This window comes from Pseudomonas sp. Yb2C2, assembly GCF_052112325.1.
Taxonomy (GTDB): Bacteria; Pseudomonadota; Gammaproteobacteria; order Pseudomonadales; family Pseudomonadaceae; genus Aquipseudomonas; species Aquipseudomonas marginalis.
In genome coordinates this window covers 1-56528 of record NZ_JAVAJK010000014.1, presented here as the reverse complement: position 1 = coordinate 56528, position 56528 = coordinate 1, and the positions used below count along the sequence as shown (strand labels likewise).

Annotated in this window: 54 protein-coding genes (1 of these 54 running past the window's edge); 20 read left to right on the top strand and 34 right to left on the bottom strand. The window is 60.3% G+C overall.

The genetic code is table 11. The features are described from left to right. A protein-coding gene (locus Q8X51_RS19785; protein ID WP_330215221.1) for an MFS transporter crosses the window boundary here: on the bottom strand, positions 1–333 show its beginning. Its footprint begins 909 nt before the window's first position; the window shows 333 of its 1242 coding nt (coding positions 1–333); the start codon lies at positions 331–333; the stop codon falls past the left edge of the window. Between the two features lie 23 nt (positions 334–356). Beyond that, positions 357–890 carry a 2,4'-dihydroxyacetophenone dioxygenase family protein gene (locus Q8X51_RS19780; RefSeq protein ID WP_108538433.1) on the bottom strand — a complete coding sequence of 178 codons (534 nt, stop codon included), beginning with the start codon at positions 888–890 and terminating at the stop codon, positions 357–359. A 238-nt stretch (positions 891–1128) separates the two neighbouring features. Here Q8X51_RS19780 and Q8X51_RS19775 point away from each other — a divergent pair, with 238 nt between their 5' ends. Next, positions 1129–2103: a helix-turn-helix domain-containing protein gene (locus Q8X51_RS19775; RefSeq protein WP_407694613.1), complete on the top strand. Its 975-nt coding sequence runs from the start codon at positions 1129–1131 to the stop codon at positions 2101–2103. A 106-nt stretch (positions 2104–2209) separates the two neighbouring features. On the opposite strand, the gene acuI is transcribed toward Q8X51_RS19775, so the two are convergent. Then, a complete protein-coding gene (acuI, locus tag Q8X51_RS19770) occupies positions 2210–3196 on the bottom strand; it encodes an acrylyl-CoA reductase (NADPH) (protein ID WP_065926088.1) in 987 nt (328 codons plus the stop codon). Between the two features lie 444 nt (positions 3197–3640). Between acuI and Q8X51_RS19765 the strand changes: the two genes are divergently transcribed. Further along, a complete protein-coding gene (locus tag Q8X51_RS19765; protein WP_407694612.1) occupies positions 3641–4648 on the top strand; it encodes an aldo/keto reductase in 1008 nt (335 codons plus the stop codon). Positions 4649–4791: 143 nt separating this feature from the next. Here Q8X51_RS19765 and Q8X51_RS19760 read toward each other — a convergent pair whose 3' ends face one another. From Q8X51_RS19760 to Q8X51_RS19705, 12 genes are all read right to left on the bottom strand, one after another. Continuing rightward, positions 4792–5547, bottom strand: a complete 756-nt coding sequence (locus Q8X51_RS19760; RefSeq protein ID WP_065926091.1) for an ABC transporter ATP-binding protein — start codon at positions 5545–5547, stop codon at positions 4792–4794. Continuing rightward, the gene (locus tag Q8X51_RS19755) at positions 5541–6587 is read right to left on the bottom strand and encodes a FecCD family ABC transporter permease (RefSeq protein WP_137212773.1); all 1047 of its coding nucleotides are present in this window, start codon (positions 6585–6587) and stop codon (positions 5541–5543) included. The genes Q8X51_RS19760 and Q8X51_RS19755 overlap by 7 nt, the downstream gene beginning before the upstream one ends. Beyond that, positions 6584–7738, bottom strand: a complete 1155-nt coding sequence (locus Q8X51_RS19750; RefSeq protein WP_065926093.1) for an ABC transporter substrate-binding protein — start codon at positions 7736–7738, stop codon at positions 6584–6586. Before Q8X51_RS19750 ends, Q8X51_RS19755 begins: the two co-directional genes overlap by 4 nt. A gap of 64 nt (positions 7739–7802) precedes the next feature. After that, the gene (locus Q8X51_RS19745) at positions 7803–10217 is read right to left on the bottom strand and encodes a TonB-dependent siderophore receptor (protein WP_407694611.1); all 2415 of its coding nucleotides are present in this window, start codon (positions 10215–10217) and stop codon (positions 7803–7805) included. Positions 10218–10318: 101 nt separating this feature from the next. Then, complete coding sequence (locus Q8X51_RS19740; protein WP_407694610.1) at positions 10319–11296, bottom strand: FecR domain-containing protein; 978 nt, start codon at positions 11294–11296, stop codon at positions 10319–10321. Next, a complete protein-coding gene (locus tag Q8X51_RS19735) occupies positions 11297–11812 on the bottom strand; it encodes a sigma-70 family RNA polymerase sigma factor (protein ID WP_065926096.1) in 516 nt (171 codons plus the stop codon). Between the two features lie 85 nt (positions 11813–11897). Then, entirely contained in the window at positions 11898–13082 is a 1185-nt protein-coding gene (locus Q8X51_RS19730; protein ID WP_065926097.1) for an aminotransferase class V-fold PLP-dependent enzyme, read from the bottom strand. A 15-nt stretch (positions 13083–13097) separates the two neighbouring features. Next, a complete protein-coding gene (locus tag Q8X51_RS19725; RefSeq protein ID WP_407694609.1) occupies positions 13098–14342 on the bottom strand; it encodes an MFS transporter in 1245 nt (414 codons plus the stop codon). 16 nt (positions 14343–14358) lie between these two features. Then, positions 14359–16209: an IucA/IucC family protein gene (locus tag Q8X51_RS19720; RefSeq protein WP_065926099.1), complete on the bottom strand. Its 1851-nt coding sequence runs from the start codon at positions 16207–16209 to the stop codon at positions 14359–14361. A 37-nt stretch (positions 16210–16246) separates the two neighbouring features. Further along, complete coding sequence (locus Q8X51_RS19715; RefSeq protein ID WP_407694608.1) at positions 16247–17395, bottom strand: NAD/NADP-dependent octopine/nopaline dehydrogenase family protein; 1149 nt, start codon at positions 17393–17395, stop codon at positions 16247–16249. Between the two features lie 28 nt (positions 17396–17423). After that, on the bottom strand, positions 17424–18467 hold the full coding sequence (locus Q8X51_RS19710) for a PLP-dependent cysteine synthase family protein (RefSeq protein ID WP_065939576.1): 1044 nt from the start codon (positions 18465–18467) through the stop codon (positions 17424–17426). 14 nt (positions 18468–18481) lie between these two features. Further along, complete coding sequence (locus Q8X51_RS19705; RefSeq protein WP_065947796.1) at positions 18482–19876, bottom strand: Y4yA family PLP-dependent enzyme; 1395 nt, start codon at positions 19874–19876, stop codon at positions 18482–18484. Between the two features lie 611 nt (positions 19877–20487). On the opposite strand from Q8X51_RS19705, the gene Q8X51_RS19700 reads away from it, so the two are divergent. The 3 genes from Q8X51_RS19700 (at position 20488) to Q8X51_RS19690 (ending at position 24104) form a co-directional block, all read left to right on the top strand. Beyond that, complete coding sequence (locus tag Q8X51_RS19700) at positions 20488–21378, top strand: HpcH/HpaI aldolase/citrate lyase family protein (protein ID WP_065926103.1); 891 nt, start codon at positions 20488–20490, stop codon at positions 21376–21378. A gap of 2 nt (positions 21379–21380) precedes the next feature. After that, positions 21381–21806, top strand: coding sequence for a ParB N-terminal domain-containing protein (locus tag Q8X51_RS19695; RefSeq protein ID WP_065926104.1), 426 nt, complete (start codon positions 21381–21383; stop codon positions 21804–21806). A 99-nt stretch (positions 21807–21905) separates the two neighbouring features. Next, the gene (locus Q8X51_RS19690) at positions 21906–24104 is read left to right on the top strand and encodes a TonB-dependent receptor (protein WP_407694607.1); all 2199 of its coding nucleotides are present in this window, start codon (positions 21906–21908) and stop codon (positions 24102–24104) included. Positions 24105–24269: 165 nt separating this feature from the next. Here Q8X51_RS19690 and Q8X51_RS19685 read toward each other — a convergent pair whose 3' ends face one another. Continuing rightward, positions 24270–25118: an SDR family oxidoreductase gene (locus tag Q8X51_RS19685; RefSeq protein WP_065947793.1), complete on the bottom strand. Its 849-nt coding sequence runs from the start codon at positions 25116–25118 to the stop codon at positions 24270–24272. A gap of 88 nt (positions 25119–25206) precedes the next feature. On the opposite strand from Q8X51_RS19685, the gene Q8X51_RS19680 reads away from it, so the two are divergent. Then, positions 25207–25617, top strand: coding sequence for a winged helix-turn-helix transcriptional regulator (locus Q8X51_RS19680; protein WP_407694606.1), 411 nt, complete (start codon positions 25207–25209; stop codon positions 25615–25617). Between the two features lie 63 nt (positions 25618–25680). Here Q8X51_RS19680 and Q8X51_RS19675 read toward each other — a convergent pair whose 3' ends face one another. Then, positions 25681–26415: an NADPH-dependent F420 reductase gene (locus Q8X51_RS19675; protein WP_065926108.1), complete on the bottom strand. Its 735-nt coding sequence runs from the start codon at positions 26413–26415 to the stop codon at positions 25681–25683. A 122-nt stretch (positions 26416–26537) separates the two neighbouring features. Next, the gene (locus Q8X51_RS19670; protein WP_407694605.1) at positions 26538–27296 is read right to left on the bottom strand and encodes an SDR family oxidoreductase; all 759 of its coding nucleotides are present in this window, start codon (positions 27294–27296) and stop codon (positions 26538–26540) included. Between the two features lie 100 nt (positions 27297–27396). Between Q8X51_RS19670 and Q8X51_RS19665 the strand changes: the two genes are divergently transcribed. Then, positions 27397–27984 (top strand): TetR/AcrR family transcriptional regulator, encoded by a 588-nt coding sequence (locus tag Q8X51_RS19665; protein WP_065926110.1) that lies wholly within the window; start codon positions 27397–27399, stop codon positions 27982–27984. Positions 27985–28037: 53 nt separating this feature from the next. Here Q8X51_RS19665 and Q8X51_RS19660 read toward each other — a convergent pair whose 3' ends face one another. From Q8X51_RS19660 to Q8X51_RS19650, 3 genes are all read right to left on the bottom strand, one after another. Next, positions 28038–28916, bottom strand: coding sequence for an isocitrate lyase/PEP mutase family protein (locus tag Q8X51_RS19660; protein WP_407694651.1), 879 nt, complete (start codon positions 28914–28916; stop codon positions 28038–28040). Between the two features lie 123 nt (positions 28917–29039). Then, on the bottom strand, positions 29040–30347 hold the full coding sequence (gene dctA / locus Q8X51_RS19655; protein WP_027603415.1) for a C4-dicarboxylate transporter DctA: 1308 nt from the start codon (positions 30345–30347) through the stop codon (positions 29040–29042). 102 nt (positions 30348–30449) lie between these two features. Further along, positions 30450–31619 carry a mandelate racemase/muconate lactonizing enzyme family protein gene (locus Q8X51_RS19650; protein ID WP_065939592.1) on the bottom strand — a complete coding sequence of 390 codons (1170 nt, stop codon included), beginning with the start codon at positions 31617–31619 and terminating at the stop codon, positions 30450–30452. Between the two features lie 100 nt (positions 31620–31719). On the opposite strand from Q8X51_RS19650, the gene Q8X51_RS19645 reads away from it, so the two are divergent. After that, on the top strand, positions 31720–32613 hold the full coding sequence (locus Q8X51_RS19645) for a LysR family transcriptional regulator (protein ID WP_027603417.1): 894 nt from the start codon (positions 31720–31722) through the stop codon (positions 32611–32613). A gap of 42 nt (positions 32614–32655) precedes the next feature. On the opposite strand, the gene Q8X51_RS19640 is transcribed toward Q8X51_RS19645, so the two are convergent. Next, entirely contained in the window at positions 32656–33366 is a 711-nt protein-coding gene (locus Q8X51_RS19640) for a hypothetical protein (RefSeq protein WP_407694604.1), read from the bottom strand. A gap of 178 nt (positions 33367–33544) precedes the next feature. Beyond that, positions 33545–34723, bottom strand: coding sequence for an aldo/keto reductase (locus Q8X51_RS19635; protein ID WP_065926114.1), 1179 nt, complete (start codon positions 34721–34723; stop codon positions 33545–33547). A gap of 188 nt (positions 34724–34911) precedes the next feature. On the opposite strand from Q8X51_RS19635, the gene Q8X51_RS19630 reads away from it, so the two are divergent. After that, positions 34912–35892, top strand: a complete 981-nt coding sequence (locus Q8X51_RS19630; protein WP_315871843.1) for an AraC family transcriptional regulator — start codon at positions 34912–34914, stop codon at positions 35890–35892. A 7-nt stretch (positions 35893–35899) separates the two neighbouring features. Here Q8X51_RS19630 and Q8X51_RS19625 read toward each other — a convergent pair whose 3' ends face one another. Further along, a complete protein-coding gene (locus Q8X51_RS19625; protein WP_065926116.1) occupies positions 35900–36409 on the bottom strand; it encodes an Lrp/AsnC family transcriptional regulator in 510 nt (169 codons plus the stop codon). A gap of 198 nt (positions 36410–36607) precedes the next feature. On the opposite strand from Q8X51_RS19625, the gene Q8X51_RS19620 reads away from it, so the two are divergent. The 3 genes from Q8X51_RS19620 to Q8X51_RS19610 all read left to right on the top strand — a co-directional run bounded on the left by Q8X51_RS19620 (position 36608) and on the right by Q8X51_RS19610 (position 38687). Beyond that, the gene (locus tag Q8X51_RS19620; RefSeq protein ID WP_065926117.1) at positions 36608–37624 is read left to right on the top strand and encodes a 1-aminocyclopropane-1-carboxylate deaminase; all 1017 of its coding nucleotides are present in this window, start codon (positions 36608–36610) and stop codon (positions 37622–37624) included. 128 nt (positions 37625–37752) lie between these two features. Beyond that, entirely contained in the window at positions 37753–38217 is a 465-nt protein-coding gene (locus Q8X51_RS19615; protein WP_065947787.1) for a transketolase, read from the top strand. 47 nt (positions 38218–38264) lie between these two features. Beyond that, complete coding sequence (locus Q8X51_RS19610) at positions 38265–38687, top strand: hypothetical protein (protein WP_137212770.1); 423 nt, start codon at positions 38265–38267, stop codon at positions 38685–38687. Positions 38688–38721: 34 nt separating this feature from the next. Here Q8X51_RS19610 and Q8X51_RS19605 read toward each other — a convergent pair whose 3' ends face one another. From Q8X51_RS19605 to Q8X51_RS19575, 7 genes are all read right to left on the bottom strand, one after another. After that, entirely contained in the window at positions 38722–39876 is a 1155-nt protein-coding gene (locus Q8X51_RS19605) for a M20 family metallopeptidase (RefSeq protein WP_065947786.1), read from the bottom strand. Next, positions 39873–41297 carry a M20 family metallopeptidase gene (locus Q8X51_RS19600; RefSeq protein ID WP_065939601.1) on the bottom strand — a complete coding sequence of 475 codons (1425 nt, stop codon included), beginning with the start codon at positions 41295–41297 and terminating at the stop codon, positions 39873–39875. Before Q8X51_RS19600 ends, Q8X51_RS19605 begins: the two co-directional genes overlap by 4 nt. Next, on the bottom strand, positions 41294–42283 hold the full coding sequence (locus tag Q8X51_RS19595) for an ABC transporter ATP-binding protein (RefSeq protein WP_065926122.1): 990 nt from the start codon (positions 42281–42283) through the stop codon (positions 41294–41296). The genes Q8X51_RS19600 and Q8X51_RS19595 overlap by 4 nt, the downstream gene beginning before the upstream one ends. After that, a complete protein-coding gene (locus Q8X51_RS19590) occupies positions 42280–43296 on the bottom strand; it encodes an ABC transporter ATP-binding protein (RefSeq protein WP_407694603.1) in 1017 nt (338 codons plus the stop codon). The genes Q8X51_RS19595 and Q8X51_RS19590 overlap by 4 nt, the downstream gene beginning before the upstream one ends. Before the next feature lie 32 nt (positions 43297–43328). Continuing rightward, entirely contained in the window at positions 43329–44231 is a 903-nt protein-coding gene (locus Q8X51_RS19585; protein WP_065926124.1) for an ABC transporter permease, read from the bottom strand. Between the two features lie 9 nt (positions 44232–44240). Beyond that, the gene (locus Q8X51_RS19580; RefSeq protein WP_027603429.1) at positions 44241–45158 is read right to left on the bottom strand and encodes an ABC transporter permease; all 918 of its coding nucleotides are present in this window, start codon (positions 45156–45158) and stop codon (positions 44241–44243) included. An 81-nt stretch (positions 45159–45239) separates the two neighbouring features. Further along, positions 45240–46760, bottom strand: a complete 1521-nt coding sequence (locus Q8X51_RS19575) for an ABC transporter substrate-binding protein (RefSeq protein ID WP_407694602.1) — start codon at positions 46758–46760, stop codon at positions 45240–45242. A gap of 187 nt (positions 46761–46947) precedes the next feature. Here Q8X51_RS19575 and Q8X51_RS19570 point away from each other — a divergent pair, with 187 nt between their 5' ends. Continuing rightward, entirely contained in the window at positions 46948–47865 is a 918-nt protein-coding gene (locus tag Q8X51_RS19570; RefSeq protein ID WP_027603431.1) for a LysR substrate-binding domain-containing protein, read from the top strand. Positions 47866–47875: 10 nt separating this feature from the next. Here the strand turns inward: Q8X51_RS19570 and gspJ are convergent, their stop codons facing one another. After that, complete coding sequence (gspJ, locus tag Q8X51_RS19565) at positions 47876–48481, bottom strand: type II secretion system minor pseudopilin GspJ (protein WP_065926126.1); 606 nt, start codon at positions 48479–48481, stop codon at positions 47876–47878. Further along, positions 48478–48939: a type II secretion system minor pseudopilin GspH gene (gene gspH, locus Q8X51_RS19560; protein WP_065926127.1), complete on the bottom strand. Its 462-nt coding sequence runs from the start codon at positions 48937–48939 to the stop codon at positions 48478–48480. Before gspH ends, gspJ begins: the two co-directional genes overlap by 4 nt. 68 nt (positions 48940–49007) lie before the next feature. Here gspH and Q8X51_RS19555 point away from each other — a divergent pair, with 68 nt between their 5' ends. After that, the gene (locus Q8X51_RS19555; protein ID WP_407694601.1) at positions 49008–49439 is read left to right on the top strand and encodes a type II secretion system protein N; all 432 of its coding nucleotides are present in this window, start codon (positions 49008–49010) and stop codon (positions 49437–49439) included. A gap of 4 nt (positions 49440–49443) precedes the next feature. On the opposite strand, the gene gspI is transcribed toward Q8X51_RS19555, so the two are convergent. Further along, positions 49444–49830, bottom strand: a complete 387-nt coding sequence (gene gspI, locus Q8X51_RS19550; protein WP_065926129.1) for a type II secretion system minor pseudopilin GspI — start codon at positions 49828–49830, stop codon at positions 49444–49446. Between the two features lie 137 nt (positions 49831–49967). On the opposite strand from gspI, the gene gspG reads away from it, so the two are divergent. The 6 genes from gspG to Q8X51_RS19520 all read left to right on the top strand — a co-directional run. Then, positions 49968–50417 carry a type II secretion system major pseudopilin GspG gene (gene gspG / locus Q8X51_RS19545; protein WP_065926130.1) on the top strand — a complete coding sequence of 150 codons (450 nt, stop codon included), beginning with the start codon at positions 49968–49970 and terminating at the stop codon, positions 50415–50417. Positions 50418–50425: 8 nt separating this feature from the next. Then, entirely contained in the window at positions 50426–51349 is a 924-nt protein-coding gene (gene gspK / locus Q8X51_RS19540) for a type II secretion system minor pseudopilin GspK (protein WP_315871850.1), read from the top strand. After that, positions 51346–52485 carry a type II secretion system protein GspL gene (gene gspL / locus Q8X51_RS19535; RefSeq protein WP_407694600.1) on the top strand — a complete coding sequence of 380 codons (1140 nt, stop codon included), beginning with the start codon at positions 51346–51348 and terminating at the stop codon, positions 52483–52485. The genes gspK and gspL overlap by 4 nt, the downstream gene beginning before the upstream one ends. Then, positions 52478–52987, top strand: coding sequence for a type II secretion system protein GspM (gspM, locus tag Q8X51_RS19530; RefSeq protein ID WP_065926133.1), 510 nt, complete (start codon positions 52478–52480; stop codon positions 52985–52987). The genes gspL and gspM overlap by 8 nt, the downstream gene beginning before the upstream one ends. Then, positions 52984–55317, top strand: a complete 2334-nt coding sequence (gene gspD, locus Q8X51_RS19525) for a type II secretion system secretin GspD (protein WP_407694599.1) — start codon at positions 52984–52986, stop codon at positions 55315–55317. Before gspM ends, gspD begins: the two co-directional genes overlap by 4 nt. 367 nt (positions 55318–55684) lie before the next feature. After that, on the top strand, positions 55685–56528 hold an 844-nt coding region (locus Q8X51_RS19520; protein WP_407694598.1), incomplete at its 3' end, for a GspE/PulE family protein.

The window sequence follows — 56528 nt, the reverse complement described above, 5'->3', positions numbered from 1 at the left end:
GATGGCGCGAAACAGCAACAGGCTAAGGAATCCCGCGACCAGCCCGGAGAGGGCCGAGCACAGCGAGAAGAGGATGACCGCCGCAATCAGCAGCGGCTTGCGCACCCCCCGACGATCTGACCACGCGCCGACCAGCGTGCCGGAAATCGCCCAGGCCAAGGCCAGCACCGAGGACAACATGCCGAGATGGCTGTTGCTCAGATTCAGCTCTTGCGCCATGAACGGAAACAGGAACGACAGCGCTAGACGATCGAAAAACACAAAACCAAACGTCAGGAACAACACGCAGAGCAGGACATTTTCATAACTGGCTTTATTATTTTTGTGAGCCATGACGGTTCTCCGCAGCAAGGGGTTTAACGGAATAGACGGTCCACTGCATCAGCGCCCAGTCCGACCTTTTCGTAATGTTCACGGCACAGGGCGATGTAGGAGTGCACGTCGAAGTAGCCGGTGGATTCGCCGTGCTCGTCGAGCCAGATCAGCGGCCCCTTGACGATGAAGAACACGCGCATGGGTTCCTCGTGTTCATAGGCCACCAAGGTGTGACCCTCGCCGGGCGTCTCATAAACGAAATCACCGGCGGTGGCGGTCCAGTCGTGCTCCAGGTAGCCCCACTTGCCCGACAGGGTGTAGGCGAACACTTCGTGCGGGTGGTAGTGGCGATTGACCAGGCCGGCATGGCTGGACATCAAGATGTCGCACCAGCGGTTTTCGCTGGGGGAGATCCACAGCGGGCGCGAAGAAACCGTCTCGGTGAAGGGCACGTAGAGCCGCAAATCATCACTGGCGGCATTCGGCAGGTAAACCTCAGGCTTGGCGTCGGGCTTGAAGCAGTTCGCGATGGGCTGCAGGTCTTTCCAAAATTCGTTGCGGGCTAATTCGGGCATGTTGGGCCTCTGATTGTTGGAATACAGGGGCCACTCTAGGTCGAACGGGGCACTGCGGTTTGATCGAAACTGACGTCATTGTTGTCTGAATCGGACGGATATTTTCAGTTCATCGGTTGCCGTGGTTTTGTATCGGCCACCGATTGACAGCGTGCCTGGGTCGGCGGTTAATGGGGCGCTGCAGGCCCCGAAATCCGCCTTGTGTAGCGCCGAGCAGTCAATAAGAACGAGAAAAAAAATGACCCGAACCGCCGCCTTGCTTGATACCCAGCGTGCCAGTACCGATGACCTTCCACTGGATCAGCGCGTGGCATTCTGGGAGCAGTACAACGCATCGACGCTGGTCGGCCTGAAGTGCTCTTCCTTCAGTGAAACCGGGTTCAGCGCGCGGGAGGACAATCTGAGTCTGGACCGGCTGCGGGTTGCCCATATTGCCGGTACCCAACACGTCATCGAGCGTGATGGTTCAATGATTCGCACCGTGCCCAAAGAGCCGGTGTTCGTATCGCTGGTCATGGGCAGTGCGTCGTTTTTCTTTCAGAACGGCAACTGCCATCTGCTGGAACCGGGCGAGATGATGGTGTATCGCACCGACAAGCCCTACCTGTTCGGCTTCTCCGCTTCGATGCACAAGTTTATCTTCGATATCCCCCAGGACGTGTTTGCCTCCCGCTGTCTGCGCCGCTTTGATCACGCCGTGAAGATCAGCGCACACACCGGCACACAGCGTTTACTGCTAAGGACATTGAGTGAGCGCACCGGCGGTTTTTTCGAGCGGCTGCTCAGCCAAGGGGCGGACAATTATCAAGAGGATGCCCTTGAGCTGCTCGGCACGATCATCGCCGGCCAGATGGGCAATCGCCGGATCAACGCACTCAGTGCGTCTTACCTGTTGGTCGCCAAGCAATGCATCCTCGAGCAGTTGGCTGACCCGGCATTGAGCTGTGAGCGGGTGGCGCTGCAAACCGGCGTTTCCACGCGGCACCTGGCCCGGCTATTTGCCTTGGAAGACACACAACCCCATCGTTTTATTCTGGAAAAGCGCTTGCAAGGAGCGTTCCGTCTGCTGAGCCAGGCGGACAGGCGCGGGCTGGACATTGCCGAGGTCGCCTATCGGCATGGGTTCACCAGCCAGGCGCATTTCGCCAGGGCCTTCAAGGCTCACTATGGGCGCACGCCCAGCGACGTGCGCGCATCGTCGGTCGGCGTATAGCATCTGCGCTCCAGGGCGCGCCTCCTCATTGGATTGTTTCATTCATTGAGCAAGGCACCGCTTCGGGCAAGAACTCGTGGTGGCACTGGAAAACCCCGCCGCCCCGTCACGCGTTCACGTCAACGATGGTGCGCCCCTGAATTTTCCCTGCGAGCACGCGGCTGGCGATGTCAGGAACATCGCCGAGGCCAACCACCTTTGAGGTTCGGGCAAGCTTGTCCAGATCCAAGTCACTGGCAAGGCGCGACCAAGCCTGCAGCCGTATCTGCTGAGGCGCATTGACCGAATCAATGCCAGCAAGGGTGATGTTGCGCAGGATGAAGGGGAGCACAGAGGCGGGCAGATCCGCGCCTTGTGCAAGTCCGAAGGCCGCGACCACGCCACGATACCGGGTATGCGCCAGCACGTTAGCCAACGTATGGCTGCCGACCGAGTCAATGGCGCCCGCCCAGCGCTCTTCGGAAATCGGTGCGCCCGGTGCGGACAGGGTGTGGCGGTCGATGATTTCGTTCGCGCCGAGCGCGCGCAGGTAATCGGCTTCTTCAAGCCGCCCGGTCGACGCGATCACGCGATAGCCCAGTTTGGACAGCAGGGCAATCGCCACCGATCCAGAGCCGCCATTGGCGCCGGTCACCAGGATGTCGCCGCGCGCAGGCGTCAGACCGCCATGTTCCAGTGCCAGCACGGACAGCATTGCGGTGTACCCCGCTGTGCCGATGGCCATGGCATCCCGGGCCGAAAACGCTGCGGGAACCTTGACCAGCCAATCACCGCTCACCCGTGCCCTTTGGGCGAAGCCGCCGTGGTGAGTCTGGCTGAGTCCCCAGCCGTTGGCCAGCACACGGTCGCCGGCCACAATGCCGGGATAGGTCGACGACTCTACGACCCCGGCAAAGTCGATCCCCGGAATCAGCGGAAACTTGCGGATGATCGGTGACCGGCCACTGAGCGCCATCGCGTCCTTGTAGTTCACCGTTGAGTATTCGACCGCGACGGTGACGTCGCCCGGCATCAAATCCTCGTCCTCAAAGTCAACCAAGCGGGTTGAAAGGGTGTCACCGGTCTTGCTGGCGAGCAGTGCCTTGAATGTCATCGTCTTCTCCTGGTCAGGTGACCACGTGCGTTGTGCTAAATCAGTTGACCCAGCTGGAAAACCTTGGGTTCGCCTGCGACCCACCTGAGGGTAGTTGAAGGTGACGATGCCCTTGTCCTTGCGCGTCCCAGCGAGGTTTTCCTGGACCATGGCGGCAAACTCGAAGGCCAAGCCCGCCTCGACGAAAGCAGGTGGGCGCGGTCAGATGGGCGCGCAAATTTCCAGCACCCTTGTGAGGCAAGCACCTCAATGATGTCGATCATAATCTTCGTCGTCAAGATCTTTGATTGCGATTGACATCAATGAAGGCTATAGGCTTCACTGCTGGCCTATCTACACAGATCTTGAAGATGAAAGTCACTAAAGCGCAGGGGAACGCTATCGAGGCGGTCATGCGCCCAGTCGATCCCGACAACAGGGCCGATTCAATTGACGGAGCACAGCATGAAGTACACATCATTTGGAAAGACCGGTTTGCAGGTTTCACAGGTGGCGCTCGGCACGGGCAACTTCGGCACAGGCTGGGGTTATGGCGCCGATCCCGACGCCAGCAAAGCTGTGTTCAACGCTTATGCCGAAGCTGGCGGCAACTTCATCGATTCGGCTGACGTCTACCAATTCGGGCAATCCGAAGAACTGCTCGGTACATTGCTGGAAGGGCGGCGTGAGGATTTTGTGCTCGCCACCAAGTTCAGCAGTGGCGCAGTGCAGAATGCGAACCGACTGGTCACCGGCAACAGCCGTAAGGCCATGGTGGCTTCCGTGGAGGCAAGCCTGAAACGGCTCAAAACCGATCGGATTGATATTTACTGGGCGCATCACCCGGATGGCACCACGCCCCTTGAGGAAATCGTCCGAGGCTTCGAGGACCTGGCGCGTGCCGGCAAGATCCTGTACGCGGGCCTGTCGAACTTCCCCGCCTGGCGCCTCGCCCGTGCGGTCACGTTGGCCGAACTGTCCCATGCCGTTCCGATTGCGGCTGCACAATTCGAACATAGCTTGGTGCATCGCGAGCCTGAGGCCGATTTGTTCAAGGCATCGCATGCGCTCGGTCTCGGCATCGTGACGTGGTCGCCCCTGGGGGGCGGTATGTTGACCGGAAAGTACCGGCAAGGTGAAAAGGGGCGTGCTGAAGGGTTCGCAGGGCGTGTGTTCCAGCCGGAGAACTCGGCACAGCGCACGCAGACGCTGGACGCGGTAGTCGCTATAGCGGGTGAACACGGCGTCAGCCCGGGCCAGGTTGCCATTGCTTGGGCAGGCACGCATGGTGCGGTTCCCATTATCGGCCCGCGCTCACTTGGCCAACTTACCGATAACCTTGGAGCGCTGACACTGCAGCTCTCTGCGGAGCAAATTGGTCGACTTGATAGCGTGAGTGACCTGGCGCCGTCGGCAGTAGCCAGGGTACCTGTTGCTTGGGCTGACGGCGCTTCAGAGCGTGTCGTTGCCTGACCTGTGAAGGTGCAATGCGAACGCGCGGTCAATGAGGGTTAAGCCTGGAGTCACTGCGAGGACGAAACAAGCCAAGCTGACGACGCGGGTTTCGGCTATCGGCATGTTCTCGCATCAATCTATGGCTCGTGCTGGGTACGCGGTCAAGTTATGCCGTCGATCAAAATATGCCGTTGTCCCCGACTGCACTGCTCGATCCGCGCCTCAACCTGGTACACCTCGCGCAGCATGCGTTCGGTGATCACCTCATGACTCGCGCCGCTGCCTTGGGCGGTGCCGTCGGCAATCACCAATACCTGGTCGGCAAAGCGCAACGCCTGGTTCAGGTCATGCAGGGCAATAAACACGATGACCTGCTGTTGGCGGGCCAGTGCGCCCATGAAGTTCAACACTTGCACCTGGCGATGCATGTCGAGGGCGCTGGTGGGTTCGTCCATCAGCAGGACTTCCGGTTCGCGCACCAAGGTCTGGGCGATGGACACCAGTTGCTGCTGGCCGCCGCTGAGTTCGCCGAGGTTGCGAAAGGACAAGTCGCTGATGCCAAGGGCCTCGAGCATTTCGTCGACCAGGTTCAACTCGTCATCGTGGACGGTCCATTGCGGCGACAGTTGCTTGCGGGCCAGGAGTACCGATTCGTAGACCGTCAACCGCGCACTGGCATTCAAGCCCTGGGGCATGTAGCAGATGCCCTGCCGGCCCTTTTTCGAGTCCTGCAGGATCACCTGTCCAGGCCCGTCGATCAGCCCGGCCATGCGTTTGAACAAGGTGGACTTGCCCGCCGCATTGGGCCCCACCACCGCGACCACCTGGCCGCCGGTGAACGCGGCGGTGGTAACGCCACGGATGATCGTGCGCTGGCCATAGCGGGCACCCAGGTCTTGCAGCTGAATCTTCACCATGTGTTTTTCTTCCCGCTGAGGATCAGTGATATGAAGAACGGCACGCCGATCAGTGAAGTGACCACCCCGATCGGGAAGATGGCGCCGGGGATCAGGGTTTTGCTCACCACTGAACTGGCGGACAGAATCAGTGCGCCGGTCAGCAGCGAGGCCGGAAGGAAGAAGCGTTGGTCCTCGCCGATCAACATCCGCGCAATATGCGGGCCGACCAGCCCGATAAAGCCGATGGTGCCCACAAAGGCCACGGGGAACGAGGCGAGCAGGCTGACCATGATCAGCGTCTGAAAGCGCAGGCTGCGTACGTTGATCCCGAAGCTGGCGGCCTTGTCGTCCCCCAGTCGCAGTGCGGTCAGGGCCCAGGCGCGCTTGGCAAAGATCGGCAGGGTGATCACGATCACCAGGCAGATCACCCCGAGTTTGGGCCAGGTGGCTTTGGTCAGGCTGCCCATGGTCCAGAACACCACGGCCGCCACGGCTTGCTCGGTGGCGAAAAACTGCACCAGGGCCAATAACGCGTTAAACGTGAAGACCAGGGCAATACCCAATAGCACGATGGTTTCCGCGGTGACCCCGCGACGCATGCTCAGGAAGTGAATCAGCAACGCCGACAGCATGGCCATGATGAACGCGTTGACCGGCACCATGTACTGCGCCGCCAACGGAAACAGCGCCACACCAAACGCCAGCCCCATGGCTGCACCAAAACTGGCGGCGGCGGAAATGCCCAAGGTGAAGGGGCTGGCCAGCGGGTTATTGAGGATGGTCTGCATCTGCGCGCCGGCCAGTGACAACGCTGCACCCACGGCAACGGCCATCAGGGCGATCGGCAGGCGGATGTCCCACATCACCACGCGAACCTGTGCCGGCGCACTGTCCGGCGCAAACAGTGCACCGAGTACTTCATTGAAGCTGTAGCGCGCCGGCCCGAGGGCCAGGTCAAGCAGCACACTGCACAACAGCAGCAAGAGCAGGCCACTGAGGATCAGGCGTTTGCGCAGCACCAGGGCCCGGTAGGTGTCGCGTTGGATCACGGCACTCATGGCTTGAGGCTTACGAAGTAACCCGGCTCATAGGGCACCGGCAGGAATCGCTCGTGCAATTCGCGAAACGAGGCTTCAGGGTCCAGGTCGGTAAACAATGTCGGATGAAACCACTTGGCCAACTGCTGGATGGCCACGAACTGATAAGGGCTGTTGTAGAACTGGTGCCAGATGGCATGGAACGCCTGGTCATCCTGCGCCTTGATCCCGGCATAGGCCGGGCGTTGGGTATACCAGGCCAGTTTGCGCCGGGCTTGGGCCATGTCGGCACCGGGCCCCACCCCGACCCAGTGGCCACCGGGGGCAAAGGCTTCCCAGTTGGCACTGGTGACCACCACCTGTTCCGGGTTGGCGACGATCACTTGCTCGGGATTCAGCTGGCCAAAGGTGGTGGGAATAACGCCTCTGGCGATGTTATTGCCCCCCGCCATATCGACGAACAGACCGAAGTTTTCATTGCCGAAACTCAGGCAGCAATCGTCGGTGTAGCCACCGATACGCTCGATGAACACGCTGGGGCGCGAAGGGTGTTGCGCGTTGATCACGTCGGTGACGCGGCGGATCTGCTGGTTGCGAAAGTCGATAAACGCTTCGGCACGCGCCTCTTTGCCGAACAACTGGCCGAACAGGCGCATGGTCGGTTCGGTGTTCTGCATCGGGTGGTTGCGAAAGTCGACGTACACCACTGGAATCCCCAGGGCATCGAGCTTTTCGATATAGCGGGCGTCCTCGGTCGCGTGCTGGGCCTCGATATTGAGGATGATCACGTCCGGGCGCTGGGAGATGGCCTGCTCGATATCGAAGGTGCCGTCTTCAAAGCCGCCAAAGGTGGGGATTTTGGCGATGGCGGGAAATTTACGCAGGTAAGCGCCATAGGTGTCCGGGTCGGACTGGATCAGGTCCTTGCGCCAGCCGACGATTCGCTCGATGGGGTTTTGCGTATCCAGCGCGGCAACCAGGTACAACTGACGGCCTTCCCCGAGAATCACCCGCCGGACCGGCAGGTGCACCTTGACCTGGCGCCCGAGCAAATCGGTGACGGTGCTGCGTGGTGCCTGCGGCTCGGCGGCCGTCGACGGCAGAGCCCATCCCAACAAACCCGCAAGCAGCAGCCCGGCGAAGGCGTGGCTGCGTCGAACAATGGTAACCATGGTTAAAGCCTTTGCAGTGGTCGGGCCGGGTGGCGGTGCAGCTTGCCGTGCCGGGCCGAAGGTTTCAGAAATCGACCGTGGTCGACAGTAGAAGGGTGCGTGGCGAGCCTTGAGAGAACGCACCATAGGAAGCGACCCCCGACCAATACTCACGGTCGAACACGTTCTGCACCGTGGCGCGAAAGGTCGTCGGCCGCTGGGCGATGCGCGTGCTGTAGCGCACGCCCATGTCGAAGCGGGTCCAGGGGTCCAACTGCTGGGTGTTGGCCTGGTTCACATATTGGCTGCCGGTGTACAACGCCCCGCTGGTTAGCGTCAGCCCCTCGACCCAGGGCACGTCCCACTCGGCCCAGAGGTTGGCTTGCACCTTCGGCACCCCCACTGGGGTGTTGCCCCGGTTGGCCGCAACCGCGCTTTTGGTCAGTTGCGCATCCAGCAGCGTCACCCCGCCCAGCAGGCGTGTGCCTTGGCCGGCCTCACCGGATACGTTCAGCTCCAGGCCGCGGTTGCGCTGTTCGCCTTGTACCGCAAAGGTGGTACCTGACAGCTCGCCACTGGGTTTGGTGATCTGGAACAGCGCGAGTGTGGACATGACCGTGCCGTAGTCGAGCTTGACCCCCACCTCATGCTGGCGTGAGACGTAGGGGGCAAAGATCTGGCCCGCGTTCGAGGCCGTGGCGGGGGCGATATCGCCTTTGCTCAAGCCTTCCAGGTAGTTGTAGTAGAACGACACATGCTCCCAGGGCCGGACAACTGCGCCGAACAGCGGCGTGGTCCTGCCGTCGTCGTAAGCCGTGGTCACCGTACCCGCCGCGTCGTAGTTGTTGGAGCGGATGGTCTGTTTGCGCAGGCCGGCCGTCACCTGCAGGCGCTGATCGAGGATCGACAAGGTGTCGGCAACGGCGACGCCGGACAATTCGGTCGCCGAGACTTTCGGCGTGGCAGGCGTAGCAATGTCGGCCTCGGGTCGTGAGACAGGGTGGTAAATGTTCGACAGGATCGGCGGGCCGGAAATAATGCCGCGCGACAACTCATCGCGATAGCGCGTGACTTGCAGCGTGGTGCTGTGGCTGATCGGCCCGGTGTCGAAACGCAGTCGGGCACCGGTGTCGACCGTGTAGCGCCGGACCTTGAATTTGTAATAGCCGGGGATCGACGAGGTGTCGCCGGCGGTGTTGATGATGGTCGGGGTCTGGTCGGAAAGGCGTGCCACGTTCGACTTCCCACCGCCGGCATGGGCAAACAGGGTCAGTGCGTCGCTCACGTCATACTCGCCACCCAGCAATGCCGACTCGTCGCGGGTCTTGGACCAGCCCCACGCCTGGCTGACGTTGGTACGCCCGTTGGCGGCGTGGGGAATCGGCACGCCGGGCGCGATCAGGAAGGGCCGTGACGCCGCGTCGAATTGCTCTTGCTGGTTGATCAGGTCCAGGCTGGTGCGCAGGCGATCGCCCTGGTAATCCAGGGCGATGGCACTGACCCCGACATCCCGCGATTGCTTGTCGATGACAGTGTCACCCTGCTGCACGCGGCCGTTGACGCGCATGCCGAATCGCCGGTCCTCGCCAAACCGCCGACTCAGGTCGATATGGGTGCCCAGTTGTCGGTCCTGGGCATAGGTGGCCGTGACGCGGGTCAGGTCCTCGTCCAGGGCGCGCTTGGGGACCACGTTGATCACGCCACCGACGGCGCTGTTGGGCGACATGCCGTAGAGGAGGGCGCCAGGGCCTTTGACCACTTCGATGCGTTCGGCGTAGTCGGTGAATACCCGGTAATTGGAGGCCACGCCGTACACACCGTCGAACGCCAGTTCTCCGAGGTTGCCTTCGCCCACCGGAAAGCCGCGGATAAAGAATGAGTCGACGATCCCTCCCGTCTGGCCGGTGGAGCGGACCGAAGAGTCGCGCTCCAGCACGTCGCCCACGGTGGTCGCCTGCTGGTCTTTGATCAATGACGCGGTATAGGTGCTGATGCTGAACGGCGCGTCCATCACATCCGTATTGCCCAGCAGGCCGAGACGCCCGCCCTCGGCCACCTGGCCGCCCGGGTACACCGGCGGCAGGCTATCGGTGTGTTTTTGCGCCGCCTCCACCGTGGTCGCCGACAGCGTCAGCCGGCGCAGTACCAGGGTGTAGCTGCCATCGCTGCGCAACACCATCTCCAGGCCGCTGCCTTCGAGCAAACGCGTGACGGCTTCCTGCGTGGAGTAGGTGCCGTTCAGTTCGGGGCTGATCAGGCCCTCCGTGATCGACGGCTGGAACGACAGGGCAATACCGGCGTCCACGGCAAAGCTTGAGAGCGTCGCGCCGAGCGGGCCGGGGGCAATGTGGTAGGCCTGCACAGCGACTGAGTCCAATTGGGCCGGTGCATCCGCCAACGCCACCGGGCACATGGCTCCGGCCAGCAGCAGGCTGAGCACAACGCCGTGCACCATCGGTTTGAGCGGACGAGCCGGACGCAGGGGCCGTGCTACGAGCATGAAAGGATGACCCATGGACGAGAGGAAAAGGCTGTTCCTGTCTTTGCCAGTCGAGATCGAAAAAAGTATCACCCCGGCCGCCGTTTATTTTTGCGTGAGAGTCAGGCGGGCGACAGGGTGACCCAGTAACCGCGCAAATGACTGTTCGCCAGCACGGGATAAGTGTGCACCAGCATGCTCAAGGTGCGATCGGTATCACTGATCGGAAAGGCCCCGGAAATGCGCAAGTCGGCGATGGCCGGATCACAGCGCAGGAAACCTCGGCGGTAGCGCGTCAGTTCCGCGACGAAATCCGCCAGGCGCATCTTGTCGGCCATCAACATGCCTTGGGTCCATGAACCGATGTAGCGATCGGTCGGCGCCAGGTCACCAAAGGTCTGTGAGGAGAAGTCGGTGCGCTGCCCTGCATTGACGATCAGCGGCGGGGTCTGGCGGTTATCGGCCAATATCACCCGCACCGCGCCGTCGATGACCGCAAGATGGGTGCGGGGGCTGACTTCACGCACGGTAAACCGTGTGCCCAGCGCCTGCATGCTTCCCTGGCGGGTGCTGATCAGGAACGGCCGGGGCAGGGGGGCGGTGTCCACGGCGGTCTGCACCAGGATTTCGCCCTCGCGCAGGTGAATAAGCCGTTGACGGTCGTCGAATACGACGTCGATGGCGGTGGCGGTGTTCAGGGTGATGCGTGAGCCATCGGCCAGGGTCAGTTCGCGGCGTTGGCCAACGTCGGTGCGATAGTCCGCTGACCATTGCTGCGATTGCGCCAGCTTCCAGATCCCCCAACCCGCAGGCGCCAGCGCCAGCAGGATCGCCAGCTTGCCCAGTGCTGCACGACGTTCAGGGCTGTCTGGCCGGTCCAGCGCCGACATCGCCAGGGCGGGCGGCAGGCCGCCGAACTTGCTCTGCAGCAATTGCGCACGGGACCAGGCGCGATCCCGCTCCGGGCTGCTGACCTTCCAGCGCTCCCATTCGGCGCGCTCGTGCTCGCTCAGTTCGCGTTCGCTCAAGCGCATCAGCCACTCGGCGGCTTCTTCGAGTACCTGCGGGTCCAGCGGCGGCTCCTTGCGCAGACCGAGCATTCACTCCACCAGCATCAGGCACTGTACGAAGGCCTGTTTCATGTAGCGCTTGACGGTGATCAGCGATACACCCAGTTGCTCGGCGATGTCGTCGTACTTGAGGCCGTTGATCTGCGACAGCAGGAAGGCGCGCTTGACCAGGGGCGCCAGGGTATCGAGCATGGCGTCGATTTCGTGCAGGGTTTCCAGCACCATGAAGTGCGCCTCGGGCGACGGCGCTTCGTGGGTGGGCACGTTCGCCAGCGCATCCAGGTAGGCGCGTTCCAGTGCCTTGCGCTGGTACCAGTTGACCAGGATGCCCTTGGCCACGCAGCTCAGGTACGCCCGTGGCTGGTCAATCACCGTGACTTGTGAGGCGAGGATCCGGGTGAAGGTGTCCTGCGCCAGATCCGCCGCATCCATGGCGTTACCCAGTTTTCTCTTCAGCGTGGCATACAGCCAGCCGTGATGCCCGCTGTACAGGGCCTCGATGGCGCGCAGGTGATTGAGGTGATTCGCGGAAGAGATTTCGCTCATGGCGGCAGATTTGTTTGTAATTGAGAAGTATTCCCAATGCTAGTTGACAAACCAGCTTGAGCGCAAGCGCCATCGTGTCCCGTGATCAGGCGTGTGACAGGCGTATCAAGGCGTCAATCAGCAAATCGATTTCAGCTTCGGTGTTGTAAGCGTGAACCGATGCACGGCTGACCTCAAGCAAGCCCCGCTGCTGCATGTCGAGCAGGGTCGAGCCTGCTGTCGAAGTGCTCACGTTGATGCGTTTGGGTTGCGCTGCGAGCCACTGCTGCACCTGTGGGGCGCTGTGGTGGCGATGACTGAAGGTGACGATGCCGGACTTTACAGGGCCCAGGTCCTGCGAGGTGATACCCGCCACGTCGGTCAGTCGATGGCGTAAGTAACCCGCCAGGTGCTGGATGCGCTGCCATATCGGTTCGATACCCTGCGCCAACGCATACTCCGCTGCGGCCCCCAGGCCCAGCTTGGCCGCAACATTGCATTCCCAATTTTCAAAACGTCGCGCATCCGCACGAATTTCAAAGCTGTCTGCCGTGAGCAAGGACGCCGCATGCAGGTCCAGAAAAACCGGCTCCAGGCGTTGGCACAGGGATTGTTCTACGTACAGGAACCCCACGCCCCTCGGCCCGCGCAGGTATTTTCGACTGGTGGCGGCGAGCATATGGCAGCCGATCTTTTGCACATCGATCGGCACCTGGCCCACTCCCTGGCAAGCGTCCAGCAGGAACAACACACCCGCCGCCCGGGCGAGGGCACCGATCTGCTCGACGGGTTGCACAGGCCCGCCGTTGGTGGCGATCATCGGCAGCGATACCAGGGCGACGCGCTCGTCTTCAAGCATGGCCGCCAAGGCTGCGAGGCACACCTGGCCGTGTTCATCGTTGGGGATGATCCGGATCTCGATCCCGCGCTGCTGCCTCAATTGCAGGTATGGGATGTAGTTGCCGGCGTATTCGGTCATGGAGGTCAGCACGGCGTCGCCGGGCTTGAGCGCCAGTGAATAGAAGGCCATGTCCCAGGCTCGGGTGGCGTTTTCGACCACTGCGATTTCAGTGGGGTGCGCATTGATCAGGCGCCCGACGGCGGTGTAGACATTGTCCAGTTCAGGCGCGCATCGGGCGGCCGCTTCATACCCGCCGAGGCGGGCTTCCTGTTGCAGGTGCCCGGTCATGACCTGGACCACCGGCTCAGGCATCAGCGCCGCACCGGCATTATTGAAATGGATCAGATGCTCGACACCCGGTGTGTCGGCACGCAGTTGTTCAATGTTCAAACCCTCACTCCTTGTTCAGTCGCTGCCTGCAACGCCATTGGAAGGCGCGGACACCGACCAGTACCGCAGCGCGACCATGGGAATCAGCGCCACTGCATAGGCCAGGCACACGAAAAGATAGGTGTATTGCAGGCCGTAGACCTGGCTCAGCAAGCCACCGATGGAGATGCCGGCAATCGAGGCGAACTGCGCAGTGCTTTGGGCAATACCCAGTACGTAGCCTTGTCGCGAGCTGTCGGCGGTTTTCGAGACCAACGCCATCAGCACGGGGGTGGTCGCCCCCAACAGCACCCCCCAAATGAAGTAGGCGACGATAAATACCACGGCGCTGCGCGTTACGCCCGCCACGGCGGTCAGGGCGATGCAGCCCATGACGACATATGTGATGCGTTGCAGGGTTTCTGCCTGGGAACGATGCTCGAAGTAGCGCGACCATGCCGTTGCCGACAGGATGAAGCCCAGCGCCAGCAACCCGTAGCACAAGCCGACGACGGAGTTGTTGACCTCGAACGTCGAGCTCACATACAGCGAGAACGAGGTCTGCGGCAGCATGCGCGCGAGCAGCAGGATGCCCATGACGCACAGCAGCGACAGCAGCGGAGAGCTGCGCCATACGCTGTCGGTGCCTACGACCGGCGTGCGGGTGGCCACCGTCGGCTTTTTTGGTACGGGAGGCACATCCGGCAAGGTCACGGCGGCGATGACGGTACAGAGTGCACAGAGCACCGAGGCGACGATGTTGATCCAGAAAAACGTCGCGTAATCGAGGATCAGGCCGCCTACGACCGCACCGAGCAGTGAGCCGACATTGGTCGATATCTGCAGGATCGCGAATAACCGCGCCCGCCGCGACGGCGCTTCGATACTGACCCCGTAAGCCTGCGCCGGGGCTATATAGCCGGCAAAGGCGCCCTGCAGAAAACGCAGGACCAGGATGACCCAGATGTCACTGAAAAAGGCCAGCCCGAGCTGGGTCAGGGACAACCCCGCGAGTGCGCGGATCATCATCAGCTTGTGGCCGTAGCGATCGCCGATACGGCCCCAGAATGCACTGGTCAGCATGATGCCCAGCATCGGCCCGACGTACACGGCGATGCTGGCGAAGCTGAATACCGACTCCGAGGACGCCAGCCCGCGCAGGTGCACGGGCCAGAACGGCCCGCTCATTTCCATCGCGCCCATGGAGACCAGCTGGATCGCGAACAGAAGATAAATGAGGATTCTTACACGCGAACCCTGGATGGCACCTGCTTGGGACATGAGACGGCCTCAGTGATTAAACGGCAGCTAGCGGGTTGGTCAGGGTGTGCTGCAAACGATAGTTGGAATACTGCATCAAATGCATGCGCAGTAACGAACGGGTAGGCCATGGATCCTCGACAAAGGCCTGGCGCTCGACCTCCCACACCTGCGGCGAGACCCGCTCGCGCACGGCGGCAAAGGCGTTTTCGGTTTCCTCGCGCAATATTGCCCACAAACGTGTGTTGTCCATGCCGTACTCCTTGGTCAGCCACAGGGCCATTTCATGCAAGTGGGTGAGGAACGCGGCGTCCAGTACAAACATGCGCACCGGCTCGATATCGCCGCTAAATACCGTAGGCAGAATGCCAGGCTGCACATGCGGCTGTAACGTATAACCGCGTTCTTCCAGCAGGGGGGCGTAGGTTCTGCCATCGCCAAAATCGCGGATCAGCAGGCTGCGCGGCACGCCATCGGGTGAGAACAGCACCATGGTGTTCTGCTGGTGCGCTTCGAGCCCGATACCGTACAGCAGATAGATTGCCACCACGGGGTGGGTGACGACCTTGGCATAGTGGCGAAACCACTGTTCTACGCTGGCGGCGTCGGCACGCACCCCGTCGCGTTCGATCAGGTCGGTAAACAGCGGCCGACCGCTGCCCGGTAAACGGGTGAACAACGAAGCCACCGTGATCGGCAGACGCTCATCGCTGCGTTCGAACGCTTGCCGGCTGGCACGAAACACCACGGACAGGTGTTTTCCCGGTACGTCGTCCTGGGTGATTGCGTGGCGGTAGCGCACGCCGATTTCTTCCGGGAAGATTTCCAGTTGCTGGTCGAAACCGTTTTCGGCTTCCAGGATTTGCGTGATCACTGTGCTGATGCGCGGCCCCATATGGATCGACTTGGCTTGCAGGCTGCGCAACTCGCTGGTCATCCACAACGCGATGGGCAATTTGATCAGCGGTGCAGCGTGGTCCAGGACCGGCATCATCGTGCGGTATGACATGGTCGGCAGCGTCTGAATATCCGGCCCCTCAGTGATCAGCAGGCCTTCTTCGATTTCCGCAGCAAACGTCTTGAGCACATAGGCCTGCAAGTGCCAGGCATGAATCGGCAGGGGCAGCCATTGCGTTTCATCCAGGCCTTTGGCGTTGAGCGCCGCTTTCCATTGCTCCCAGTGTGCCGGGAAATTGCTGGCGAACCAGGCGTGGTAGTTGGTCACGTGAGGCATGCTTTCGCTTTTGGCCATGTCGGCACGCAAGGCGGCTATCCGCAGGGGCACCTGGGCGTTGAACTCCGGAGACAGTTGCTCGACCTCAGCGTCATTCAGCCCGGGGCGGGCTTTCCAGGTCGGGTAGTAGGGGTGGCCTTCCAGCGAGCCCCACTGATCCAGCAAGATCGCGGCGTCCTTGGTGCTTGCATGCCGACGCAGGTAATCGGTGAGGCTGCTGAGGCCCTGGCGTTGAGCGGCCTGCGCCAGGCGCGCGTTCCAGTGTTGGCGGAACTGACGTGCGTGGGCGTCGTTCAGCAGGCTGTTTTCCATATCCGACTTGAGACCGGCCACACCTTCGTCGCTGGGCTCGAAGTCGAAACTGTCGCGCAGTACATCCAGCAGGTCCTGATGGCGGGTGATCACCTGGCGCACGCCTTCGGCCGTCAGTAGCACCACGTCGCCGTCATTGACCAGCGTGTCGGCCGGGCCCAGCGCAATCTCGGAGAAAAACAGCTGCGCGCCGTTCTGCTTGAGCGGGTAGGTGGCCTGCTGGCCGTCGTGGGTAAACGCCAGCGCCGAACGATCCAGGATATTTTCCGCAAACAAGCAACGAATCAGCCGGCGCAGGGCGTTCTTGCGGGAGTAGGCGATCAAGGTGTTGAGGTCATCCATATCAGCTCTCTGCTTGTTGAGTCATTCATTAAAAGGGTTATGCCGTGCGAGGCCATTGGCTCGGGAAGTAATCCAGCGCCGAGTCGCGCAGGCCTTGCATGTAGGCAACGTTCCAGTGCAGGACTTCTTCGATATAGGGCACTTTCAGTTCAAAACGCCTGGCCATTTCCACCAGCAGCACCAGGCCATAGGCGACGTCTTCGTTGAACGCACGGCTCTCACGCTCGATCACATACCCGGCGCGGTTATCACCGGCTGGCACCATGGGCGCGAGGATGTCGTTGTAGGCCTGGTTGGTGCGCAGAATGGACAACATGCTGCTCTGGTCGCGAATCTGATCGCCGTACGCCTCGACGATTTCCTGTTTCAAGGATTTGACGGACGACAGGTCGACGCCCATGCGCGCACTGATGACCGCGCACAGTTCCTGGCTTTCCTGATCCATGCGTTCCAGGAAGTAGGCGCCCAGTTCGGGGCACTCCGTCCACCAGCACAGGCGCTGGGGAAAGATCTTGCGGTGCCACTGCCCGTAGGGGCCGATCAACCCGTAGATCACCGAGCTGTGCATGATCGGGTTACCGGGCGTCAGGGTGATCTCCAGGTAGTGATCGAGCAGCGTGACGCAAGGGCCGTAGAGGCGTGTGAGGATGTCGTGCAAGTGCTGGCGCGACACCTGGGATTCGCGGGCATGGGTCGCGACATATAACTGGCTTTTGCCGCCGCCCATTTTTATCGACCTACCGGGGGTGAGATCGAAGGCGGTATGAGGTACGTCCTTCATGCCCCAGATCACCAGGTTCGGGTGGTTTGCCAGTGTGGCCTCGGCCAGCCAGTCGAACCCGCAGAAGCCCGGAATCGCACCGATGTACACCGGTTTGCTCGTGCTCAAGTGCGGCGCGATGGCCTGCAGGGTTTTGGCACGGGCATGGGCTGGCACCGTGATGATGACGATGTCGGCGTCTTCGACGGCGGGCCTGGCCTCGGCGGTCACCCGATCCAGCCGGGCGTTCAATGTGGAGCCGTCCGGCAGCAGGGCCTGGAGCGGCACCTGCCGCGTGTGGTGGTCGACGACTTCCAGGTTGCTGGTCAGCAGCGAAACCTGGACGTCAGGCAGTTGCTTGAACAGAATGGCGTTGAGATGACCTGTTCGGCCACCGCCGCAAATGGCGACTTTCAGCGGTTTCATTCAGAGGCGCTCCTTGGTCGAAAGAGGGTCATGCGACGCTCAGTTGCAGCGGGGCGGAGCTGGACTCCTGCCAGTGGTTCTTGCCCAGCCAGGCATCCAACTGCGACGCGACGCCGGGGTCGAGCAAGTCGCGTTCCTCCAGCCACTTATCATCGAAGACCGTGTGCAGGTATTTTTCGCCGCCATCGGCAATCGGCACTACTACATTGCCGCTCAGTACACCTTTGTGAATCAGCTCCAGGGCCTTGAAAATTGCGCCACCGGTCGAGCCGCCTACCAGCAGGGCGAGGTGGCGGGCGATATAGCGCGAGGTCTCGAAGGCTTGTGAGTCGGTGACCTGCACGCCCAGGTCGATGCAGCTGTAATCGAGCACCAGCCCCACTGTGTCCCCGGCAGGCGTGCCGGTACCGGACTGATAGTACGGATAGCCGGGATGCCCGAAAACGATGGAACCTGCGGGCTCCACCGCCACGGTCACAATGTCGGGGTTGTGCTGTTTAAGGCCTCGGGCAATCCCGGTCATCGACCCGCCGGTACCGACGCAACCGACATACGCGCCGATCACACCTTCGGCCTGAACGATGGTTTCCCGCACAAAGTCGCTGTAGCCGCCGGCGTTGGCCGCGTTGTCGGACTGGTTCATGAACACGGCCCCCGGGATCTGCTCGGCGAGTTCGGCCGCCAGGCGCTGGCGCTCTACCACCGCGACTTCATCTTCACGATAAGTTCCCGCGACAAACCGAATATCGGCGCCCAGTGCCTTCATCACCGCGATCTTGTCCTGCGCCGCGTGATGGTCGACCACGGCGATAAATTGCAGGCCGAATTCGACGGCGGCCATGGCCAGGCCGATGCCGGTATTGCCCGACGACGACTCAACCACCACGCCACCTGGTTTCAAGCGTCCGGACTTGAGCGCGGCGAGTACCATGTTGCGCGCCATGCGGTCCTTGATACTGCCGCCGGGATTGTTTTTCTCTATCTTTAATAACAGCCGGGCATCAGTGCCCGGAATATAAATACCCAACATAGGCGTATTGCCGATCAGCTCGGAAACTTTAGTCAGTATCATATGAAGTACTTCCTTTAGTCGTCAGGTGAAAACGCGTAGTTACCGTACGTGCAACAGGTCGCCACCATTCGCCGGGGCAGGGGGTGACGATGGAACTCATTCTCCAGTAAGTCCATTTGATAGCCGGCGGTGTTGGCATAAATTAATAAGTCGCCGGCCTTGGGGGAAGTCGTGAAGTTGATCAGGCGGTGGGTGATGACGTCATCATCCAGGCAACTATGCCCGGCAATATAGGCTTGCATTGGTGTGGCGGATGTTGGCGCTGAGCTGATTAAAATCGGGTCGACCAGATATTCCGACGCGAACCATGTTTCGCAGGCACTGAAGCTGCTGCCTTCGACAAATAACACCGTTTTGTTATTGGCCAGTTTTTTGCTGCGTGTAATGCGAAATACCGAAATTGCCGCTTGGTCCACCAGACTTCGGCCCGGCTCCAATGCCAGGGTTATGCTGTTGGCTTTCAAGTACTGGGCAATGTTTTGTCGCGGCGAGAAGGCACTTTCCAGAAACAACGTTAACCATTGGCTCGCCGTCAAGTTGCTGCCGTAAGGGTAATAAGACTTGGGTACTGACTGGTTGTAATAGTGATTGGGCGTATTGTCGTTTTGTAGAAAGCGCTCGTAGGCGTGTGGCTCGACATAGCGGATGGGCAAACCTCCGCCGATATCGATCATGGTCGGAGCCAACCCCATCGTCCGAGCCACATCGACGAAATCGGTCACTTCACGAAAGGCCTGTGCTCGAGATTCGAACCCATAGCCACCGAGGTGGAAATGGAAACCCTCGAAGTCAAAAAATGCCCTGAGTCCGGTCAGTAAGTGCAAGCACACCAGCAGGTCCGCGGCCCCCATTCCGAAGCGGCTGGTCCCACAGGCTTTAGGCCTGTAACGCAGTAAAACCCTGGCCTTTATGGCCTCGCTGCTGGCTTCGACCAGTGTTTTCAAATGGTCGAACTCTTCCAGCGAATCCACGCAGATCAGTGCACCGGCATGGACCAGCGCCCGATGAAAATCCTCGGTTTTGGCCGGGCCGGTGGCACACAACTGAGCGGCCGGCACACCGGCGCGCAGTGCTGCTTGCATCTCGTAAATGCTGGAAACGTCGACGCCGATACCGGACGCCTTGGCCGCGCCGAGTAAACATTGTGACTTGTTGGCTTTGGCGCCATAGAAGATCGCATGTCGGACTTCATGCTGTTCCAGCACGGATTGCAATGCGCCGGTGTTCAGTGCAAAGGCGTGTGGCCATACAAGATTCAGGGGGGAGCCGTGTTGCGCAACGAGTTCAAGCAGTTTGTCGGGTTGGCTATGTAACAGCTGTGCGATACATGCGTCCAATAATGGATTAAGCATTTTCGAAAGATGAACTTCAGTGCGCGCTTCATTGAGGCGCGTTATTGCAATAGACATAACTATCCCCTGGCGCTTATAGCGTCGTCATTCATATTTAAATCTCTGGAAGAGATCGATGAATGTGGTCTTGTCGTTCGTCGTGTTTTTAACGCTTATGCGTTTGGCGGTGGATGCCACACGAATCCTGCAGGCGAAACTGTGGCTTTGATGGTAATAACCGGTTCATAAAACAATTGCATAAGAACCCCATTCCATAAGGTTTATACGGGTGTAGCTATCGGCCACTAACTGCCGTTTTTCTTGATCTGACTCACCGCTGAGTGATGGTTAAATGATGTCGCGAGGCCATACTTTCGGTGAGCGTTAAGACTTGCCTAGGGTCATGAAAAGTTTCTCTTGGCGGCGTGAACAATATTGCTACCGAGAACGATTATCAAGTAAGGTTTTCAAATATTTCTAATTGATCCCGGCCAAACAGCGTTGCGCGAACGTGTATTTGCACGCTCTTGCGGGCGTTCGTACCAAGTTTGAAAGCGTTGTTAATTCATTGATCAATAAGGGGTTAAACGTTGATCGGCGAGGGCGCTGACAGAGGCGCAATTCAGCCGCCCCGAGGCCCCTGAAAATTTTGCAAAAACCACGACTGATGCACGCCAAGGAGAACTGCTATGAACACTGATCGTCCGATCACGACTGCCCTGCTTCCCATCAGCTACCTGTTCGTTCCGGGGAACCGTCCGGAGCGCTTTGCCAAAGCGGCTGAGGCCGGAGCGGATGCAATCATCCTGGACCTTGAGGATGCGGTTCATCCCGATAGCAAAGCCGCTGCTCGAGCTGCCATCTGGACGTGGCAGGAGAGTGCGCCAAGTGTGGCGTGCCAGCGGTTTATCCGGCTCAACAGCGTCGGCAGCGCGTTGTTCCGCCAGGACCTGACGTGGTTGGGCGACATGCGTTACCCCGAGCGTTGCACCGGGGTATTCCTGCCCAAGGCCGAGGCGCCGCAAGCGTTGGCGCGGGTGGTCGAGCAGTTGCTGGCGTGGCAACCCCAATTGCACATTGTCGCGATCATCGAGACGGCCAGAGGCTTGCAGCAGGTGGAGGCGATTGCTGCGGTTCCCGGCCTGTCACGCCTGGCCTTTGGCTCGCTGGATTTTTCCCTGGATATCAATTGCGGCCAGGTGCCTGAGGCGTTTGTGTACGCACGCAACCGCATCGTGCTGGCCTCTCGCACTGCAGGTTTGCCGGCGCCGATCGACGGAGTCACACCGGCGATCAACGACCTGGCGGTGGTCGCCCAGGACTCGCTCTACGCTCGCTCCCTCGGGTTCGGGGCCAAGCTGTGCATCCATCCCGCGCAGTTGGCGACGGTGCAGCGCGCATTTCTACCCGATGCGCAGCAATTGGCCTGGGCGGGTCGGGTGATGAGTGCCGTGGCCGGGGGCAGCCATGCGGTGCAAGTTGACGGCGAAATGGTCGACCTGCCGCTGATCGAACAGGCGCAACGCCTGTTGGACATGGCCCGCCGACACGCAGCGGTCGCCAAGACCGGAGCTTGCTGAACATGCTGCCAGGACAGGAAGGGGCCATTGCGCAGACCTATCAGATTGCGCTGCGACCGGTGTGCGAAGTGCTGCAATCGGAACAGGTGGACCCGGCGAATGTGCAGTGGCTATGCGACTCGATTATCCGCGCAGGGCATTGGCTGGAACCGATCATTGTCGAGCGCTCGCAAGGCATCGTGATGGACGGTAACCATCGCCTGAATGCAGCGTTGCAGTTGGGTCTGTGTCGGGTGCCGTGCATCCAGCTCGACTACGCGGACCCACGGGTGTGCGTACGGCACTGGCACACGGGGCACGCGTTCGAGGTCGCGCGGATTTTCAACACCATCGCCCGCGGCGAGATCTTTCCGTACAAGACCACACGGCATGTGTTTGATCCGGCGCTACCGGTCATCGCGATCCCGCTGGATCGCCTGTACGAGTGAGCCGTGCAAAAAAATCAGGTGGGTGGGTGATACTTTTTCGCACGTCGACTGGCATTAGGAGTGATTCCCATTTTCTCTCGTTGAAAGGATCCTCTCGTCATGCCTGTTGCCAGTCGGCCCTGCGGTGAACGCGCGTTAACCCTCGCTATTCGAACCGCCCTGTTGAATTTCGTCATGGTCGCAGCGGGCGCCAATGCCTGGGCTGAGACACCAACGCCTGCCGCCACGGATGACAGCACGCCCAGCCTGACCCTCGACACCACCACGATCGACGGCCGCTACAACGGCCCGACGACGTTGCCCGAAGTCCTCCCCGGTGGACAGGTGGCGCGCGGCGCGCGGCTGGGCATGATGGGCAACAAAGACGTGATGGACACGCCGTTCAGCGTCACCAGCTACACCGCCAAAACCCTCGCCGACCTGCAAACCGTTACCGTTGCCGATGCCCTGGAACGCGACCCCTCGGTGCGCTCGACCGGCCAGACCGGCGGTATCGTCGATTCGTTTTTCATTCGCGGTTTCGCCATCGGCGAAGGCAACCTGGGTGAGCTGGCCTACGACGGTGTGTATGGCGTAGCCCCCAATTACCGGGTCTTTACCGAGTATGCCGAGCGTGTCGAAGTGCTCAAGGGACCGGGTGCCTTGATGTATGGCATCTCGCCCAACAGTGGCGTGGGTGGGGTCATCAACATCGTTCCCAAACGGCCGCTGGAGGAAGACCTGACCCGGTTCACCGGTAGCTACGCGTCAGATTCCCAGGCGGGCGGGCACCTGGATATCAGTCGGCGTTTTGGTGAGGAAAACCAGTTCGGCGTGCGCTTTAACGGCAGCCTGCAGGGCGGCGACACGGCGGTGAACGACCAGCATCGCGACGTAGGGATCGGTGCGATTGCCCTGGATTATCGTGGCGAGCGGCTGCGCCTGAACCTGGACTACATCAGCCAGAAAGAAAGCTTCGACGGTGCCTCACGCCCGTTCACCATCGCGCCGGGCGTTGACGTGCCATCCGCCCCCAATGGCCGCACCAGCCTGCCGCAAAAGTGGGGTTGGTCGGATACCAAGGAACAGTCCGCATTGCTCGGCGGTGAATATGATCTGAGCGACAACCTCACGGTGTTCGCCCATGCAGGGGGCGGCAAGTCGGATGTGAAACGCATGTCCGACCAAGTGCCGCGCATCCTCAATGACGCGGGTGACACCAGCAACGTCCCGGGCTATTACAAGTTCAACGTCGACCGTTCTACCGCCGATGTGGGGATGCGCGGGCTCTTCGCCACCGGCCCTGTAACCCATACCACCACGCTGATGGCGACCCGTTACCAGGATGAGCTGTCGCGGGGCATCAACAACGGCACCACAATCCTCTCCAATATCTACCACCCGGTGGACACGCCCAAGCAATACATCAACACGCCCAAGGTGCTGCGAATCTCCGAGTCGGAGTTGTCCGGCGTGGCATTGACCGACACCTTGGGGATGCTGGATGACCGTTTCCAACTGACCCTGGGCGTACGCCGGCAGTTTATCGAGTCGCGTAACTACAATGCCGCCGGCACCGTCAGCTCGCGTTACAGCGCCAACGCCACCACGCCGTTGCTGGGTGTGGTGGTCAAGCCTTGGGAGGACGTCTCCCTCTACTACAACTACGTCGAAGGGCTGAGCAAAGGCGATGCGGCACCGGGCACGGCGAGCAACGCCGGGGAAACCTTTGCGCCGTATGAGTCCAAGCAGCACGAACTGGGGGTGAAGTATGAACACGGCACCTTCATGACCACACTGGCGCTGTTCCAGATCAAAAAACCTGCCGGCGAACTGGGCGCCAATGGCGTGTATTCGGTGCAGGCCGAACAGCGCAACCGTGGCCTGGAACTCAGCGTGTTCGGCGAAGTGGCCACCGGCACCCGTTTGATGGGGGGCGTGACCTTCCTCGATGGCGAGCTGACCAAGTCGGCGACTGCCGCTAACCAGGGCAACAAGCCGGTCGGCGTGCCCGATATCCAGGCCAACCTGTGGGCGGAATACGACACCCCCTGGCTGGAAGGTTTCACCCTCACGGGTGGTGCGATCTACACCGACAGCCAATACGTCAACCAGGCCAACACCCAGGAACTCGACGCCTGGACCCGCATTGACGCCGGTGCGCGTTACGCCACCAAGATAGAAGGGCGGCCGACGACATTCCGCGCCACGGTACAGAACGTGTTCGACCGTGAGTACTGGTCCGGCGTGGCCTCTTATGGTGCGTTTTCCCCGGGGTATCCGCGTACCTTGCAACTATCGGCGACCGTCGATTTTTGACGGGCGCCGGTATGGAGCAATCATGCACCAGCAATAAGCTTAAGCCTTGCTGGCCACCCGATCGTCACTGACCCGAATTCGCCATTGCTCAACGGTGCGCAGGGGTTTACAGCCCTTGCGCTCTTTGTTGGCGTGGCTGCTCGGCGGCGTCACGGTGTCCTGCGATCATTGCCCTTTGAGCGCGATTGCCACTGCTGCTGAAAGTGAAGTCGTGGCCCTGCCGATCAGCGTCGAAAGCTGATGGCTATCATCGAAAAGTGCGCCTTGGGATGCGTTGACATCGTAGCCAGCCAGGGCCTGTGCGAGTGGCTCCGGGAGGCCGAAATTGATTAACGCAGAGGCGTAGTCAGTTTCAGGCAAGTTCTTGTAGGGAATGTTCCTACCCGTTTGCCGAGAAACCTCGGCTGCGAGTTCCGATAACGTCCAGGCGCTGTCACCCGCCAACTCGTAGACCTTCCCCTCTTGATCGTCGCGGGTCAGCACGACGGCAGCGGCCTGGGCAAAATCTTCCCGTGTCGCCGCGGCAATCTTTCCATCACCTGCACTGCCGATAAATTCACCGGCCGATAACGCGCCAGCGATAAAGCCGGTGTAGTTCTCGGTATACCAACCATGACGCAATATCGTGAATGCCAACCCCGACGCTTTGAGCTCGGCTTCCGTTTGCCGATGCTCCTCGGCGAGGCTCAATGAAGAGGTATCCGCGTGCAGTACACTGGTATAAACGACGCGACTCACACCGGCCTGCCTTGCAGCGTTGATGACATTTCGATGCTGTGAGAGTCGCTTACCTATTTCGCTTGAGGAAATGAGTAGAAGCGTGTCGACTCCGCTGAGCGCCGCGACCAGGGTTTGCGGATTGTCATAGTCGGCAACACGTGCCTCCACGCCTAGATCACTCGCCTTGTCAGGGCTGCGCACCAGCGCGACCAGGTTGGACGCGGGTACTTTTTGCTTGAGTTGCTGGACAACGAGGCGGCCAAGTTGGCCGGTGGCTCCGGTGACGGCGATCATGAGGGGTTCCTTTTACAAAAAGTGATAGAACAGGCAGAGTAGGGCCTTAACTAACTTTTCGTAAGTACGTACCTAAAGGTAAGTAAGCATGCCGGATTCCGAGCCCTCTGGAGCAACCCGTCCCGCAACAGTGGCCAACCGACTGCGCAGCGGTGAATTATTCGACCCGGATTGTCCCTCGAGGGTCGTGCTCCAGCACGTCAGCAGCCGCTGGGGAGTATTAGTATTGGTGGCCTTGCTCGCGGATACGCATCGCTTCAGCGATCTGCGTCGCAAGATTGGAGGCGTCAGCGAAAAGATGCTTGCGCAGACCCTCCAGTTTTTGGAACTCGATGGTTTCGTCCTGCGCAAATCCTATCCGGTCGTGCCGCCTCACGTTGAGTACAGCCTCACCCCTATGGGAACTGAAGTAGCCCGCCATGTCGAAGGCCTGGTTGACTGGATCGAAGGCAATCTGCCAAAGATTCTGGAGGAACAACGCTCTCGCCAGATTTCATAACGGGCTTGCGACCTATTGATCACTCAGGCGGGACCTTAGGCAAGAGTCCCTCCAATCCGATAGTCAGGCGGTCAGTTCCCGATTCATGGCAACAATGTCCTCGTGTGTGAAATGGCCACCGGGCGTCATGAACGTGGCCATCAGGGCATCCCGGTTTTGAGGCGCCCTCAACTTATCTGCCGCGCACAAGGCTGCCTTCAGCGCTGGCAACTTCAGTTCGGTGCAATAGGCAGGTGTACCGGGTTGCTGACGCCACGAGTCTTCAAGGCTACCCGCGGCAAGCGCGGTGAAGCCGGTGTCCTCTACAAGATCTTGCGCGATCGCTTCAGCATTGATGTCACCGCCAGCTACAGGTAAGGCTATGCGTGAGGAAGACCCGACCGGTTGGCCGTGGTCGGCAAGCGTTGCTGCGAGGACGGCATTCCATGCCTTAACCACCGGGCGGCCAATCTGCTCGCTTACCCAAACGCTTTCGGGCTTGCCGTCGTCCACTTCTTTGATCGCTCCGTCTCGTCCTGGATAGTAATTGGAGGTGTCGATGATGACGACCTTCTCGGGAAGATTGCTCAATGTTTGCCGCAGATCCGGGTACTTTGCAAAGGGGATAGAGAGGATTACGGCGTCCACGTCGGACACCGCGTCTTCTTTGGTCACCGCGTGTACACCGATTTTGTTGGCAAGGTTCTCAAGGGTATGAGGGCTCTTTGAATTTGCCAGTTTGACTTCATGGCCGCACGCCGCGAGCTTACGGGCAAGCGTTGCGCCAATGTTGCCTGCGCCGATAATTCCGATTTTCATTTCAATTGGATCCTCACCTACGAACAATAATCAAGCTATCAAGCCGTGCCGATCAATCCTGGGCGCTGCGAGATGCCATCGGGTGACCGCGATGGCAGCAGAGGCTACTCACACGGTTGACATCATTCTGCCGGTGGTTTGTATCCCGCCAGCATTTTCAGCACATCATCATGTGATCCGCTTGCTTCAGCAAACCGTAAGGGCTTGGCGCGCTCGACGACAAGTTCCCGTGGGGTCGGAGAGATCTCGAGCAGTTCGAAGATTTCATCCAAAAACGCCTCCAGGGGCATGGCGTGTTCGTCGTTTTCCTGCCCCAGTAAAGTGGTACGCACCCCCGGTGGCGCAAGCTCTATAACCTCAACCGGCGAGTTCTCCAGCTGTACTCGAAGACTTTGAGTGAACGAGTGAACTGCAGCTTTGGTTGCGCTGTAGGTCGGTGTGGCTGGCAGCGGTACGAATGCCAGCGCCGAACTGACATTCACAATCGTTGCACTGGGTTGCTTGATCAGTTGGGGAGTGAACGCGTAAACCATACGAATCGTGCCAAGTAAGTTCGTGGTCACGATATCTTCGGCCGTGCTCAGGCTTTGCGGATCAGTCAGATCCTCCCAGTGCATGATCCCGGCGTTGTTTATAAGGACGTTCAGATTCGGATGGCTGGTCGCAAGCGCTGTGCAGCTGCGCTGGATGGATTGTGGATCGCAGACGTCCAGCACGACGGATTCAATCCCCGGATGCTCCGACACGATCTTGTCGAGCAGAGCCTTGCGACGTCCTGCAATGATGACGGTGTTGCCCGCCTTGTGAAGCCTGAGCGCCAGACCGAGGCCGATGCCTGAGGTGCCGCCAGTAACCAGAATCGTGTTGCCAGTGCTGTTCATAGTAAACTCCAGAAACGACGCTTAAACGGACAAGTGTCCGCTTGATAAAAATTACCGGACAATTGTCCGATTAGCAATGCAATGAAGGAAAACTTTGTCCATGACTGACGAATTGGTGATGCGTTCTGACGCCAAGAAAAACCGCGAACGGATACTGGAAGTCGCTGTGCTCGAGCTGACCAGCGATCCTGCGGTTGCGTTGAGCACGATCGCGAAGAAGGCCGGGGTGGGGCAGGGCACGTTCTATCGCCACTTCGCCACCCGAGAGAAACTGGTATTCGAGGTCTATCAATTCGAGATGCAACAGGTGGCATCGTTGGCGCAACAGCTTCTCGCGACAAAACCGCCCAAGGAGGCCCTGCGGGAATGGATGGACAGCCTCGCTGAATACGCAATGACAAAGGCAGGACTCGCTGCTGCGATTCAACAAGCTGCGTCTGTTTACGAGTTCCCAGGGAAATCGGGATACGCTCCAGTCCAGGCCGCCGCCGAGTTGCTTTTGAGGGCGAATGAAAAGGCCGGAACTATTCGTAGCGGGATTACCAACGACGATTTCTTTCTAGCCATTGCTGGCATATGGCAAATGGATGCCCAGAGTGAATGGCGCTCGCGTCTCGCCAGATTGATGAACCTGGTGATGGATGGTCTGTGCGCTGGCAGCCCCGAGAGCCTGAAGAAAAACGTGTAGCCTTTAGGGCAGACCTATTGCCAGCAACCTGGTGGTCACTCCGCCCGCCTGTTTCAGGGGTAATTTGAATCGTGCCCTGACTTCAAGTAGGTCTTGGCCCACTCACGATAGTTATCCGAGAGCGTGTATTTTGAAAGCAGCTCAGGAAGGGAAAGCTCGCTTGCGTGTGTGCCGCTTTGTTCGCGCAGCGCCTCGTAGGTCGCTTTGATTGCGGACAAATAAGGGGCATGCCCATTGACCACGACCCGCACATTGGCGGCACTCAGTTTCTCGACATCGCTCAGGGCCGGATTGCCGTAGTTGATCAGCATGATTGGCACGCTGAGGTGTGCCGTGAGTGCTTCCAGGTGCTGGAAATCCTTAACGCCAACCAGGCAAATCGCATCTGCTCCGGCCTTCTGATAGGCCGCAGTGCGAGCGATGGAGTCTTCCAACGTGGTAGCGGCCACATTCGTTCTGGCAATGATGCTGAGCGCATCATCCGAACGGGCAAATCGTGCAGCGTAGATCTTGGCTGCGGCTTCTTGCCTTTCGATAAGCACGTTCGACTGCTCGTCGTACTTGGCCGGTAGGTGGGTGTCTTCCAGCGTCAGGGCGGCAACCCCGGCTTTCTGAAGTTCGGTCACTGTTCGCATGACATTAAGTGCGTTACCGAACCCATGATCAGCGTCGCCGATGATTGGGATTTGACTGGCCCGCCCGACTCTAGAAACCTGTTCGACGTACTCATCAAGCGTGAGCAGTGCAATGTCAGGTGCCCCGAGCACTTGAAGCGAGGCGACGGAACCACCTTGGATGGCAACCTCAAAGCCAAGGTCGGATGCCATGCGAACCGAGATAGGATCGAATACGGACGCGGCAAATTTACAGGCGGTTCCGTGAAGTAAGTCACCAAACGTCTTGCGCAATTCATGATGAGATCGCTCGATCATTTTTTCGGCTCCATCCACTTCATTCACGGTTTTCGTTGGGATCGTCCCGCGTTGAACGAGACCTGGAAATCACGACCGGTCATGGCCATGGTTGATGCGCAAATGACCGGTAAACTGTGCTGATTACTTTTGCGGCAACAGTGCTTTGCGCACTGCTTTTTGGTGTTTCATTGCAGCAATTTCATGCTCGCAGGCTTCGACGTCAAAGGAGTTGTCCCATTTGGCAATGGCGATGGTGCCGATACCGTTGCCGATCAGGTTGGTCACGGCACGCGCTTCGTTGAGGAAGCGGTCGATGCCCAACAGCAGGACAAGGCCTACCAGCGGAATGGAGTGGATGGTCGTGAGCGTTGCCGCAAGGGTTATGAACCCGGCACCCGCCACGCCAGCGGAGCCTTTTGAGGTCAGCAGGAAGACACCCAGCAGAATCATCTGATCCATAAACGTCAGGGGCGTATTGGTTGCCTGTGCGATAAAAATCGCCGCCATGGTGAGGTAAATGCAGGTGCCATCCGCATTGAAGGCATATCCAGTGGGTAGCACCATGCCCACCACTGACTTCTTGCAGCCCAGCTTTTCAAGTTTCACCATCATTCGCGGAAGCACGGCCTCGGTTGAGCAGGTGCCAAGCGTGATGAGAATTTCATCTTTGAAATAACGCAGAAATTGCATAAGCGGCATGCCTGACCATCTAGCAACCGTCCCTAGTACGACCACGATGAAAATCAAGGTGGTGATGTAGAGCGCGACCAGCAACTGGCCGAGTGACAGCAAGGTACCAATTCCGTACTTGCCTATCGTGAACGCCATCCCGGCGCCGGCGCCAATCGGCGCCAGGCGCATAACCATTGCTACGATCTTGAACAGCCCTTGCAGAAACAAGTCGATGGTATTGATCAGCGGTTTGCTGGTTTCACCCATTTGAACGAGGGCGATGCCCATCAATACCGAAATCAAGATGACCTGAAGCATGACGCCATTCGAGAATGCGCCAATGAAGGTGCTCGGGATGATGTTGAGAAAGAAATCGATAGTCCCGCCCTGCTCACTGGCGGCTTGGCTGTACTTGGCGATAGCGCTGGCATCAAGCGTGGTAGCGTTGATATTCATCCCGGCGCCTGGCTTTACGACATTGACCACAATAAGGCCGATGACCAGCGCAATGGTTGAAAGGATTTCAAAGTAGAGCAGCGCCTTCACGCCGATCCGCCCAACCTCCTTGATGCTGCCCATCTTGGCGATACCCACCACGACAGTACCGAAAATAATCGGCGCCAACAGCATTTTGATGAGTTTGATAAAGCCATCCGCAAAAGGTTGAAGCTTGGCTCCGAATTGCGGTTCAAAGTGACCGATTGCAGCGCCGATGACGATACCGATCAGCACCTGCACATACAGCTGGCTGTACCAGCGGGACTTGGACATTTCCACGGAAGCACCTCATTTTATTTTTGTGATGGGCATGTGGTTTGGCGTCAATGGATGACGCCTGAGTCTGCGGCCCCTTTAAAAGAAACCGCAGACCGAGGTTGATCAGCCTTCGCCTAACTCGCGCATGACTGCGTACAAGGCGGACTTGGCTTCGAAACCAACACCTGGAATATCCGGCAGGCCGACATAACTATTTTCCACCTTGATTCCGTCGGCGAAGCCGCCGAAAGGCTGGAACACGTCGGGGTAGGATTCGTTGCCGCCCAGGTGCAGGCCGGCTGCGATGTTCAGGGACATCTGGTGGCCACCATGGGGAACCACGCGGCGGGAAGACCAACCCATGTCTTCCATCACTTTCAGGGTGCGCATGTACTCCACCAGCCCGTAGGACAGGGCGCAGTCGAACTGGAGGAAGTCGCGATCAGGGCGCATTCCACCGTGACGCAGAAGGTTACGGGCATCCTGGTGGGAGAACAGGTTTTCCCCGGTGGCCATGGGCAGCTCATAGTGATTGGCAAGCTCAGCCTGAAGTGCGTAATCGAGCGGGTCGCCGATCTCCTCGTACCAGAAGAGGTTGTACTGCTTGATGGCTTCCGCGTAAGCAATACCGGTCTGTAGATCGAAACGACCGTTGGCATCGACCGCCAGTCGACGACCGTCACCCACCACTTCAAGCACCGCTTCGATGCGACGAATATCCTCATCCAGCGGTACCGCCCCAATCTTCATTTTGACGACGTCGTAGCCACGATCCAGATAGCTCTGCATTTCTGCTTTGAGCTTGGTCTGGTCTTTACCTGGGTAGTAATACCCACCGGCTGCGTAGACCCAGACCTTGTCATCTGCCACGCCGTTACGGTAGCGGTCAGCCAGCAGGCGATACAGAGGTTTGCCCTCAATCTTGGCGACGGCATCCCATACAGCCATGTCGATGGTGCCAACCGCGACCGAGCGCTCGCCGTGGCCGCCTGGCTTTTCGTTGGTCATCAGGGTTTTCCAGATGGCGAACGGATCCAGGTTGTTGTTTTCATGGTCGACGAGCGTGTCAGGATCAGCTTCCGTGATACGCGCCAGGAAACGATCCCGCATCAGAGCGCCTTGGCCATAGCGGCCATTGGAGTTGAAACCGTAGCCGATGACGGGTTTGCCATCGCGAATCACATCGGTGATGACCGCGACGACCGAGCAGGTCATCTTGGAAAAATCGATATAGGCATTGGCAATTGGGGAGGCAATGGAAACTGTTTTTTCACGGATGTCTACGATACGCATGACGGGCTCCTCTTGTTGTTTGTGGCCCCACGTTATGCTTTGCGATGTCACCCGCCCAATGCTATTAATGCCGGACCCTATGCACAGGAGGCATGGCCCCTTGGAACTCGTTTGGCTTGAAGATCTTTCAGCGCTTGCGGAGTACGGCAGCTTTGTCCGTGCCGCTGAGGCACGCCATGTTACTCAGCCAGCCTTCAGTCGAAGAGTACGCTCACTGGAGAATTGGATGGGCGTCGAGTTGTTTGTGCGCACACCACAAGGCGCAACCCTTACCGAGGCCGGAAGGCAAATTTTGCCCAGTGCTCAGGAAGCGGCCCGACACTTGTACAGGATGCGCAACGAGGCTCAAGAGGTAGCAGGAATCGCCGCCAAGTCGTTGCAATTCGCGGCAACTCATTCGCTGTCGTTTACGTTTTTTCCCAAGTGGCTTCGAAGCTCAGAAAACGGTGCCCCCATTGAGGCAGTGAAACTGCACTCGGACAGCATGGCCGTCTGTGAGCAGATGCTGATACATGGTCAGGTTCAGTTCCTGCTCTGCCACCGCCATCCCGACGTTCCGCCTTTACTGGCGCCTGATCAGTTCACCGGCAAGAAGGTGGGGGAGGACGTCCTCGTTCCGCTTGCGAGTGCTTCCACTCACTTCGGCACCTCACCCGCGGCATTGCCATACCTCGCATACACCCATGAGTCTGGACTGGGACGTATCGTCGCCCACAGGTTGCGTGGCAAGGAAGATTACCTTCACCTCAAGCCGCTTTTCAGCAGCCACCTTGCAGCGGTACTCATGTCCATGGCCCTGGAAAGCAAAGGTGTGGCGTGGCTGCCCAAGAGCCTTACCGAGCAGGAAGTTCTTGATGGGCGCTTAGTCAGAGCGCTCGACGAAAGCTGGGACATACCTCTGGAAATTCATCTGACCCGCCCGAAAGCAATCCTCAGTCAATCTGCTGAAGAGTTTTGGAGCCGGGCGGGTAGTGACCCCCAAGCTCCCACATGACGAGCGCTCAGTTACGCGCAATGCCCAAGCGGGTCTTTATCTTCACGTCGGATGACTGAGCGACGGAGGTTTTCTGGTTCCCGCGGCAGAGTTTAACCAGAGCAGCATTGCGGCGAGAGAGGCGGCGACTATCAGCGTAAGCCACATGATGACCAGCAGGGTGAAGGTGACACTGTTGTTTAACTCACGAAAAATGCCGAAGGCAAAAGCCGTGTACCAAGACACCCCCGAAACTGCACCGGAGGCGAGAAACAAGGCCGCTCTTTTGCGGGATACGCCAAAGAGCAGGGGGCGACTCAGGTCGCGTAGGGCTTCTGGCAGCACAAGCGCGTGGATGATTATTCCGTTGGTGGTCAGGACGATCACCACAATGACTTTCGCCCAGAGTTTGGGGTTTTCAAACTTTTCCGGCGACTCCATCGCGTAAAGGGCAAGGAAACCAAGGCCTGAAAGCCACAGGAGGCAGAGTCCAATAGTGACCGCGTCGCTGATGAAGTGAAAGGTGCGTCCGATTTCAACCGGGAGGCTGCCCCGGCGCATCCAACGCAGGATCCAGAGGTCCAGCATCGTCGCCCCACCGAGACCGAAGCACATGCCGAGCAGGTGTATACCTATAAGGAGTGTCAGCACCTTTAGCTGTGGGAGTGGAGCCGGCAATGTAACGCTCAGCGCGAGTGTGTCGGCGAGTAAGTAGCCACTGCCGGACAGCGCAAGCAGGCCGCCTAAAATCATGAAAGACGTGCGTATCTTCATTTATTACGGCCTTGGACGAGTGTTTTTAGTTGGACGCGTGCGCAGTTTGTTTACTGGAACAGGCGGATCAAGCGGCTGCTATCTGCAGCGTTGCTGCAACCAGGAAGATACGTTTCGGGTTAAATGAGGCCAGCGACGCTAGCGTCACATCAGTAGGTTGCACGGGCGTAGACCCTGCTCAGGAAGGGACCGGTGCTTGGGCATCGATCAGGTTCCGGCTCTTGAGCTCCTCCCAAAAGGCTGCCGGGATACCGACCTTCATCGCCTGCACATTGGAAACGATCTGCCCCGGCGTGCGGGCACCCGGAATGATCGCTGACACTTGCGGATGTGCTGCCGCGAACTGCAGGGCGGCAGTATGAATGTCGATGCCATGTCGTTTGGCAACCGCCATGATTCGCGCGCGCTTTTCCACCGCTCCGGCAGGCAGATCCAGACTGAAGTTGTATCGGCTGCGTCCTCCCAGGAATCCATCGTTCAGTGGTGTTCCAACCACAACGCTGGTGCCCTTCCTGCTCAACGCCGGAAAGGTGTTGCGTAACGCATCGCTGTGCTCAAGGAGCGAATACTGGCAGGCAAGCAACACGATGTCGGGAGTCGGGTCATCACCGGCCATTGCCTGGACCACAGCATTCGGCGTATTGACGCCGAAGCCCCATGCCTTGATGAGCCCCTCATCACGCATCTTTTCAAGCTCAACCATCGCCCCTGTGCGCGCAATGCGATACGCCGCTTCCCAACCGCCTTCCAGTTCGCTGTTATCGGGCGAGATGTCATGGATAAACACGATATCGATACGCGGCAGCCCCAGCCGCTGCAGGCTGTCTTCCACGGAACGCCGTGCGCCTGCCGCGGTGTAGTCATACCGGTAGTTGAAGGGCGCGGGTGACTTCCAGATGGCATGGTCCGCGCGGGGGCCACCCGCGGCAGTCAAAACGCGTCCTACCTTGGTGGAGACCACATAGTCGTTCGGATGTTTGCCGTGCAGAAAGCGGCCTACCCGATATTCACTCAAACCAAACCCGTAGAACGGCGACGTGTCGTAAAGCCTTACACCCGCGTCCCAGGCGGCCTGTAGAACCAGGCCCGCCTGCTCGTCGCTGAGCGGCGCAAAGATATTGCCAATCTGTGTCCCGCCCATGCCAAAGCGTTGAGGCGTCATGTATCGCAGGGTAGGCGAGGGTGAATTGAGGGGCAGGCCTGTGCGCACTGGCCGGCCTTCAGTACGCATCACGCTCCCGCGCTCTGTCAGTAAAGAGGGCGCTGGGGCTGCCGAACTGGCGACACTCGAGGCTGGCAGCAAAGCGGCTGCAACAGTACCCACTGCCGAGTAAGTAAGAAAATCTCGTCTGTCCATCCAACGTTCCTTTCGCGACCGAGGTTTCACGGGATCATCGAAGCCGGTATTCGTACTGGAAGTTAGAACAACGAGGGTTGGCCGGGTGACCCTAATACGCCATATTTTTTGCACAATCCTGCCGATGCGCTTGTGTTGGTCACGCACTCTCAGCAGACTCGAACATTCCGTAAACAGGGGCGCATGTAATGACGAGCGGTTCCTTCTCGCAGTTCGGTTCCGGCCATCTGCATTCTCTGGCGTTGCGCGATCCCATACAGCCCAACGAGCGTCTCCAGGCACTCAGGCGGCTGATCGAAAAAGTCACCCGGCAGATTGGTTTGAACGAGGTCTGCAAAACATCGATTCCAGGTCTGGCCTTTTATCGAATGGCTGACCTGGGTACGCCCACTTACTGCATTTATGAGCCTTGCGTGGCCATCATTCTGCAGGGCGCGAAGGAGATCACGTTCGGTGAGGAGGCCTGTGAGTTCGGGCAGGGGGCGTTCTTCGTCACGTCGGTCGACATCCCCACACTGGCCCGTGTTACCGCTGCCAGCGAGGAAACCCCCTATTTATCCGTCGTGTTGAAGCTCAACCTTTCCATGCTCAACGAGGTGATCCAGACCTTGGAACCGCCTGCGCAGGAAATGGCTACTGAAGCGCGAGGCTTCGTATCCGGTGCGGCGTCGAGTGAGATGCTCGACGCATTCGCTCGACTCGCTACGCTGATCGAACGGCCGCTTGAAGCAGGCTTGATGTCGGATCTGATCAAGCGGGAAATATGCGTTCGGCTATTGCTAAGTAGTGCAGGGCACTGGCTGCGCAGCGTCACCCGCGACGGTTATCGAGACAAGGGCATCGTGAGAGCCATTGAATGGCTGAAACATCACTACGACAAACCGCTGCACGTGGCCGATCTCGCCGAACGATCAGGAATGGCCAGCTCTACGCTGCATCACAGTTTTCGCAAGCTGACAGGCACCAGCCCTGTTCAGTATCAAAAGGCGTTACGGCTGCAAGCCGCACGCAGCCTGATGTTGACCGATCGTGTTGACGTGAACACCGCCGCGTTGCGCGTCGGCTATGAAAGTGTCGCTCAATTCAGCCGTGAATATGCCCGGCGTTTCGGAGCCCCGCCCTCGAGAGACATCAAGCACGTACGGGAGCAGGGCGGACTGCTCGACTAGCGACGCTTCAAAGAGGAATGTGGGTGGTCGACAAGACCTGACGCAAGCCCATGAACGATCGAATCTGGCGAACCCCAGGCAGGTAAAGCAACTGTTCCGCGTGGAGCCGGTTGAAACTGTTGCTGTCCTTGGTTCGTATCAACATGAAGTAGTCGAATTCCCCCGTCACCACATGGCACTCCATACAGCCGGACACTTTTTGTGCGGCTGCCTCGAATGCGGCGAAGGATTCCGGTGTGGAGCGGTCCAGCACCACGCCGATCAACACCACCATCCCCGCATCCAGCGCGACATTGTCGAGCAGCGCGACTATGCCTTTGATCAGGCCGACTTGCTTGAGCCGCTCGACTCGCCTGAGGCACGCCGGTGCACTCAATTTCACCTTCTCTGCCAGCGCCACATTGGAGATGGAGGCATCTCGCTGCAGGGCCTTGAGAATGGCGCGGTCGGTTCGATCCAGCGGCTGCGGCACCGGGGCCGATACACTTGGCTTCTTGCGAGTGTTTATTGCGTTCATGACTGTTTATTCGCAATTAAAGTATGTTAGATATTTGTAGCGAGAAATTATAGTTCTTTAAGTGGTAGAAGTTTGCAACACATCTTTTTGGAAATCTTCTTAATATTGAACTCATCGAAGCCCGCCTGAAAGAACCTGGAAGGCAACCTTTGCCTTTCGGTCTGGCGCTTTGATGTCCAGTAATCAAGGAGCAGCGTCATGAACCTGAATCGTTTTAAACGTTATCCGTTGACCTTCGGTCCTTCTCCCATCACGCCCTTGAAGCGCCTCAGTGAACACCTGGGTGGCAAGGTCGAGCTGTATGCCAAACGTGAAGACTGCAACAGTGGCCTGGCCTTCGGCGGGAACAAAACGCGCAAGCTCGAATATTTGATTCCCGAAGCGCTCGAGCAAGGCTGCGATACCTTGGTTTCCATCGGCGGCATCCAGTCGAACCAGACCCGCCAGGTGGCCGCCGTTGCCGCTCACCTGGGCATGAAGTGCGTGCTGGTGCAGGAAAACTGGGTGAACTACTCCGATGCGGTATATGACCGCGTTGGCAATATCGAAATGTCTCGCATCATGGGCGCCGAGGTACGACTGGACGCCGCCGGGTTCGATATCGGCATTCGGCCCAGTTGGGAGAAGGCCATGGACGATGTGGTGGCGCGGGGTGGCAAGCCGTTCCCGATACCGGCGGGTTGTTCCGAACACCCCTACGGCGGCCTTGGGTTCGTCGGCTTTGCCGAGGAAGTGCGAGAGCAGGAAAAACAACTGGGGTTCACGTTCGACTACATCGTGGTCTGCTCTGTGACCGGCAGTACCCAGGCCGGCATGGTCGTCGGTTTCGCCGCGGACGGCCGTTCGAAGAACGTTATCGGCATTGATGCCTCGGCCAAGCCGGAGCAAACCAAGGCGCAGATCCTGCGTATCGCCCGGCACACCGCAGAGTTGGTGGAACTGGGCCGTGAGATCACCGAAGACGACGTGGTGCTCGATACACGTTTTGCCTACCCGGAATACGGTTTGCCCAACGAAGGCACGCTGGAAGCCATTCGTTTGTGCGGGAGCCTGGAAGGTGTGCTGACCGATCCGGTGTACGAAGGCAAATCCATGCACGGGATGATTGAAATGGTCCGCCGTGGTGAGTTCCCCGAAGGCTCCAAAGTGCTGTATGCGCACTTGGGTGGGGCGCCTGCGCTGAATGCCTACAGCTTCCTGTTTCGCAACGGCTGATTAACGCCAAAAAACCAGGGAGCTCACGAAGCGATGGGTGAGTCGGCATCAATATTGAATGTCACGACCCCATCGTCGAATCGCCACCCGGAGCACGTTGCTCCTATCCAACCGCCGGAAGTACCGCCATGCATGCGATAACGCAATCTGCAGTCTGGATCAAGGAGCCTTCGGCGGATGCCGGAGTAGTGATCGTTACCAGCGCCGCGTTGCCCCCGTACATGATCGACAAGCTGCATGTGGCGATAGATGAGTGGGACCAGGTGGCTTATCTAGCCATCAAACAGTCCGAGGCGTTGAGGCTCGACTGGTTGCAGGTCGGGTCCAGCCCGGAGCCGTCCGACGGGGCCTACGCGTGCCATGCCAGCCAACTGTTGCGCGGCGTCTCCCACGGCAGCTTTTTACTGGATGTCGAAACTGGCACGGATTGCGGCATGACGTGGCTGGGGTCCGTCTTTGGTCATCCGCTGCGCGTGGTCGAGCTTGGAGAAGTAGCCTCCTCCACTGCACAGATGGATCAACAGGTGGAGGTTGTGTTAGCGGCGACCCGAAGCCTGGCGAAAAGCGTGTTGCAGGCACGCGGCGTCATTTAACCAATGACCTGGTCCATTCGCCTGTTGGAACCATAAAGGCATCGCTTATGAGCCAAGCTGTCGATTGTCGTCCCAACGCAATGAGGTGGATGCGCGAGCCATCAAGTTGCACGCGCATCGTGGTCATCGTGTGCGGACTTGATAGCGCTCATATTGACTTGATTCATCAAGGGTTCAGCTGTTTTGACAATGTTGCGCTGCTCCATGTCGATGCGGTGGACACCGTCCCTGGCAAGCACGTTGATGTGCAAGTGGCCAGGAGTGACTGTTCTTTTGTCGTGCTCGGTGAACTGGATGAACGTGTATTGCATAGCCTTTCCATGGGTAAGCGATGCCTCTACTCCATAGCGCCAGACGTGTCGGCCGAATGTTCGGTGATTGCAGCAGTAGAACAGGTCAAAAACTTCGCCCGAGTGAGCTATTCCCGTCACCTTGAAACGATACCCGACAGCGCCGGGAGCTGCCTGTGAACCTGTCGGGGACCACACGTAGAAAACCATGGCCTCAAACGCTGTCGCCGACCGCCAGAATGGTCGCCACCAGGGCCAGGGCGCGAGGTACCAGGGTGTCCAGCTCCAGGTATTCACGATCGGTGTGGACCTTGCCACCCACCGGGCCGAGCCCGCACAGGGTTGGAACGCCCAGGCTGGCGGTAAAGCCGGAGTCGGCGCAACCGCCGGTGAATTCGCCTTCGACGCTGAAACCCAATGCCAGTGCTTTTTGTTGATAGAGGTGCAGCAGTCGTTCGCTGTGGCGTGCTTCCATCGGTAGAAAGGTCGTCGCTTCCTTGAGGACGGCGCGGGTGCCGATCAGTTCTTCTTCGGCGACGATGGCCTGGATTGCGCTGAAGATCCGATCCCAGTGCTTGAGTTCGATGAAGCGCACGTCCAGCCGCGCACAGGCGCTGGGCGCGACGGTGTTGCTCGACGTACCACCGGATATCAGCCCAACGTTAGTGGTGATGCCGGCCGGGTAATCGGTCAAGGCATGCAGCTTGACGATCTTGCGTGCCAGGGCCTCGATGGCGCTGGCCCCGTCGGCATGGTTGACCCCGGCATGCGCCGCGCGGCCGCTGACTTCGATGATCAGCGTGGCCCCGCCTTTGCGTGCGCTGACCACGTTGCCGCTGGCCCGGCCGGGTTCGGTATTGAGCACGGCGCGGGCGGCACGGGCGGCGTTTTCGATATGGGGCCTGGCGCTGCCGGAGCCGATTTCTTCGTCGCCGGTGTACAGGACCTGCACCGGATAGGGCAACCGGCCGGCGCGCTTGAGTGCTTTGAGCGCGAAGCAATTGAGCACCAGGCCGCCTTTCATGTCGGCGACGCCGGGGCCATAGGCGAGGTTGGCGTCGCGGCTGTAGCCGCGAGTCGTGGTGGTGCCCTTGGGGAAGACCGTGTCGCGATGGCCCAGCAACAGCACCGGTTTTCCAGAATCGCCTGGCACTTCGGCGAGCAGCACGTCACCAAAACCCTCGACCGGGATGCGCTTGAGCAGGATGCCGTCGGCCTCCAGTTCAGCCGCGAGCAGCGCGCCCACGGCGTCGACACCCGCCTTGTCATAGCTGTTGGAATCGGTGTCGACGATGCGCCGCAGCAGTGCTTCCATGGCTGGGCGCTGGTCGGCTAGCCAGTCCAGGGCCTGTTGTGGCGTGGCGCTCATTGCGCCTGCTCCCGTAACTGATGTTCCCGGGTCAGGCGTGCCGCATCGTTGCCCAGGTCCCAGAACAGCCCGGCCATGATTTGCAGGCTTTCCTTGACCACCGGCGCCAGCAAGTGTTCGTTCGGCGCATGTTGTGAACAGGCCGGGTACGAGTGCGGCACCCACAATGTCGGCAGGCCCAGCACGTCCGCGAACACATCGTTGGGCAGCGAACCACCGAGGTTTGGCAGCAGCGCAGGTTTTTTGCCCGTGGTCTGTGCCAGGGAGCCGAGCGCCCAATCGACCCAAGGGCTCTGCGGGTCCAGCCGAGTGGCATGCATCACATCGATGCGGCTTTGCTTGACCTCGACATTGCTGAAGCCATGCGCATCCAGGTGGGTACGTACCGCCGGGATAAAGGTCGTGTAGTCGCTGTCGACCACGAAGCGGATATGGCAGTGGGCGTTAGCCTTGCCGGGAATCGCATGCACCGGGGCGTCTGGGTTGCCGGTCTTGAAGGCGATGACGTCGAGGGTGTTCCAGCCGAACACCTTTTCGCTCAGCGAAAGCGCCGGGTTACCCCAGTTGGCGTCGATGTCCGGATCGCCCGGTCCGCCACCCACGGCAATATCGGCCAGCGCCTGCCGAACCGGCTCCGGCAGTGTCTCGGGCATCAGGCCCGCCACTTTCACCCGACCGTGTTCATCGACCATGCTTGCGATGGCATTGGCCAGGATGATGCCGGGATTGGCCAGCAACCCGCCCCAGTTGCCGGAGTGGTGGGCGCCTTCACGTAAATTGACCACCAGCTCGAAGTTGAATACCCCGCGCGAGCCGAGAAAAATCGTCGGGCGTGATGCCGCCAGGCGCGGGCCGTCCGAGGCGATGAAAATATCCGCCGCAAGCTCTTTGCTGTGCGCGGCACAGAATGCGTTCAAGCCCGGCGAGCCTTCTTCTTCGCCCATTTCCAGCAGCAGCTTGACATTGAAACCCAGTTGGCCATCGCGCGCCTTGAGCGTTTGTTCCAGCGCGGTCAGGTTGATCAGGTGCTGGCCTTTGTTATCCGCCGTGCCGCGGCCGTACCAGCGATCGCCTTCGGCAATGACGTGCCACGGCGACAGGCCTTCGCGCCATTGCGCCTCATAGCCGCGCACCACATCACCGTGGCCGTAGCTGAGCACGGTCGGCAGGTCCGGGTGTTCAATGCGCGTGGCGATCATGAAGGGGCCGCGCTCGGCCACTGGGTTGTCATAGATCTTGACGCTGAAACCCATCGCCTCGACATGTGGGGTGATGAACTCATTGAGGTAGCGATACAGCTCGGGCTGGCTGTCCGCTGCCTGGCTTTCGGTGTGCAAGGCGACGCTGCGTTGGAGCAGATTGAAAAACTCGCCATTGTCGAATTGTGCTGTGGTGTTGCTGATAGCCAGTGAACGACTCATGAGTGGACAAGCTCCAGTGTTTGGGCAGAAGTGTCGTGAAGGTGGCAACGCACGTTGCCGCCGATAAGCGGACCATTGGCCGGGTAGGCCGTTTTGCAGGGGGCGAGGCAGCTCGGGCAGCGCGGATGGAAAGCGCAGCCGGACGGCGGTGACATGGGGTTGGGGAAGGTGCCGTGCAGGCCGATCTCGGGAATGCCCAGGCGCGGATCGGGCGTGAGCACCGAATCCAGCAAGGCGCGGGTATATGGGTGACCGGGCTCCGCGAACAACGATTCGCGCGTGCGTTCTTCGACGATGCGCCCCAGGTACATCACGGCGACCCGGTCGGCGAGGTGTTCGATGACCGCCAGGTTATGGCTGATCAGCAGATAGGTCAGGCCGAATTCACGCTTGAGGTCCTGCAGCAGATTGAGAATCTGCGCCTGCACCGACACATCCAGCGCTGAGGTGGGCTCGTCGCAGATCAACACGTCAGGGCGCATGATCAGCGCCCGGGCAATCGCCACCCGCTGGCGTTGCCCGCCGGACAGCTGGCTCGGGTAGCTGTCGATCACCCGTTTGGGCAGGCCGACCACATCAAGCATCGCTTCGGTCTTCCTGCGGCGCTCGGCGGTGCTGCCGATGGCATGCACGATCAGCGGCAGGGTAACGATTTCGCGCAGGGTCTTGCGTGGATTCAGCGAGGAATACGGGTCCTGGAAAATCGGCTGGATATGCCGGGACATTGCCTTGCGATCAGTCGCCGCCAGGTGTTTGCCATTGACCAACACGTCGCCGCTGGTGGGCGGCAACAGACCGAGCAGCATCTTGGCCAGGGTACTTTTGCCGCAACCGGACTCGCCCACCAGACCGAGGGTCTCGCCACGCATCAGGCGCAGGGAAACACCATCCACGGCCTTCAGGGTGGCGGCGGGTTTGAAAAAACCCTGGTTGATCCGAAACTCACGGCGGATGTCACACAGCTCCAAAGCGATGTCTTTTTTCATGACCTTGCACGCTCCTGAAGGCGAATCGGTGCCGGGGCCGGGGCGGCGAACAGGCAGCGCGCCATGTGCCCGTCCTGTTCGACTTCGGGGATGTTTTGCGCGCAGGCCGGGATCGCCTGACCGCAACGATTGCGGAACGCACACCCTTGCTGTTCGCCGACCAGACTCGGCACCAGGCCTGGAATCGAACCCAGCGCCTCACCCGGTTTGGTCCGGCCAGGGATTGGAATACTCGCCAGCAGACCCCGGGTGTACGGATGCTGCGGATTCTCGAACAGTTGCAGGGCAGGGGCGGTTTCGACGATTTCCCCGGCATACATCACGGCGACCCGGTCGGCGATCCGTGCCACCAGCCCAAGGTCGTGGGTGATGAAGATCACCGCCAGGCCGAGTTCTTTCTGAATGTCGCGGATCAAGCGCAGGATCTGCGCTTGAATGGTCACGTCCAGCGCCGTGGTGGGCTCATCAGCGATGATCAGGTCCGGTTCGCACATCAACGCCATGGCGATGATCACTCGCTGGCGCAGCCCGCCGGAAAGTTGATGCGGATACTGGCGCAAGCGCTCGGTGGCATTGCTGATCCCGACCTTCTCCAGCATCTGCGCGGCGCGCGCCAGGGCCTCCTTGCGTGAGACCTTGCGATGCTGGGTCAGTACCTCGCTGAGTTGATCGCCAATGCTGTAGGCCGGGTTCAGTGAGGTCATCGGCTCCTGGAAGATCATCGCCAGGCGGTTGCCGCGCAGGTCGCACATGCGCCGCTCGCTCTGGCCGAGCATGTCGATGCCGTCCAGCGTCAGCCGGGACGCGGTGCGTTTGGCCTTGCGTGGCAACAGGTCCATCAACGCCAGCGAGGTCAGGGATTTGCCGCAGCCGGATTCCCCGACGATGCACAGCATTTCACCGCGCGCGACTTCAAAACTCAGGCCGCGTACGGCATGCAGCATGTCATCCGGCGTCGGGCTGTTGCCCATGGGGATGTCCACGCGCAGGTTTTCTACATGGAGTAGTGCCATGTTCGGTTCCCTCTATCAGTTACGGCGGTCTATCAGTTACGGCCGTCGGGCAGGATCAGATCGCGCAGGCCATCGCCGACGAGGTTGATGCCCAGCACCAGAATCATCAGGGCGACGCCGGGAATGGCGATAACCCACGGGGAAAAGAACATGTAGGGTTTGCCTTCCGCGATCATCAGGCCCCAGGACGGCGTCGGTGGCTGCACGCCAACCCCGAGGAACGAGAGGGCCGACTCCAGCAGGATCGCGTGGGCCATTTCCAGCGTCGCGACGACGATCAGTGCGCCGACCAGATTGGGCAGGATTTCACTCACCAGAATGCGCAGGGTCGAGCAGCCGAGCGCCTGGGCCGACGCCACATATTCAGCATCGCGAATCTGTTGCACCGAGGCCCTGACCACCACCGCGAAGCGATCCCATAACAGGCAGCCGAGCAGCACGATCACCACTTTCAGTGAGCCGCCCATCAACGAGGCCGAGGCCAGCGCGACCATCACCACCGGCATCGCCAGCCGGGTGGTGATCAGGTAGCTGATAAACCCATCGACCTTGCCGCCGTAGTAGCCCGCCAACAGCCCCATGAGCGTGCCGATAAAGCCGGAAATCAGCGCCGCTGCAATGCCGATGAACAGCGAAATACGTGCGCCGTAGAGCAGCCTCGACAGGTAGTCACGGCCCAGCTTGTCGGTGCCGAGCACGTATTCCCAGGTGCCGTTGGCCATCCATACCGGTGGTTTCATGCGCAGCATCACGTCTTGCGCATAAGGGTCGTAAGGTGCCAGCCACGGCGCGAACAGTGCACCTGCGAAGATAATCAGCAACAACACCGCGCCGATGGCGAAACCCCGATGACGCAAGCTCTTGCCAAGCACTCGGCTCAGGCTGCTCGGTGGTGGCAGGTAGTCATTGATCGCGAGGGTAGTGGGGGTGCTCATGTAGGCCTCCTAGCGCACGCGAATACGCGGGTCGAGCAGTGCGTTGAGCACATCGGCCAGCAACGTGAGGATGATGTAGATCACCGCAATCAACAGGACCACGGCCTGTACCACCGGAAAGTCGTCACGGGCGATGGCGTCCCAGGCCAGTTGCCCGATGCCTTGCAGGGAGAACACGGTTTCGATCACCACCGAGCCGCCGAGCATGAAACCGAACTCCACCGCCGCCAGCGCGACGACCGGAATCAGCGCGTTGCGCAGTGCATGCTTGAACAGCACGCGGGCAGGGCGCAGGCCCTTGGCGCGGGCGGTGCGGATGTAATCGGAACTGAGCACATCAAGCATGCCGGCGCGGGTCAGGCGCATGATTGCCGGCGTCGCGTAGTAGCCCAGGGCAATGGCCGGCATGACGAAGTGCAACAGGGTCGCGTTGCCGGACACCGGCAGCCACTTGAGCGTCACCGCGAACACCACGATCAGCATCAGCGCAAACCAGAAACTTGGCATCGCCTGGCCCAGCACCGCGATGCTCAAGGCCAGCCGGTCAACCCAGGTGTCGCGTTTGACTGCGGCCAGCACGCCCAGTGGAATGGCCACCAGCAAGGCGATCCCCAGCGCCATGGCACCCAGCCCCAGGGTAATCGGCAAGCGGCTGGCGACGAGGTTGTAGACCGATTCCTGAAAGAAAAACGAGTTGCCCAGGTCCAGCCGCAGCAAATCGCCCAGCCAGTTGAAGTACTGGGTCGGCAGCGGTTTGTTCAAGCCGTACTGCACGCGAATCTGTTCGATCTGTTCGCTGGTGGCTTCCGGTCCGCCAATGGCAGTGGCGAGGTCGCCGGACAGGTGCAAAAGAGAAAAGCTGATCACCGACACGGTAATGGCAACGCAAATGGCGATGCCCAGGCGGCGCAGAAGGAATCCAAGCATGGCAAGTTTCCTCATATCCAATGGATGACAAGTGTGAGGACGTGTCCGTGGCGCACGAGAGTCCGTGCGCCCGGTTACGTATTACTTCCACGTGGACTCGACGAAACGCGGCAGCTCATCCGGGTACGGTGTGAACGCGAGTTCCGAGGTGTAGGCGTAATTCATCGAGTAGTTGAACAGCGGCGCCCAGTAGGCTTGCTCGCTGATGCGCTGCAAGGCTTTGCGGTAGTTATCCTTGCGCACTTGCGGGTCGAGGGCATTGTCGGCGGTCTGCAACCAGCCCTGGACTTGTGGGTCCTTGATATTGTCGTCCGGATTGCCCTTGAACCAGGTACCGGCCGACGCCGAGGTGTCGAGGATCGAGAACGAGCCCCAGGCCTGAAACGACATGGGCACCTTGCCGCCACGTTGCTGATCGCGCAGGGCGGCGTACTTCAAGTAGCGCAGCTTGGCGTTGATGCCCACTGCGCGCAGGTTGCCGATGATGGCTTCGACGTAATCACGGTCGCGATAAGCGAAGATTTCTGTCTCGAAGCCATTTGGGTAACCGGCTTCGGCGAGCAGCGCCTTGGCCTTGGCGGGGTCATAGTCGTAGACCGTGGCCGCAGTGGTATCGCAACCGAACTGGCCGGGATAACAGGCAACCTGCAAGGGCTTGGCTTCGCCCCCCACCAATTGCGTGGCCAGCGCATTGCGGTTGATCGCATGGTTGATGGCCTGGCGCACCTTGAGGTTCTTCATCGGTGAGTTTTCAGAGGAGGTGCCACGTGCATCAAGAATCAGGAAACCGATGCGCATGGTTTCGCCACTGGTCACGGTCAGGTTCGGCATACCCTTGAGGTCGACCGCCTGATCCGAGGTCACACGCCAGGTCCAGTCGACACCGTCGGTCATCAACTCGGCCAGACGGGTTTCTGCATCCGGGATCACGCGGAACTTGAGGTGGCTGATATGGGGCTTGCCTTGTGGGCTGTCCGGGAAGTAGTCCTTGTTGATCTCCATGGTCACGCCTTCGCCGGCCACCACCGACACGGCTTTATACGGCCCGGTGCCAATGGGCTTGCGACTGAATTCGGCCAGGCCGACCTTCTCGAAGTACTGCTTGGGAAACATCGGAACGGCGTTGGACAGGTATTCCAGTGCTGGCGGGAAAGGCTTCTTCAAATACAGGCGGACGCTGTAGTCGCCGGTTTTTTCGGCGCCCTTGATCCAGTCTACGTTTTGCACGGTAACGACTTTCGCTTCGGGCGACACCACGTAGTTGAGGGTGAACACCACATCGTCGGCGGTGAAGGCGTCGCCGTTGTGAAATTTGACGCCCTTGCGCAGCTCAAAGTCGAGGGTGGTGTCGTCGACCTGCTTCCAGCTGGTAGCCAGCATGGGTTTGTATTCGCCGCTTTTGGGATCGCGGTAGATCAGGTTGTCCCAGATCAGCCGGCCGAGAATCACGCCTTCGCGTAAATCGTTGTGATAGGGGCTGATGTTTTCAGGCTCGCTGTCGGAAGCGTAAACCAGGGTGTCGTTGGCTTTGCCGGCATGCGCCGGAAAGCTGCTGATAAGGCCCATCAGCGCGATACTGCAGGCGAAACCTTTGATGCCCATGCCGTCGTCTCCGTTGGCGAGAGTGGTTGAATCAAAGGGCAGCGAATCGCAAATGCGTAGAAGGAGGAGGAAAAGGTCGGGCGCTGTTTTTTTTGGTCTGGACACGAATGTAGGGAAGGGCTATCAATGCCGCAAGCACAATATTTCGATACTTCCTTTGCCGAAAAGGCAATCCTTGGGGGCTCCGATGCAGCTGTATGGCGTGCAGTCCACGGCACTGCGCTATTTTCTTGAAGTCGCCCGATGCGGATCGATCAGCGAGGCCTCAATGCGGCTGAATGTGGCGGCATCAGCGGTGAGCCGGCAAATTTCCAAGCTTGAGTTGGCCCTGGATGCCAGCCTGTTTGAGCGTCGCGCCCGCGGCATGGTGCTCAGCGAGGCGGGGGCGCGACTGGCGGCGTATGCGCGCAAGTCGCAGCTTGAGGCCGAGCAGGTGGTACTGGAAATTACCGAGCTGCACGGCTTGCAACGGGGGCATGTGCATGTTGCCTGTTCGGAAGGATTTGCCCTGGAATACATGCCCAGGAGCATCAGCGCGTTCAGGCGTGAGTATCAGGGCATTCATTTTACGTTGGAGGTCTGTGCGCCCGCTGAAGCGACCGAGAAGGTTCGCTCCGGTGAAGCCGACCTGGCGATGACGTTCAGCCTGACGCCGCAAAAGGAAATCAAGGTCGAACATGTCCTGAGCGGGGCGATTTTTGCCGTGGTCTCCAATGCCCATCCCTTGGCCGGGCGGGAGTCTGTCAACCTCGCCGAGTTGCAACCCTGGCCCATTGCGTTACCCAAGGCCGACACTACGATACGGCAACTCTTCGACATCTGTTGCGGCGTCCAGGGGTTGTTGTTCGACCCGGTATTGACCACCAATTACGTTGCCGCGCTCTACAGTTTCGTCCGTGAAGAGGGAGGCATCAGCCTGGCCAGCGAAATGACCTTGCACCAACAGGTGGCGGACAAGCAGTTGCAATGCTTGCCGATCCTTGATGAAGGCATGCAGGCGCGGCGCATCGAACTGCAAAGCATGGCTGGGCGCAATCTACCGGCGGCGGTTTCGGCGTTCAGGGATTTTCTGATCGCTGAGCTGGCGAAGGCGAAGCGGCTTTGAAAAGATGAGGTTATTGCAGCGGCCCCACCACTTGCCGATAGCGTTCTTCCCCCTGCGGCGTCTGGCGGGTCAGGCTGATTTCCAGGCCGATGGGATCGGCTTTACGGTTGCCGGCCAGCTGACGCCAGCCTTGGCCCGGTTCCCAGATGCGCACTTGCAGGTCGCTGACACCGGATAAGACGGCCACTGCTTTTTTGGGCGCAGGCAACGGGTATCGATCACTGGCTGCGGATGTGGCGCGGTACAGCGTGTCACCCTCCAGCCACCAGCGCACCCGTTGCAGACCGTTTTCGGGAAGGGCTGCGTTACGAATCACGTTCAGTTGAAAATCATGCTGGTCGGAGCTGCGAACGCTGATTGCGGCGAGCCCGTCGGGCTGTTCGTCATCGTTCAAGGCTGGCGTTCTCAGTTCAACGCCGGCGCGCAGGGCCAGGTCGCGGTCCAGCTGGTTGAGTGTGCGCAACAACGCTTCGGTTTGCTCGGTGCTGGCCTGCAGATGGCTGTCGGCACGGCTCACGCTGTCGAGGCCGCGCCAGGCAATCAGGCTGACAATGGCCATCAGCATGATCGCCACCATGACTTCAATGAGGGTAAAACCGTGCTGGTCTGTTTTCATGGTTGGTTCGCCACGCGTATTTGTCCTGTCGCCGTGCGGTGAAGGGTGAGGCGGTGCTGGCCATCCGAGAGCTGCAGTTGCAAGGGCGAGGCAAACCATTCGGCATTCAGTACCACCGGTTGCCTGGGGGTTACACGTACGCTCATCGAGGGTGTTTCCCAGGCACGGGGACGCAGTTGCGGGTCGCTCATGAAGTGATCCCAACCCTCGCCGGGCGCGTTGCGCCGACTGAAGCGAAACCCTTTATTGTCGGCCCGCCACGTGATGGGGCGGCCGTCGGCCCGGGCTTCGGCCTGGGCGATCTGCAGCATCTGGACCACGCGGTTGGCGTCCTTGCGCAGCAATTGCAACGGGTCGGGTTTGATGCTCAGGCTGATCGCCGCTGAGGCGATGCCGATGATCACCAGGACCACCATCAACTCGATCAGGGTGAAGCCTTGCTGATTGGCCTTGGTCATGACACAACGCTCCTTCGTCGTGGGTCTCTCCTGTAGACTGCCCGGCAGGACAACAAGGAGGTTTTGTCGTGGTCGCTATTTTTCGTTTGACCGCGCCGCGAGTGGTGCAGGCAGTGGCATTGGCCACGGCGCTCGCGGGGGGGCTGGTCTGGTCTTCCGTGTTGCTGACGTCGGCCGAGTCCCAGGTGCCGCCAGTCGAGCCGCCGGTTTTGGCCGCTCGCCCGGATACCCCGGCGTTGCAGTGGTTTTCCAACCAGCCGGCGACGGTGGACATCAAGGTCTCCGGCCTGATGGCGGGCGTGCGCGGGGCGGTGGCGATCCTGAGCCTGAACGAGGGGCCGCCGCGCAGTTTTCGGGTGGGCGAGTCATTGGCCCAGGGTGTGCGCCTGGCGGCGATCGAGGGCGATGCGGTAGTGATTGAGCGTGGCACGCAGCACACCCGCATTAAGGTCAGCACGCTGCCGGACTCGGTGGTGCTACCGCGCTTGACCCGACCCTGAACGCTCATTGGGGCGTTGCCTTCGGCGGGTTGAGCAGCGTTTCCACCCGCGCCAACGGTGGCGCCTCGCGCTTGCGCTCCGACACCTGCAGGGTGACGCGCATCAGGCGTCCATCGGCGCTCGGTGCGATGCTCTGCTCGCAACGCAACTGCAAGCGGCCCTGATCACAGTCAAACGCTTTGTGCCCCCTGGGCAGGCGTCCCTCCAGGCGCAGTTCGGCGAGCCTGCCCTGGGCCGACAGCAGCGCCATCGAGCGGTCGCGCAGCAACCCATTGCTCTGGGTCATCAAGCCTGCAACGCGGACCGCCGCCGCCATCGCCACGGCAATGATCGCCAAGGCCACGAGCACCTCGATCAATGTAAAACCTTGCTCCTTGCGCGACAGCTCCATGGGTCACTCTTGGCGTAAAAACACGCCGTAGAGTAGCACTCAGAGAGCCGCGGGCAGCGGCCAATTATTTTTGCTATCCAGATAGTTAGTTTTGTTACACTGCGCGCCGAATTAGGATCAAGCCAAGGATGGTGGATATGGATTTCGCGCGCATCAAATATGGGCCTCGCGCCCGCCACGTTCAGCAAGGGTTCACGCTGATCGAGATCATGGTGGTGGTGGTCATCCTCGGCATTCTGGCGGCGATTGTCGTGCCTAAAGTGCTGGACCGTCCGGACCAGGCCAGGGCGATTGCGGCCAAGCAGGACGTTGCCGGCCTGATGCAGGCGCTCAAGCTTTATCGCCTCGACCACGGCACCTATCCCAACATGAACCAGGGCCTCAAGGTATTGGTCGAGCGCCCGGCAGATGCAAAAAATACCAACTGGCGTTCTTATCTGGAGCGCCTGCCCAACGACCCCTGGGGCCGTCCTTACCATTACTTGAATCCCGGCGCGAACGGCGAAGTCGACATCTTCTCCCTCGGTGCCGACGGACAGCCTGATGGCGACGGTGTGAATGCCGATATCGGATCCTGGCAGCTCTAAGCGCGGCCATGAAATCACACTCGCCCACAGGGGCGAAACAGCGCGGCATGGCGATTATCAGCGCGATGCTGATCGCGGCGGTGGTCGCTGTGTTCGCCGCCGGCATGCTCACCCGCCAGAGCGTTTTTACCCGTTCACTTGAGGCCGAGCAGGCGCGAGTGCAGGGCAGTGCATCACTGCTGGGCGGCCTGGAAGTCAGCCGGCGATTGCTTCGGGACGCCCGCGAGCAGGATGTGCTGACGCGGCTTGACCAGCCATGGGCCCGGCCGATCAACACCGCTCAGGACGGCGAATTCGAAGGCCGCCTTGAGGACCTGCAAGGCAAGTTCAACCTGCGCAATTTAATCGCCCAAGAGTCTGTTGATCTCGGGCAGATGCGCAGCTTTGAGCGGTTGTGCGAGATGATCGGTGTCGAGGCCCGCCTGGCGCAGCGCATCAGCCAACGCGTGATTGCGGCCTACCCACATAGGCCGGTTGCCTCAACAGTGGGGCAGCCGCCCCCGCCATTACCCGCCACCCAGCCGATGCTGCGCAGTCTTGATCAATTACGCGGTATCGAAGGCCTCAATGAGCGGGTCTTGGCACGGCTGGAGCGCTACGTCAGCATTCTTCCGGTCAACACCTGGGTCAACAGCAATACGGCCAGCGCGGAGGTGCTGGCCGCGGTGGTGCCGGGTTTGTCCTGGGCGCAGGCCAAGGCGTTGGTCGCCGAGCGCGATCGCGGCCAGTGGTTTATCAATCGCGGCGACTTCGTTAACCGTGCGCGATTGCCCAACCTGAACGTGGATGAACTCAATGTCGGGATCACCAGTGAGTGGTTCCTGCTCCAGGGTCAAGCCCGCCGCAATCAGCGCCGTGTGCACCTGGCTGCGCTGCTGCATCGTCCGGAAGACGCAATGCCCAGGGTGATCTGGTCGAGGCTGGGCGTATGACGCGCCTGCGTCTTGCCTTGCCGCCGCTGGAGTCCTTGACGTCGGACACCGAGCTTGAGTTCGCGCAACTGGACCGCAAGGGGCACGTCAGTCATACCGGCATCAGCACCCTTGGCCAGCTGGGACAACAGGTCAAGTCTCAGGCCGTCGAGTGTTTCCTTCACCCCATGGACACGGTACTTACGCGCATTGAACTTCCGCCGCTGTCAGCGTCCCGTATCGATGCGGCCGTTACCTGCGCTGCGCAGGCCTTGATCCTGGGGCCCAGCGAGCAGATGCATGTGGCGCACAGCGCTCGAGATGCCGATGGACAGGTGCACCTGAGCTGGCTGCCCAAGGCTGTACTGGATCGCCTCGATCAGTTGCTTGGCCTGCACGGATTGAAGCTGGGCGGCCTGTATCCAGCGCCTTACCGCTTAGCCGTGCCAGCGGCCGGGCAGGTCAATGGGTGTGTGGTAGAGGGCCAGTTGCTGCTGCGTTTCACCCTCGCCCATGGGGCGGTGGAACCGTTGGTTGAGGACCGTCTGGAAGCGCTCGCCGCCACCGGCGAAAGTGTGCTGTGGCCCGTGGACCATCAGCGCTGGAACGGCGCTGCCCCTGGCTGGGGATTGCACGCCGGGGTCGGTCGGCGCACTGCACAGGCGGCCGGTTGGGGGCGGGCGTTGGGCTGTTGTGCGTTGGCCGTGGGTGTCTGGGTGGCCGGGCTCAACCTTTACGCCGCCCGCGAGGTTGCGCAAGGGCAGCAGCTCAAGCAGCAGATGAGCCAGCGCGTGAAGCACGCATTTCCCGAGCTGCCGGTGATTCTCAACCCTCTGCAACAGGCTCGCCAGCAGTTGGCGAACCGGCAAGGGGGAGGGCCCGCGCAGCTCAATCACGACTTTGCTTACCTGGTGCAGCAAGCCGCCATGGCGCTGCCGTTCATGGCCGGCAGCGTCCAGCGGTTGACCTTCAGCGAGCGCCAGTTGCAGCTGCAGATGACCGCCGAAGCCACTCCCGCTGCCGACGGCGCTGTACAGGCTGCGCTGAGCCAGGCGGGACTTTCCGCCCACCGCAACGAGCACATCTGGACGCTGAGTGCGATGGCCGAACCCGCGTCGGGAGAGGGTGATTCCAGCGTGGAAAACGACGATGAATAATCCGAGACTGATGGCCTTCAAAGGGCGCTGGAAAGCGCTGGCCCCGCGGGAAAAAACCATGCTCAGCGGTGCGGTGGTGTTTCTCGCCAGCCTGTTGGTCTGGCTGTCGCTGATCCAGCCAGCGCTCAAGAACATTGACTATTGGCAAGCCGAAACCCCGAAGCTGCGCGCCCAGAGCCAGGCACTGGCGCTGTTGCTTCGTGAGGTCACCACGCCTGTCGGGCTGGACCTTGAACACTCATTGCGGCAATCCCTCGACGCCGCCGGACTGGCGGGGCACTACCGGTTACAGGCCCAGGATGCGTCCTGGCAACTGACACTGGACTCGGCCCCCGCCGATGCGGTGCTCGGCTGGTTATTGAGTGACCCAGGGCAATTCTCGCTGGACGTGGTGGAGGCTCGTTTGCAGCGCGCCGGCGAAGCCTCGGTCGACAACACGGCAGGCACTCTCACAGGAACCGTCCGTATGGATCGGATGCACGGCGCTAAGGAAGCATCATGAAGTGGTCAGGTTCCCATTATGTCCGTACGGCTGTGCCGTTTCTGTTGCTCGCACTGAGTGCGTGCAGCGCGCAGCCCACGGCGGATTTACCCCAGGACAGTGAGCTCGGCCTGCCCCTGGCCACCACCCAGCGCAGCGGCGATGCCCTGGTAGACCGGCAGCGTGCGCAAGTGCAAATCGAACGGCAGTCGCGGCCCTTGCACAAGGTTACCAACCCCACACGTGGCAGCGGTGCCGGTCACAGCGGCGTGGCGCCGAGCAAACCCTTGGGCGATCAACCGGTCACGCTGAATTTCGTCGAGGCCGACATTCAAGCCGTGGTGCGGGCGTTGTCCCGTGCGACGGGGCAGCAGTTCCTGGTCGACCCGCGCGTCAAGGGCTCCCTCACGCTGGTTTCCGAAGGGCAGGTGCCGGCGCATCAGGCCTACGACATGCTGCTGGCGGCACTGCGCATGCAGGGCTTCAGCGTGGTGGATGTGGGCGGTATCGCGCACGTGGTGCCCGAGGCCGATGCCAAGCTGCTCGGCGGGCCGATCTACAGTGCCGACAAGCCGGGCGGCAGCGGCATGCTCACGCGCACCTTCCGCCTGCAATACGAAAACGCGGTGAACCTGATCCCGGTACTGCGCCCGATCGTTTCGCCAAACAACCCGATCAACGCCTATCCGGGCAACAACACCATCGTTGTCACCGACTACGCCGAGAACCTGGCGCGGGTGGCGCAGCTTATCGACGGCATCGACACACCGAGCGCCATCGACACCGACGTGGTGCAGGTTCAAAACGGGATCGCCGTGGATATCGCCGAGATGGTCTCGCAACTGCTGGAGCAGCCGGGCAGCGATCCGACGCAGAAAATCACGGTGGTGGGCGACCCGCGCTCCAACGCGATCGTGATTCGTGCCGGCAGCCCGGAGCGAACCGAGTTGGCGCGTAACTTGATCTACAAGCTGGATAACGCCCAAGCCAACCCAAGCAATTTGCACGTGGTGTACCTGCGCAACGCCCAGGCCGCGAAACTGGCGCAGTCGTTACGCGGTTTGCTGACCGGTGAAAGCGACAGCGGTGGCGGTGACAATGCGCGGTCGGCCCTCAGCACAATGGGTGCCAATATCTCCGGCAGCCAGACCGGGCAGGGCAGTGGCCAAGGCAGTACCACCAGCGCCAATGAGTCGGCGCAGACGAACAGCAGCTCGAGCAGCCAGGCCGGCGGGCAAACGAATGAGCAAAACGTCGCCTTCACCGCCGGTGGCGTGACCCTCCAGGCCGACTCGACCACCAACACCTTGCTGATTTCTGCCCCGGAGCCGCTGTACCGCAACCTGCGTGAAGTCATCGACATGCTCGACCAGCGCCGCGCCCAAGTGGTGATTGAAAGCCTTATCGTTGAAGTCGGCGAGGACGATGCCAATGAGTTCGGCGTGCAGTGGCAGAGCGGCGACCTGGCCGGCAAAGGCGTGATTGGCGGGACTAACCTGGGCGGCGCGGGGTTCAACCTGAATGGCAAGACCAGCGTTGACGTGCTGCCCGGCGGGCTCAGCCTCGGCTTTATCAACGGTACCGTGGATGTGCCCGGCATTGGCAAGGTCATGGACCTCAAGGTGTTGGCCCGCGCGCTTAAAAGCAAAGGCGGCAGCAACGTACTGTCGACGCCGAACCTGCTGACCCTGGATAACGAGGCGGCCAGTATTTTTGTTGGCCAGACTATCCCGTTTGTCAGTGGCAGCTACGTGACCGGTGGCGGCGGTACCAGCAATAATCCGTTCCAGACGGTCACCCGTGAAGAGGTCGGCTTGAAGCTGAATGTGCGCCCACAAATCTCCGAGGGTGGCACGGTCAAACTCGATATCTACCAGGAAGTCAGCAGCATCGATGAGCGCGCGTCCAGCAGCGCCGCGTCGGCCGGGATCGTCACCAACAAGCGCGCGATCGACACCAGTATTTTGCTCGACGACGGGCAGATCATGGTCCTCGGCGGCCTGCTCCAGGACGGTTACAGCCAGAGCAATGAAGCCGTGCCGTGGCTGTCGAGCATTCCGGGGCTGGGTGTGCTGTTTCGCAATGAACGCCGGGCGGTCACCAAGACCAACCTGATGGTGTTCCTGCGCCCGTATATCATCCGCGACAGTGGGGCCGGGCGCGCGATCACCCTGAACCGCTATGACTACATGCGCCGTGCCCAGGGCCATTCCCAGCCGGAACACAGCTGGGCGATGCCGGATGTGCAGGCGCCGCAGTTGCCGGCGGTGGAGAAGGGGATTCCGGGCGGGCAGCAGCAGGGGCCGAGGGCGGTGATTCGGGCGGTGCCGGTTTCTGGGGGGCGACCGTGAACATTTTGACCGTGTACATATCCATTCCTGCGGTAACGGCCACCTATGGTTCCGCTCTTACAGCGGGTCACTTTTGGAAGGACCGGAAGCCGGCCCAGCCAAAAGTAACCAAAAGGTCCTCGCCCCACCACTCGGCACCTCGCCTAGGCTCGGTGTGCCCGAACGCAGGCTTGAATCCGTGGGCCGCCGTCATGGGCCATCCCTGGCCCAGGACGGCTAACCCGGCGTCCTGCCGGGTTACCCACGGATTCAAGCCTGCGTTCGGCCAGCGTGGTTTTACGGGGCGCCGAAGATCAAGATCAAAAGCGGCTCGCTTCGCATCGCGGGTACGTTGTTTTGTGACCGCGCTCGGTCAGGAAGATGTCTTGTGAGCCTTCTCCCTTATGCCTGGGCCAAGTCCCAACGCATCCTCCTGCGCCCCGGCGACGACGGCATGCTGCTGACCGTCTGCCCCTCCACCCCCGGCTGGTCCATCAGCGAAGTACGGCGCCAGTTCGGCCAGGCCCACCTCGAGCAGGTACGCGACGACGAACTCGACGGCCTCCTCGCCAGTGCCTACGCCGACACCGGCAGCGCCGCCGCTGTGGTGGGTGCGGCGGAAAACGAAGTCGACCTCGACCGCCTGATGCAGGACATGCCCGAAATCACCGACCTGCTCGACACCCAGGACGGCGCGCCGGTGATTCGTATGATCAACGCCTTGCTCACACAGGCAGCGCGGGACGAGGCCAGTGATATTCACATTGAACCGTATGAAACCCACTCCGTGGTGCGTTACCGCGTCGACGGCACCCTGCGGGATGTGGTGTCGCCGCGTAAGGCATTGCATGGCGCACTGGTGTCGCGGATCAAGATCATGGCCCAGCTCGACATCGCCGAAAAACGCCTGCCCCAGGATGGCCGTATCGCCCTGCGCGTGGCCGGGCGGCCGATTGATATTCGCGTGTCGACGGTGCCCACCGGGCATGGTGAGCGGGTGGTGATGCGCCTGCTCGACAAGCAGGCCGGGCGCTTGCAACTGGAGACCCTGGGCATGGAGCCGCAGTTGCTGGCGCGCCTCGACACCTTGATCCGCCAGCCCCACGGCATTGTGCTGGTCACCGGGCCCACGGGCAGCGGCAAGACCACCAGCCTGTACGCGGCGTTGGCACGGCTGGATGCGAGCACCAGCAATATCCTCACCGTGGAAGACCCGGTGGAATACGACCTGC

What these genes read in the sequence shown, in the direction of transcription:
- Q8X51_RS19745 (WP_407694611.1), bottom strand. Translation starts at nt 10,217, where the DNA reads ATGCTCGTAGCACGGCCCCTGCGTCCGGCTCGTCCGCTCAAACCGATG.
- Q8X51_RS19670 (WP_407694605.1), bottom strand. Translation starts at nt 27,296, where the DNA reads ATGAACAGCACTGGCAACACGATTCTGGTTACTGGCGGCACCTCAGGC.
- gspK (WP_315871850.1), top strand. Translation starts at nt 50,426, where the DNA reads ATGAAATCACACTCGCCCACAGGGGCGAAACAGCGCGGCATGGCGATT.
- Q8X51_RS19690 (WP_407694607.1), top strand. Translation starts at nt 21,906, where the DNA reads ATGCCTGTTGCCAGTCGGCCCTGCGGTGAACGCGCGTTAACCCTCGCT.
- Q8X51_RS19725 (WP_407694609.1), bottom strand. Translation starts at nt 14,342, where the DNA reads ATGTCCCAAGCAGGTGCCATCCAGGGTTCGCGTGTAAGAATCCTCATT.
- Q8X51_RS19620 (WP_065926117.1), top strand. Translation starts at nt 36,608, where the DNA reads ATGAACCTGAATCGTTTTAAACGTTATCCGTTGACCTTCGGTCCTTCT.
- Q8X51_RS19750 (WP_065926093.1), bottom strand. Translation starts at nt 7,738, where the DNA reads ATGGTTACCATTGTTCGACGCAGCCACGCCTTCGCCGGGCTGCTGCTT.
- Q8X51_RS19585 (WP_065926124.1), bottom strand. Translation starts at nt 44,231, where the DNA reads ATGAGCACCCCCACTACCCTCGCGATCAATGACTACCTGCCACCACCG.
- Q8X51_RS19580 (WP_027603429.1), bottom strand. Translation starts at nt 45,158, where the DNA reads ATGCTTGGATTCCTTCTGCGCCGCCTGGGCATCGCCATTTGCGTTGCC.
- gspH (WP_065926127.1), bottom strand. Translation starts at nt 48,939, where the DNA reads ATGACCAAGGCCAATCAGCAAGGCTTCACCCTGATCGAGTTGATGGTG.
- Q8X51_RS19570 (WP_027603431.1), top strand. Translation starts at nt 46,948, where the DNA reads ATGCAGCTGTATGGCGTGCAGTCCACGGCACTGCGCTATTTTCTTGAA.
- Q8X51_RS19610 (WP_137212770.1), top strand. Translation starts at nt 38,265, where the DNA reads ATGAGCCAAGCTGTCGATTGTCGTCCCAACGCAATGAGGTGGATGCGC.
- Q8X51_RS19695 (WP_065926104.1), top strand. Translation starts at nt 21,381, where the DNA reads ATGCTGCCAGGACAGGAAGGGGCCATTGCGCAGACCTATCAGATTGCG.
- Q8X51_RS19680 (WP_407694606.1), top strand. Translation starts at nt 25,207, where the DNA reads ATGCCGGATTCCGAGCCCTCTGGAGCAACCCGTCCCGCAACAGTGGCC.
- Q8X51_RS19705 (WP_065947796.1), bottom strand. Translation starts at nt 19,876, where the DNA reads ATGTCTATTGCAATAACGCGCCTCAATGAAGCGCGCACTGAAGTTCAT.
- Q8X51_RS19760 (WP_065926091.1), bottom strand. Translation starts at nt 5,547, where the DNA reads ATGGTGAAGATTCAGCTGCAAGACCTGGGTGCCCGCTATGGCCAGCGC.
- Q8X51_RS19630 (WP_315871843.1), top strand. Translation starts at nt 34,912, where the DNA reads ATGACGAGCGGTTCCTTCTCGCAGTTCGGTTCCGGCCATCTGCATTCT.
- acuI (WP_065926088.1), bottom strand. Translation starts at nt 3,196, where the DNA reads ATGACATTCAAGGCACTGCTCGCCAGCAAGACCGGTGACACCCTTTCA.
- gspJ (WP_065926126.1), bottom strand. Translation starts at nt 48,481, where the DNA reads ATGAAAACAGACCAGCACGGTTTTACCCTCATTGAAGTCATGGTGGCG.
- Q8X51_RS19635 (WP_065926114.1), bottom strand. Translation starts at nt 34,723, where the DNA reads ATGGACAGACGAGATTTTCTTACTTACTCGGCAGTGGGTACTGTTGCA.
- Q8X51_RS19735 (WP_065926096.1), bottom strand. Translation starts at nt 11,812, where the DNA reads ATGAGCGAAATCTCTTCCGCGAATCACCTCAATCACCTGCGCGCCATC.
- Q8X51_RS19720 (WP_065926099.1), bottom strand. Translation starts at nt 16,209, where the DNA reads ATGGATGACCTCAACACCTTGATCGCCTACTCCCGCAAGAACGCCCTG.
- Q8X51_RS19600 (WP_065939601.1), bottom strand. Translation starts at nt 41,297, where the DNA reads ATGAGTCGTTCACTGGCTATCAGCAACACCACAGCACAATTCGACAAT.
- Q8X51_RS19660 (WP_407694651.1), bottom strand. Translation starts at nt 28,916, where the DNA reads ATGATCGAGCGATCTCATCATGAATTGCGCAAGACGTTTGGTGACTTA.
- Q8X51_RS19650 (WP_065939592.1), bottom strand. Translation starts at nt 31,619, where the DNA reads ATGCGTATCGTAGACATCCGTGAAAAAACAGTTTCCATTGCCTCCCCA.
- Q8X51_RS19710 (WP_065939576.1), bottom strand. Translation starts at nt 18,467, where the DNA reads ATGATACTGACTAAAGTTTCCGAGCTGATCGGCAATACGCCTATGTTG.
- Q8X51_RS19575 (WP_407694602.1), bottom strand. Translation starts at nt 46,760, where the DNA reads ATGGGCATCAAAGGTTTCGCCTGCAGTATCGCGCTGATGGGCCTTATC.
- Q8X51_RS19595 (WP_065926122.1), bottom strand. Translation starts at nt 42,283, where the DNA reads ATGAAAAAAGACATCGCTTTGGAGCTGTGTGACATCCGCCGTGAGTTT.
- Q8X51_RS19775 (WP_407694613.1), top strand. Translation starts at nt 1,129, where the DNA reads ATGACCCGAACCGCCGCCTTGCTTGATACCCAGCGTGCCAGTACCGAT.
- gspI (WP_065926129.1), bottom strand. Translation starts at nt 49,830, where the DNA reads ATGGAGCTGTCGCGCAAGGAGCAAGGTTTTACATTGATCGAGGTGCTC.
- Q8X51_RS19740 (WP_407694610.1), bottom strand. Translation starts at nt 11,296, where the DNA reads ATGCTCGGTCTGCGCAAGGAGCCGCCGCTGGACCCGCAGGTACTCGAA.
- Q8X51_RS19605 (WP_065947786.1), bottom strand. Translation starts at nt 39,876, where the DNA reads ATGAGCGCCACGCCACAACAGGCCCTGGACTGGCTAGCCGACCAGCGC.
- gspL (WP_407694600.1), top strand. Translation starts at nt 51,346, where the DNA reads ATGACGCGCCTGCGTCTTGCCTTGCCGCCGCTGGAGTCCTTGACGTCG.
- Q8X51_RS19615 (WP_065947787.1), top strand. Translation starts at nt 37,753, where the DNA reads ATGCATGCGATAACGCAATCTGCAGTCTGGATCAAGGAGCCTTCGGCG.
- Q8X51_RS19700 (WP_065926103.1), top strand. Translation starts at nt 20,488, where the DNA reads ATGAACACTGATCGTCCGATCACGACTGCCCTGCTTCCCATCAGCTAC.
- gspD (WP_407694599.1), top strand. Translation starts at nt 52,984, where the DNA reads ATGAAGTGGTCAGGTTCCCATTATGTCCGTACGGCTGTGCCGTTTCTG.
- Q8X51_RS19590 (WP_407694603.1), bottom strand. Translation starts at nt 43,296, where the DNA reads ATGGCACTACTCCATGTAGAAAACCTGCGCGTGGACATCCCCATGGGC.
- Q8X51_RS19765 (WP_407694612.1), top strand. Translation starts at nt 3,641, where the DNA reads ATGAAGTACACATCATTTGGAAAGACCGGTTTGCAGGTTTCACAGGTG.
- Q8X51_RS19640 (WP_407694604.1), bottom strand. Translation starts at nt 33,366, where the DNA reads ATGAAGATACGCACGTCTTTCATGATTTTAGGCGGCCTGCTTGCGCTG.
- Q8X51_RS19685 (WP_065947793.1), bottom strand. Translation starts at nt 25,118, where the DNA reads ATGATCGCCGTCACCGGAGCCACCGGCCAACTTGGCCGCCTCGTTGTC.
- Q8X51_RS19675 (WP_065926108.1), bottom strand. Translation starts at nt 26,415, where the DNA reads ATGAAAATCGGAATTATCGGCGCAGGCAACATTGGCGCAACGCTTGCC.
- Q8X51_RS19755 (WP_137212773.1), bottom strand. Translation starts at nt 6,587, where the DNA reads ATGAGTGCCGTGATCCAACGCGACACCTACCGGGCCCTGGTGCTGCGC.
- Q8X51_RS19625 (WP_065926116.1), bottom strand. Translation starts at nt 36,409, where the DNA reads ATGAACGCAATAAACACTCGCAAGAAGCCAAGTGTATCGGCCCCGGTG.
- Q8X51_RS19715 (WP_407694608.1), bottom strand. Translation starts at nt 17,395, where the DNA reads ATGAAACCGCTGAAAGTCGCCATTTGCGGCGGTGGCCGAACAGGTCAT.
- Q8X51_RS19780 (WP_108538433.1), bottom strand. Translation starts at nt 890, where the DNA reads ATGCCCGAATTAGCCCGCAACGAATTTTGGAAAGACCTGCAGCCCATC.
- Q8X51_RS19665 (WP_065926110.1), top strand. Translation starts at nt 27,397, where the DNA reads ATGACTGACGAATTGGTGATGCGTTCTGACGCCAAGAAAAACCGCGAA.
- gspG (WP_065926130.1), top strand. Translation starts at nt 49,968, where the DNA reads ATGGATTTCGCGCGCATCAAATATGGGCCTCGCGCCCGCCACGTTCAG.
- gspM (WP_065926133.1), top strand. Translation starts at nt 52,478, where the DNA reads ATGAATAATCCGAGACTGATGGCCTTCAAAGGGCGCTGGAAAGCGCTG.